This is a genomic window from Chlamydiota bacterium, from assembly GCA_012729785.1.
Lineage (GTDB): Bacteria > Auribacterota > Tritonobacteria > UBA1439 > UBA1439 > UBA1439.
Genome location: JAAYCL010000044.1, coordinates 57672 through 115342, shown reverse-complemented (window position 1 = coordinate 115342; position 57671 = coordinate 57672). Strand labels below are relative to the sequence as shown.

The following is a 57671-nucleotide window of genomic DNA, read 5'->3' as shown; positions in this document are numbered from 1 at the left end:
ACGAATATCGAAGCAGATTTCCTCATAGGCGTGCATCCCGACGAGACCGTTGAAGATATCCGCGCGACGGTCGATCTGATCAAGAGGATCAAGCCGACCATACTTGCCGTCCTGTTCTGCGTGCCGTATCCCGGCACCGAAGTTTGGACGATAATGAATGAACGCGGGCTGGTCAATGAAACCGACTGGAACAAATACGTCATCTACGGTCAAACCCCGAATTGGCGCACGCACGCCCTTTCGGCTGAAGAGCTTGTCGCCTGGCAGAACAAGATAATGCGCGATTTCTACTATACCCCGGGGTACGTGCTGTCCAGAATCGCCAGGATACGCAGCATGAGGGAATTCGCGTATTACATCAAAATCGCCTACGCGTTCTCCAAATCCCTCCGTGCACGAGGCACGCCCCTCCGCCGCACTCCTTGAAAAGCGCTCTCCGGGCGGCCCGGACCGCGTAGACAAGGGGCAGCCTTTCCCCTTCCCTCCATCCTCCGGCGTGGTTCGGGATCGCGCAGCCCGGTAGAGGAACGCGCGTCATCCCCGCGTGCCACGGCTCCGCCAGTCTCGTCCGGCCTCCCCGGCGTCCCGAGGGTCGCGGCGAGTCATGTTGCATCCCGCCCCACGCTCAAGTACGCTGCAGCCGCACACCTCACGACCTCTCGGGGCGAACGCGCATGCACACAACCCCTGTGATCATGGGGACCTACAACGAGCGGGAGGATATCCCCCCGCTCGTCGAAGAGATCCTCTCCCTCGGCCTTGGTCTCGACATTCTCATCGTCAACGACAACTCTCCCGACGGCACCGGCCGTATTGCGGACGACCTCGCCTCGCGGCACCCGGAGGTTTCCGTGCTGCACCGACCCGGCAAGCTCGGCCTGGGAACAGCCTACGTGGCGGGTTTCCAGCACGCCCTGGCGCGCGGCTATGCGCGGGTCATCACCATGGACGCGGATTACTCGCACCATACCCGCGACCTGCCCGAGTTCCTCGGAAAGTTCGAGACGCATGACGTGGTGGTGGGGACACGCTACATCACGGGGGGCGGGGTGGAGAACTGGCCTCCCTACCTGCTTGCGCTTAGCCGCGGCGGCAGCCTATACACGCGCCTGATCACCGGAATGCCTCTCCACGACGCCACCTGCGGGTTCAATGGATTTTGCGTCGAAGTCATCCGGGCGATACGGCCCGAGCGCATCCGCTCCGAAGGGTACTCGTTCGAAATCGAGACCAAGTTCAGGAGCTGGGAGAAGGGGGTCCGCATCGCCGAGATACCTATCGTCTTCGCCGATCGCACGCGCGGGAAGTCGAAGATGAGCAAGCGGGTGTTTCTCGAGGCGGTCTTGTGGTATGGAAGCTCCGGTTCTCTTCCGTCTGACCCCTTCGGGCATCCGGCGCTCTGCCCCGCCGCGCGTCCCCGGCGTTCGCGTTCGTCCGTAGGCCCCCTCACCGGCGCGAGGAGCCGGCCCCGTGCGTGGCGCTCTCCGCCCCTGAACGCGTTCAGCAGGGATACGCCACGACCGCGTCGATGATCCGCTCCACCTCCGCGTCGGTGAGCACGGAGTGGTTCGGCAGCGAGAGGAGCCGCGGGAAGACCGCTTCGGCCACCGGCAGGGGGGGCTGCCAACCGTAACAGCGGTACAGGTGTATCGGCTTGTAGTGGACCCCGGTGAAGATCTGTTTCTCCCTCAGGTAGACGCTCAGGTTGTCCCTGTCGACACCGCGGCAGCGGATCGCGCAGATGTGCCACGCGGAGCGATGGACCTCGTCGTCGTCCGGGGGCATCTCAAGCCACGGCAGGTCGGCAAAGGCCCGGCGATACCGCGCGACGATCTCCCGGCGGCGGTCGTTCATCCGTTTCAGTTTGCCGAGCTGAACGAGGCCGATGGCAGCCAGGATGTCGTTCGGGTGGCACTTGAGGCCGATCTCGTCCACGTTGTACTCCCACCAGTACGACTTGTTGTCCGGCGTGCGGTCCCAGGTTCCCTTGTCAATGCCGAGCCACCGCAATCTCTTGGCGCGTTGCGCCGACTCCAGATCGCCCATCGTGATCGCGCCGCCCTCCCCCATCGTGAGGTTCTTGACCGCGTGGAAGCTGAAGCAGCCGAACCTCCCGAACGAACCGACGTGCCTCCCGCGGTAGAACGCGCCGGTCGCGTGCGCGCAATCCTCGATGACCGGGATATCCCCCGCGATCTCGAGAATGGCGTCCATTTCGGCGGGGCGGCCGGAGTAGTGGACCAGGACGATGGCGCGGGTCTTGGAGGTGATCTTGCGGCGCAAATCCTCGGGGGAGATATTGAGCGTCGCGGGATCGACGTCGACGAACACCGGGCGGCATCGATTGTAGACCACCACGTGCGCGGTGGAGACAAACGTGATCGCCGGCACCAAAATCTCGTCGCCCGGCGACGGATCGAGCAGCTTCACGGCCAGTTCGAGCGCGGCCGTGCAGGAGTTCGTGCCGACCACGTGCCCGGCGCCGATATAGCTCGCAAACGCCTTCTCGAACTCCGCCGTTTTCGGTCCGAGTCCAAGCCATTTCGATTCGAAGACCTGCCGGACCGCCTCGAGTTCCTCTGCGCCCAGCTCCGGGCGGAACAACTGGATCGGTTCTTTCATCAATTCTCCTCGTTTCTCAACGCCGCCACCGCATCGGCCGCCGCCCGGAAGCATTCGTCTCCGTTCATGTAGCGGAACTGCCCCTGCCTGCCGATGGACCTCAGCCGCGGGAAGCGCGCCAGGAACGCGCGCGCCCTCTCGAGGTGCGCCGGCGTCCCGGTCTCCATCAGCGGATAGGCGTGCGCGAACCGCGCGCTGAAGTACCCCATCTGCCGCGCGCGGATGATCCCGCCGACATCCGTCCTCCCGCCGACCGGCTGGTCCAGTTCGCGGATCGCCAGGTCGAACAGCTCGCCGTCCTGCATGGACCAGAGCCGGTCGCCGACGGAGCAGTTGAACTCGATGGAAAGGCTGGTCTTCCCAGGGGGACAGAAGTCGGGGGAGAGATTCTTGTACTCGTTGATGCGGCTGAAGGAGAATTCGTCGCCCTGAAAGTAGGTCCACTGCGCCTCGAACACCCGCTCGCAGTCGAGCATGATGTTCAGCAGGCGGAGCGCCCTGTAGCGGAGCGACCGTATCGTCTCCTCCATCGCGGTGTCCGGCCGCGGGCACAGGAGCCCCAGCAGGTCCGGGATGGGCAACGTCGAGACGACGGAGCGCGCAACGTACTCCCCCGCCGCCCCCCCCCGCGCGACGGTCAGGAGGTAGCGATCCCCCTCCAGGCGCAGCCCGGCGACCTCCGCGCCGCTCACGATGCGCGCCCCCCGCCCCTCCGCGCGCTCCCGGACCGCATCCACCACGCGCTGCGCGCCGTGCCGCGGATAGACGATGCGGAGCGGCTGGAGTCCGTCGTACGTCTGCCGCCCCTTCATCCCGAGCGCGTGCCGCATCTGCTGCTGGAGGAACGTCCTGATGCGTATTCGCTTGACGCGCCGCGCCACGGATTCGAGATCGAGATGCGCCGGGTCGATCCCCCAGACCTTCTTGAGATACGGCTCGAAGTATATCCGGTAGAGGAGCGGACCGAAGTTCCCGACGGCGTAATCGCGGAAACTCCGCATCCAGGCGTCGCCGGTGACCGTGACGCGGAGGCGCGCGATAACGAGCGTCAACGCCCAGAGCAGCCCCTCGACGCCGTACGCGGTGAAGAACTGGCCGGGCTGGAGGGGGTAGCGCACCAGGCGGCCGCGGAAGAGGATCTCCGTCTTCTTGTCCGCCTCGACGAAGATATCCCCCACGATGAGCTTCATCCGGGCGACGGCGGACTCCATATCGGGTCCCGCGGCGTAGAGGCCGTGGACGCCGTGATCGAAGATGAACCCGTTCCGGTACTCCGATCCCCACAGCCCGCCGACCCGCTCCTCCTTCTCAAGGAGCAGGCTCGTCATGCCGGACTCCGCTGCGGCGAGCGCCGCCCCCAGGCCGCTGATGCCGCCGCCGATGATCGCCAGATCCGTTTCCCGCACGCTGTTCATCATTGGAAACCGTTGTCCGCGCGGTGGCGAAGGAGGACCGGAGCGGGAGCGGGGCGCGTCATCGCCCGCCCCCGGCGCGCAGTTCGTAGCGCACCGCCCCCGGGGAGCCGCCGGCGGCCTCCACGAACCCGCATTTCGAAAAGAGCCGGCGGGACGCCGTGTTCTCCCGCATGATGCCGGCGTGGAGCAGCTCGAGGCCGAGGGAGCGGCCCCGGCCGATCATCTCCCGGAGCATGATCCCGCCCATCCCCCTACGCCGGAAAGGGGCGGCGACGATGATCCGTCCAATCTCCGCGCTTTTCTTCGACCGGTCGATGCCGTAGAGCGAGCAGGTGCCGACCGTCATCCCCCCCCCCTCGACCATATAGACCTCGTCTCGGTCGGGGTCGAGGGAAGCGATCCACCGCCGCACCTCTTCCTCGGTGAAGCGCCGCTTCGAGAAAAACCAGTTCCAGGTGTCGTCCGCGTTCCTCAGCGCGGCGAAGGAACGGGCGTCTTTGCCGGTGATGCGTCGGAAGGCGAGTGTGGTCACTGTCCGGGCTCCTTGCGCCCCCCTCTCCCCGCGCCGGCTTCCCCCGCAACGCGGCGCGCGGTAATCCGGGGGACGCGCATCTTCCGGCGGGATGCAGCGTCAAGGGTACCTATCCGGCATTCATTTGTCAACAAGACCGATGACACAAGACCGATGCCGCGGCGGCGAGAACTGCTATTTAGGAGTGGGGGGGAAAGTGCTTGTCGGGCGATGGATGGTGAAATATACTCCAATCATACTACGCAGCGAACTGAATCATCCGCCGCCCGCTTCAACGGCTATAAGGCCTTGGTTGTTTGAAAATGCGCATAAAATACCCGGTAGTGCTGCGGCGCATAGGGGCGGGGCGCCGCCTGAATGCGTTGCGCTCCTTCATCTCCGGGAATCGATATGCGATCCTCTCCCTCCTGATCATCCTTTTGATGCTCTCCCACCTCTCAAACAAAAGGTGGGAAGGTGATTTCTGGGTACATGTCGCCTGCGTACGGGAACTTGCGGCCAATCCCCTTTCCCCGCACAATCCGATACTCTTGGCCAATGAACCATGTGATTTCTATACCCCCTACACGCTGTTCATCGCCCTTTGTTCCCGGGCGACAAAAACGGACGCGATTACATGCCTGGCGGTAGCGGGTGTTATCAACCTTCTTCTGCTGCTCATCTCCCTGAGACTGTTTGTTTCGTCATACATCACCAAAGACGTGGAGAAGACCGCCTTCTACACCCTGCTGTTCATGCTGTTCCTGTGGGGGGCACCCCCATGGTTTTGGAGCGGTTTTTTCCACATGGACGCGCTTGGATACGTCCTGCCGTATCCCTCGACATTCACCGCGGCGCTCATCTTCTTTTCCTTCGCGCTATATATCCATGTCTTGAAGGGCGCGCACCTGGCATGGTTGTCGCTCTATTTCTTGATCTGCCCGATGTTACTCCTGACTCACCCGACGACGGCCATAGTGTTCTATGCAGGGCTTGGCGCGTTCACCATCGGATTCAAGAAATGGCATGACGTAACAATACTGTCGGTGCTTGCGGGCGCGTTTGCATTCTCCATACTCGTCGCCCTCATCTATCCGTATTTCTCTTGTATCGATCTATTCCTCGCGAAGGCCGGATCCTTTCATGAGGATAACTATGATCTATACATGAACATACTACCGCGGACATTGCCTTTGCTGATCGGTGCAATCCCTCTCGTGGGCCGGATGAGGAGGGACCGTTTTGATCCTCTTGTGCTTTTCTTTCTCTTTCTCGTCTGCATCTATGTCTACGGTGCCCTCTCCGGCTCGTACACCTACGGGAGGGTCGTCTTCTACATCGTCCTGCTCCTCCAGATGGCCCTCGCCGCGTGGGTGGCCGGCGCGGAGACACGGAGGGACTGGAGGGGGCTCCTGTTGCTCGTCGCGTACCTGTATCTCGCGGCGCCGCTGCTGCCGACGCGCGCTTTCTCCTCGATGGCCCAGTACAGACCGGGCCGCGACAGCAACTACTCCAACCTGTTGTTTCTCTCGCGTTATACACGGCAGTACGACGTGATCCTGTCGGATATCAGGACAAGCTTCTACGTCCCGGCTTTCGGGGGCAAGGTGGTCGCCTACGACAATCCGTCCCTGCATGGGCTCGGCAAACTGGAGAGAGGGCGCGCCGTCAGTTTTTTCCTCGGAGACGAGGCCTCCGACAACGACCGGGTGGACATCATACGGAAGTATCACGTGACCCACCTCCTGATTAACATGGAGCGGCGGGAGGCCGGCCGCACTCTCGCCGCCGTAGCGCCGTTCGGCGAACTCGCGTACCGTAGCCCGGCCTATTCCCTCATCAGGGTCGACGAGGGGAGGCCGGTCTTCGTGAACCGAGACAGGGTTTCCCTCTTCCGCCGTTTTGCGAACGCGCTCTCTGCCTGCTATAAGGCACTGGTGCGCAGGCCCTGCGCGCGTATTGCACGGGCCGTCTCGGGTTGAGGGCTGCAGCCCCGCCTTGCCTCCCCGAGGGAGGATCGTCATGGACCATGCCCGAAGCCCCTACAGGCTCAGCGAGGTGCTCTACTACTGCACCTCCGCGCTCGCCGCGCTTCTTGCGCTCGCCGCGCCCGGCGCAGCGCTGCGCTGGCTTGGCCTTTCCGCGCTGGTGATCGGCCAGGCGGCGTGCGGCGTGCGCCGGCGGTACCGCGGGCAGCCGGCCGTGTACCTGATCGCGACGTACGTGCTGTGCCGCGTCGCGGAGTCGCTCAACATACCCGTGGTGGGGAAACACCCCCTGCTGGGGAGGGTGTACCTCCCGGCCATCTGCGCCCTCTCCCTCATCGTCGCGCGGCGCGGTTTCTCCCTGGATTACCTCCGGCAGGGGAGTAAGACGCGGCGGGTGAGGGCGGCGTGCGTTTTCGTCCTCCTCCTGCTGTACCTCACGGCCTCGACGAGCAGCTCCCTCTTCCTTCCCGGCTGGAGGGTGCTCGTCGGCGCGAAATCCCTCCTCTCCGTCGCGCTGACGGCGGTCTGGTTCATCCCATGGGCAGGGTCGGCGTTCGCGCTGTTCGACGCCCTGGGGCGGCTCGTCCGCGGGGGGGCGACCTCCCGCCGGCGTCGGGACTTCCTCCTCCTCTTCGCCATCGGGCTGGCCGCGGGGCTGGCCTATCTTGCCATGTACAGGCCCGGCCTGATGTCGCCGGACTCATCCGTCCAGTGGAAACAGGCGACGGGCAGGATGCCGCTTTCAGATTGGCACCCGTACCTGCATACCCTCATCATCCGGTTGCTCAGCAGGGCATACCCCTCCCCCGTGGTGCTCCCCCTTCTGCAGATCGCGCTCTCGGCGCTCGTCTATGCGTCGTGGGGAACATTCCTGCTCCAGAGGGGTGCGCGCAGGACATACCTGTATGGTCTGCTCATCCTATTCTCAGTCGCGCCATTCCACGCCATCCTCAACATCACGCTGTGGAAGGATGTGCTGTACACCCTGGCATTGACGTTCCTGACACTACAGTTCGCAAGGATCGCGGTGGGGAGAGAGAATTACTTCGCCCGCCCAAGCAATGCCGTCGCGTTCGCCGTTTCCACCGCCCTTGTCTGGAGCATGCGGCACAACGGCTTCATCGTGGGGATCTGCGCGCTGTCCACGGTCGGCGCCTGCCTTGCCCTGTGCCTGAAATCCTCCCCGCGCCGGGGCGGAAGGGGAGCCTTCGCCATGGCCGCCATCATCACCCTTGTCCTCGCGGCGGAACTAGCCGTCCTCAAGGTGATACCCAAAGCGCTCGGCGTGATCCCCAATCAGCGGGCCGCTGGATATACCACCTTCCTGTCTCCTCTCGGCGCTCTGGCGAAGGACGGCGTCTATTCCACTCGTCCGCTTGATCGGACGGATACCGGGACGCTGGCGCTGATGGAAAGCGTTATGCCCATCGAGACATGGATACAGCAGTACCAGAAATACACCGTGTTCAAGTATCTGGTCGACAACGACCTTCTTTTCGTCACCAACGCGAGCAGGCTGCGCCCGGCGGACGTGCTTGCGGTGTACGGCAGGAATCTGCTGAAGTATCCCGCCTATGTCGTGGGCGACAGATTGAATAAAACGAGCATTCTATGGAGCATAACCGACACCGATTTCCAGATAGACAGCATAGTCTACAGCTACGTCAAGGACATGAGGGAATACGGCGTCCCGGCGTACACATGCGTGCCGGGGCGGCGCCTTTTCGAATTCCTGGAGAAGTACAACGAGCTGTTCTTCAGGCTGGGGATCTACTCCATGGTGCTGGTCCTGCTGTTCGGCTACATCGCGATCAAGGGGGAACGCGGATTGATGCTCGTGTATATCCCCCTGGCTGCGAACACGCTGTCCCTGCTGCTGTCGATGCCCTCGCCGGAATACCGGTTCGGCTACTACCTGTTCGAGTTGGCCCCCTTCATGCTGACCTTCGTGCTGGTTGAGATGCACCACGGCTCGCCGGCGAACCTCGCCCCTCGGGCGCCGGCGGGGTGTTCCGATAACATTCCGCCGCCCACAGCGAGAAGATTCACGAAATGTATATGAACCCGATGTGCCTTCGGGCGCTAGGGTACATCAACCAGAAGCGGCCCAGCGGGCCGATGGAGGAGCAGAGGTAGATCGCCGGGGGGATCCGTCTCCCCCCCACAGCGCCGCACTCGGCATGGAGCGACGCCCGACACACTAGCGCAGATGGGTGTGCTGTACTACACTACGGGGTGTGCGGTCATCGAATTGCCCGCTGCTCGACATTCCCGGGGGATACGGAAAACGCGATCGCGCGTTCTTCCGCAGCGGCCTCAACCGCAACGGCGGGGCACCCGTTGAACCATCGGCTTGAATGTATCTCCAGGAACCGGTACGCGATCCTGTCGGCGGCGGTCGCGCTCCTCATGTTCTCCCACATCTCGAACTGGGTGTGGAAGGGCGACTTCTGGGAACACGCGGCCTGCGTGCGCGAACTCGCCAGTCGGCCCTTTTCCCCGCGCCATTCGATGTATCTGGCGGACACCCCGCACATGTTATACTCGCCCTACCTGCTCTCCGTCGCCATCGTCTCCCGGGTCGCCGGTCTCGGTCTGATCGAGGGTCTGACCGCGGCGGGCATCATGAACCTGATCCTGCTCCTCGTCTCCCTGAGGATCTTCATAGGATCGTGCGTCGAGGAGGAGGCGGAGAAGACCTCTTTCTACACCCTCCTCTTCATGCTGTTCCTGTGGGGCCCCCCCCCGTGGTTCTTCAGCGGATTCTTGCACATGAACGTGCTCGGGTACGTCCTTCCTTACCCGTCGACCTTCTCGGCCGCGCTCACGTTCCTCTCGTTCGCGATATACCTTCGAATCCTGCGGGGTGCGCGCCTGACATGGTTCATCCCGCTGTATCTCACCATCCCGACCGTGGTGCTGACCCACCCGACCACCGCGCTGGTCCTGTTCGCGGGGCTTTGGGCGTTCACCATCGGCGCAGGGAAATGCCGCGACGTGAGGCTGATGGCAATGCTTGCGGGAGCCCTCGCCGCCACACTCCTTGCCGCACTCGCCTACCCATACTACTCATGCATCGACATCTTCATAGTGAAGGCCACGTCCTTCCACGAGGACAACTACGACCTGTACGAGAAGGTGGCGCAGCGGACGCTGCCCGCGCTGATCGGGCTGTTCCCCCTCTTCGGCCGCCTGAGGAGGGACCGGCGCGACCCCCTCGTCATCTTGTTCGCGTTCCTCGTCTGCATCTATGTCTACGGTGTCCTCTCCGGCTCGTACATTTACGGGAGGGTCATTTTCTACATCGTCTTGCTTCTCCAGATGGCGCTCGCGACATCGGTTGCGCGGGCGGAAACGCACAAGAAGGCCAGCGTCGCCATCCTTCTCCTCGCGTACCTGTATCTCACGTCCCCCATGCTTCCGATGCAGGGCCTGCGCTTCGTCCTGCAGTATATGCCGGGGCGCGGCAGCAACTATTCCGATCTGCTGTTTCTCTCCACATGCGTGGAACAAGATGACGTGGTTTTGTCGGACATCGAGACAAGCCTCATGGTCCCGGCATTGGGAGGCAAGGTCGTCGCCTACGACAAGCCCGTGCCCTTGATGGACAACCGCGCGAGAATAAAGGACGCCGTCCTCTTCTTTGACGCCGCGACTGGCGAGGAGGAGCGGATGAGGATTCTCCGGAAATACAGCGTCGACTATATTCTGGTGGACAGGAGAAGGGACAGCGGCACAGATCGCGCGCTTGGCCCTTTCCTCTCATTCGGCAACATCGTGTACCAAAGCCCGCGCTATGTCCTTGTGAAAGTTTCCGAAGACCCCCGCCGCGTTGGCGGCCCTGACACGAAGAATCAGCGCTATGAATTCAAGCATCTTCGTCCCCGCAGCCGGCGTACAAGGAGATCTGCCGGTCTGCGCTCGGTGCGCTATGGTCGTGCGGGTGGCCCCCCTTCGGTGGGCGGTGATGTAAGCCCATAGATGTACATCCGCTCGTCCTCCGCGATGTGCTCCTCGAAGGATGCGATCAATTCATACCTTCCGGCGAAGTTCTCGTCGCCGTCCGTTTTCTCGCTCAGGATGAGCACCGCCGCGCGGTAGTGTCCGCCTTGCATCCCCCTGTCGACCCTGCGCACGACATCCTCGATCCGCAGGGCCGCCTGGTTGCGCATGAACTCCTTCGTATGCGCGGTATAGCTGCCGAACCGTTCGCACTCGACCTGGAAGATCCGCGAATAGGGCTTCGGCAGGTACAGCGCCACCGCCTGGGCCTTGGTCGAGGGGAACGCCGCGATGAAAACGTCGTCCCCAAGGTATCCGTGCTCCTCGAGATACCCGGCCACCCGTCTGGCGGGAGAGAAATCGTGACGCAGCTCATAGTAGACCGCCTGGGCGGATCCGGCGAGCTGCAGGGACAGCAGTAGCGTCACGAGGCACGCCCGCACAGTCCCGGGGAGGGATCTGGGTGCGTGCGACGGAGATTCCCGGCCACTCTCCAGCGCCCACAGGGAAAAGATCCATGCCATGTAGATGAGGCCGATATGCCTTCGGGCGCCAGGATACTTCAGCCAGAAGAGGCCCAGCAGGCCGATGGAGGAGCAGAGGTAGATCGCCAGGGGGATCCGTCTCCCCCACAGCGCCGCCACTGACGCGGCGGCCAGCGGGACGGCGACGAAGACGCACGCGGGGTACCGCACGAGCACGGAGCCCCAGAAGTTGACGCCGGGGCCCGAGACCGGCAGGAACGCGAGCTGGATCGCATACAGCAGTTCGCGGATCTTCAGATGCGACAGCTCCCAATGCCAGCCCACCCACTGGTCGGCGCGCGCTTCGCGGGATATGGTCTGGCACATCGCCAGGGTTAACCCCAGCGCCATGATGAGGAGAGAGATCCTGACGGCCCTTGCACGGCGGAGTTCCCCTGACGCCATCGCCTCGAAAAGGTACGCCCCGGCCAGCACCGCGGCGAGGATGATGCCGTGCACGTTGGTGTTGGCCAGGAGCAGGATCGGGACGGAATAGGCGATCGGCCTCTTGAAACGATCCTTGTAGAACGCCGCGGCCGCCAGGATGCACAGGACGGAGAGGCCGTACGTCCTCGTGATCGCGCCGTATTCGTACAGCACGTAGTAGCCGAATATGAACAGTACCCTCTGATACAGGGGGAAGGGCGCGCACCGGATGAAGACGACGGCGGCGCACAGGATGACGAGAACGTTGGCGAACTGCCCCGCCCGGAACGGGAGCCCGGACTTGGCAAGCGGGTAGGCCAGATAGAACCAGAGCCCCGGGGTCCCCTCACGACCCATCTGTTGAACGACGGAGAAGAAGCTCGGGCTGTCCCGCGCGATGAGCCAGCCCTGCGCCTCGTCCCTCCATGCCTCATGATTGAAGAGCATGAGCAGGGAGAGCAGGGCGAAAATCGCTATATATGCATATTCCGCCTTCAGGCGCATGGTGGATATATCCCCGGGGGCGGCGCCTTCGGGCCCGGAGGCTGATACCAGATCCCCCATGCGCCCGCATCGCAGTCGAGCCTCATCGGGACGAGCCCAGGGAAATGGCGCATGAGGAATTCAAGATCGGTGCTCGAGTTCTCCTTCATCCGTATGAACATCGGCCTTCTCCCGGTCTTCCGACACATGTCGCGGACCCTCTGCACGGTTTCCATGGAATCCACGGGCCACACCCAGACGTTACACTGGTCCTTCCTGCCGTAGAGCGCCTTGATGCTGTAGGTCCCCCAATCCACATGGCAGAAGACGTACCCGCGTGTGTGCGAATCCAGCGCTTCTCCCAGGCATTCATAATTCGTGACAGTCCCGGGGCGCACCCACTCACGGCGGTCCATGCCGAAGAGCCCGCAGTACTGCCAGAGGTTCAACGCGAGGAAGAGCACGAGGAGCGCGGAGACTATCCTGTCGCCGCGCAGTTCCGAGAAGACGGAAAAGAGGGCCAGCACCAGGAACGGATATGCCATAATCAGATGGTGGAATGCGACCGCGACAGGGGACGAAATGAGCACGCCCAGAACCAGAGTGAATGCCAGCGCATTGACGGCGACAAAGCGGACATCCCTCTTGAGAATGCGCAGCCTCACTGCCCCGTATGCCAGCAGCGTGATGATAACACCGCACAGCATGACGCCGCTAGGCGTTACCGTGTGAGTCACGTCGCAGATCATGCTGGCGCCCTTCAAGGGATTTAAAAATAGCCTCAACAGATCTGCGCAATGCTGCGTGATTCTGTAGGTGTAGTTGCCGTCCGCAAGGGCGGTTTGCGTGATCCGCCAGGCGATTTGGTAATAGTGCCCCCCCGGCACCCTGTCCGTTGCATTCAGCAGGGTGCCGGTCAGCACACCAGCCGTGACGACCAGGATGCCGCAGTGACGGAGAAACCGCCCGCGAACCCCGGGAATGGCCATGCGCGGCCTTTGCTCGATGGCGTAGCAGAGGATGAAAAGGGCGATGACCGGCACGTAGAAGATGAAAGAGAGCTTGATCCATATCCCCGCGAAGACGAGCCCCCCGATTGCCGGAGGGTAGACAAGGCCGAGAGCGGCCTCATCGCCCACTGCCTTCAGCCACTTCCCGATCATGTATACGATGAGATAGATGAGGGTGAGCGGGAATACGGTGGGCCCATAATCCGTGAAATGCAGCAGGGAATAGGGCATGGAAACGAGGAGAATCAGAAAACACTTGAGCACATCGTAACGAACGATCCTGCAGATCAGCAGTGCCTGGAGTGCGAGAGCGATGAGCCCGAGGAATCTCAATGAGTGTGGCGAAGGCCACGCGAGGAAGAACGGGAAATACAAGAGCGACGGCAGGCTCCCGATATACGCGAACGCACGCAGCGGCAGATAGGTGTCCATGAACGGAATCGAATTCCATATCCTGACAAGAAGATCCGGGGACGAGGACGGCATCAGGGACTTGAAATTCGGGAATAAGGCCAGGTCATAATAGCGCGTCAATGGATCCAGCTTGTTCAGCGGGTAATACCACCAGGCGAGGTTGCTGTAGGGAAGGTAGGTATCGATGTTGTGGGGGAGAGGGGAACAGAGATGCACCACGAGGAGCGATATCCCAAGGATTGCCGTGGCCTCGCCGAGCGCCTTGAGGAGCGGCCGACGCCGGGGGGTGGTCTTCATCGGGGAACCCTGCTGCGTCGGCTGCTTTGGGTGAGTGTTCGCGCTGCATGCAGATCGCATCGGATACTCCACGGTGCCGCCGGCCCCCCTCGTTATGCAGCCGATGAGATACGCACGCGTGCGGCGCATCTCTCCCGCGCGGCACACGATGATATACCAACGACCGCCGAATAGGGAGCCTTAAATGGCCGCCCCCTTCCAGGGGCGGCAACGGGCCAAAGGAAGTGCTTCCGTATTCGCCGAGATGTGCTACTATCTTCGCGTGCGCACCTTCGGCGCCCCGCACCACGCAATGAAGACCCTCTTCCTCCTGAAAGAGACCATGGTGTACGAGCGGATGGGGTTGATGTACCTCATCGGCGCTCTGAAGAAGCGCGGCAAGGCGGTCGATCTCCTCATCACCGGCGCGCTCACGCGCGACGAGATCCTCAGGAAGGTGGATGCCATCGCCCCGGAGATCGTCGCGGTCAGCGCGATGACGGGAGAACACAACTACTACCTCTCCCTCCTCGACACCCTGAAGAGGCACCGCACCTTCTTCTCCCTGATCGGGGGCCCCCACCCCACCTTCTCCCCCGAGGTCGTGCTGAACGAATGCCTGGACGCGGGGTGCATCGGCGAAGGGGAGGAGGCGATGCTGGACCTCGTCTCGGCCGTCGAGCAGGGGAAGCCCGTCGACGCCATTCCGAACCTCTGCGTGCGTCGTGACGGGGAGTATCGGTGCACCCCCCCCCGCCCGCTGGTGGAGAATCTCGACGAGATCCCCTTCCCGGACAGGGAGCTCATCTACTCGAGGGACAGGCTCCTGGAGAGGGACAGGATCAAGACGTTCTTCACCATACGGGGCTGCCCGTACCAGTGCGCGTACTGCTTCAACAAGGCGTTCAACGAGATGTACCGGGGCAAGGGCGGCGGGGTCAGGACCCGCTCCGTGGACAACTTCATCGCGGAGGTGAACGAGGTCAGGCACCGGTACCCCACGGAACTCCTCAGCATCTACGACGACAACTTCCTCCTCCACAGCGTCGAGTGGCTCGAGGAGTTCGCCGACAAGCTGCCGCGGCAGGTCGGGCTGCCGTTCATCGTGAACTTCATCCCGAACCTGGTCACGGACGAGAAGATCCGCCTGCTGAAGAAGGCGGGCGTCTCGTATATCGAGATGGCGCTCGAGACGGCCGACGACGACGTCAACAGGGAGATACTGAAGCGGGTGCCCACGCGAAAGGAGATCACGGAGGCCGCGCGCATCCTTCACGCGCACAAGATCAAGTTCCAGGTGGACTGCCTCATCGGGCTCCCCGTCAAGGACCCCCTCGAGAACGCCTTCCGCACGATGGACTTCGAGATCACGTTGAGGCCGACCTTCGCCCTCGCCAACATTCTCTACCCGTACCCGAAGACGCCCATTCACGACTACGTCGTCGCCCACGGCTATTACAGGCCGCAGGATGCCGGATCGAGAGAGAAGTTTTTCACCAGGAACTACTCGGTCCTTGATTTCGGGGATCCGAAGGTCACCATGCAGATTGCGAAGCTCCACAAGCTGTGGGGGATCACCGTCAGCCACCCGTTCATCCTCCGCAGGCTGACCAGGCTCCTGATCCGCCTCCCCCTCCTGAAGCTCTACACCTATATGTTCTGGGCCTGGCACGGGCTCTCGTACAGGTTCCGCCTCGCGACGACCTCTTCTTCCTACCGCGACCTGCCGCAGTACATCAAGCGGATATTCTCATATCTCCCGGGGATTGAAAAAGATGCGGAAGAATGCTGATCTCGGCGGCGTGGCGGAAGAGTGGGAGCGGCTGTGGAAGCTGTCGAAAGACAAGTGGTTCCGCCACCCCCGCTACCAGGAGACGATCGCCCGTATCCTGAAGGACCGGTTGGCCGGGAGGATCGTCCTTGACATCGGCTGCGGCACCGGCGACTACCTGTCGAGGCTCAAGGGATCGTGCACGCCCGTCGGACTCGACATATCGGCCGGGGCGTTGAGGCTCGCCTGCGGGCATCGGGTGGTCGCCTCGGCGGAATGCCTGCCTTTCCAAACCGGTTCCCTGGGGGGCATCTTCAGCATCGGGACGTTCCACTGCCTCCCCCACCCCGGAGAGATGTTGAAGGAGGCGCACAGGGTCCTCGCCGCGGATGGGCTCCTCATCCTCATCGTGCCCAGCGCAACATCGCTGCCCGCCCTCATCAAGCGGTTCCTCGACCCGCTCTTCCGGTTCGTCTTCAGGATGCTCGAGAATGACCGGATGCCCGATATCCACAGGACCTACTCGCTCAGGGCGCTGAAGGAGATGGTGACCCGGAGCGGATACGCCGTCCTGGAGCACCACCGCGTCCACATAGGCTATGCCTTCAGGAGCCCCCTGATACGGCTCCCCCTGACGGCGATCGAGAAGCTCCGCCTGCGCCGGATGGCCGAGGAGATCGTCGTCGTATGCGCGCGGACGGCCTGCGCGCCTCGCACTCGAGACTGACGTGAGCACTCTTCGCGAGAAATGGCATGCCGGCCTGAATGTCTGGCGAACCTCGGGCGGCCTGTCCGCTCCGAGCGCCCTGCTCCGATTCTACAGGTGCGCGACGAGATGCGACGCGGCGACGACACGCGCCTACCTGGAGGGACTCGTTCGAAACGGCCTGCGGATAACGGTCTTTGCGACGGGATCGTTCATCGAGAAGAACACCGGCTGGGCGCTGAGGATGCAGGGGCTCGGCTGCGAGATCGGCCTCCACGGATACCATCACCTCTCGCCAAACCGGATGACGCCCGCGCGGTTTGAGACCGACCTGCAACGCTGCATCGCCGCCTTCCGGCGCGCCGGCATCTCGTTCAGCGGCTACCGCGCGCCGAACCTCGCCATGGCCCCCGGCTGCTACCCCGTTTTGAGGCGCCTGGGGATCGCCTACTCCTCGTCGCTGCTCTGCTCCGCCGCCCGGCTGGACCCGATGGAGCGGTGCATCGCCTTTATGGACGTCCCCCTGATCCTGCACGAGCCCGGCCCTGAAGAAATCGCAGACGCCCTCCGCCCCCACCTTCTCCCCGGGAGGGTCCTCTGCGTGCATCCGTACGGTTTCCTCGGGACGCGTTACGGGCCCGTCACCCGGGAGCTTATCCTTGACTGCGGGCTCAGGACGGTTACAATAGCCGAACAACTGCGCGGCGCCGAGGGGCTGGCCCTCTCGGTCGATTTCGGCGCGTAAGGAACCGATGAAACTCAGCATCATCATCCCCTGCTACAACGAGAAAAGCACGATCCTCGATATCGCGCGGAAGGTCCTCGCGGTGCAGATCCCCGCCGAGAAGGAACTCATCGTCGTGGACGACTGCTCGACCGACGGCTCCGGGGATCTCGCCCGCGATGCGCTGCAGGGGAAGGCGACGATCGTCCGCCACGAGCGCAACAGCGGAAAGGGGGCGGCGATACGGACCGGCCTCGCGCACGCGACCGGCGACTACGTCATCATCCAGGACGCCGATCTGGAGCTCGACCCCGACGACTATCGTTTTTTGCTGGAGCCCGTGCGGGAGGGGGTCTCGGACGTCGTCTTCGGGACCCGGATGATCAACTACGACTACCACCACGCCGTCCAGGGATCGTCGGCCGACAGGGCGGTGTTCCTCGCGGGGCTCGCCCTCAATTTCTTGGTCAACGTCCTCTTCACCGCCACCGTCACGGACGTCATGATCGGCTACAAACTCATCAGAACGGACATCTTCCGGTCACTCGACATCAAATCCGACGGCTTCGGCATCGAGGTGGAAATCGCGGCCAAGCTCCTCAAGCGCGGGCACCGCATCCATGAGGTCCCCGTCAGGTACTACCCGCGGCGCTTCGACCAGGGAAAGAAGATAAGTTGGCGGGACGTGCCGAGGATCTTCTGCGCGCTCCTGAAGTACCGGCTGCGCGGGTAGTGTGCGGTCCCGGGGGCCGCGCCGTATCCCCCGTGCGAGTATCTCCTCCACCTTCTCACGGGCCGGCACCAGATCTCCCACGCGCCGGCATCGCAGTCGAGTTGCATCGGCACGAGCCCCCAGAAGTTCCTCTTCAAAAACGCGAGGTCGGTGCCTGACCGCTCCTTCATCCGTATGAACATCGGCGTTCTGCCTGTCTGCCGGCAGATGTCGCACACCCTCCGCACGACCTCGTCGGAATCCATCGGCCACGCCGCCACGTTGCACTGGTCCCGGTTCCCGTAGAGCGCCTTGATGTACTCCACGCCCCAATCGACATGGACATGAAGTGCTCCCACGCGAGGTTGGTGTAGGGAACATATGAATCGGCGTTCATGGGCACATGCAAGAAGAGGAACACCACGAGGAGAGCTATCCCGAGGATTGCCGCGACCTCGCCGAGCGTCTTCAGCAAGCGTTTCGGCGCGGGACGCGCGCCACGAAAAGCCTTTTCGCGCGAAGAGGACGGCGTCTTCATCTCTCAGAGCCGCCCACGCGCACGCTTCAGGCGGAGCTGGATTACCTTCAAAAGCGCCTCGAAGAACGTCTTCTTGTCCATCTTGGACTTCCCGATGGCGCGCTCGTAGAAGATGATGGGAATCTCCCTGATCCGCATCCCCTTCGCGTGCATCCGGTAGAGAAGCTCGAACTGGAACGAAAAGGAGTTGGACTTCACCTCGCGGAGGTCGATCGCCTCGAGCGCACGGCGGGAGATGATCTTGTAGCCCCCGGTGCAGTCGGTGTACGGCATCCCCGACACGAAGCGCACGTACTTGTTGGCGAGGTAGCTCATCACGAGGCGCCAGAACGGCCAGTTGACCGAGCTCACCCCCTTCAGATAACGGGAGCCGATCACGAGGTCGTATCCCTCGATCGCCTCGATGAACGGGGCTATGTACTTGGGGTCGTGGGAGTTGTCGGCGTCCATCTCGATGACGTAGTCGTACCCGTTCCCGATGGCGTAGGCGAACCCGCGGACGTAGGCGGTGCCGAGGCCGAGTTTTCCGGGCCGGTGTATGACCGCGACGCGGGGATTCTCCCGGCTGTAGGCGTCCACGACCGCCCCCGTGCCGTCCGGGGAGTTGTCCTCGATGAGGAGGACGTCGAGGGCGGGCGGGATGGCGAGGAGCTGGTCAAGCAGGCCGACGATGTTCTCCCGCTCGTTGTAGACGGGGATGACGATCAGGATCCGTTTCCCCGGCGGCACATTCGACGGCGCAGGCGGGGGCCGTTCCATCCGCTCACCCCTTCTTCAGAACCGCCGCCGCCGTCTCGCAGCCGCTCAGCAGCGCCGTGTGCATCGTCCTGGTGCAGGGGTACCTGCGGTACACACCGGCGAAGAAGAGGCCGGGGTAGACGCTCTCGACGGGCGGGTTTTTGTACCCGAGGCCGTACCGGGGCGTGCTGTACGGTATCTTGAATATCCTCCGCCAAAGATAGTCGAATTTCGGGCAGACGGTGCGGATGTCCTCGAGGTAGATCGCCGCGAGTTCCTCCTCGGAGGTCCGGTAGAGGGGGGATTCCTCGTCGGCGTAGCTGAACAGGTAGTAGACATATTCCCCGTGCGCCCCCCCCTCCGGGAAGAGGGCGGTGTGGTTGAAGATGCCCCCGAAACGGAGGACCGGCTCCATGAAGACGTTCCAGTAGTGCGGCGAGATGAGGTGGCGCGAGCCGAAGCACATGCAGATGAGGGGGCGGTAGCGGATCGTGGAGAGTTCCGGATCCAGCCGCCCCGGCTCCTCGTGTATGCGCAGCAGTATCTCCGGCGGGACGGCGCTGACGATCCTCGGCGACTCCAGGCGGTGCCGCGTCCCGTTCGGGCCGACGGCCTCCACCGTCCCCCGCCCCACCCGGACCGCCTCGACCCCCCGCATGATGCGCCCGCCCTTCTTCTCGACGGCCGCGGCGATCCCGTCGATGAGCGCCTTCAGGTCCTTGGACGGGTAGCCGTAGCTGGACCTGTTCCGGGCGCTCTCGTGGAGGCGGTAGCCGAGCCAGCCGCTGCTCACCGCGGAGAGGGGCGTCCCGAACTCCATCTCGGCGAGCGGCTCGAAGATCGCCTTCCGCGCCCTCCCGCCGAGCATCCGCTCGATCCATTCGTCGCTCCTGACCGCGTCGAACGCGTGCCAGTTCTTCTTGAAATAGCAGACCACGCCGAAACGGACGAGGCGGAGCCGTTCCAGGGGGGTGAGCGGGGCGAAGCCGAGGATGTGCCACGGCTGCACGAGCGGGTACGCCTTCCCGTGGAACCAGAAGACGACCTTGATGCTCTTCCAGACCATCGATTCCCACAAACCGAACCTTTTCAGGAACCGGTGGGTGGCGGTGTCGATCCCCATGACGTGGTGGTAGGTGATCGGGATCCACTTCCCGTCCTGCCGGAACGATTTCGCCAGGCCGCCGAGCTCCGTGTCCGCCTCGAGAAGGACGACCCGCATCCCCCCCTCCGCCAGACGATCCGCGGCGGCGAGGCCGGCGGGCCCTCCCCCGAGCACGATCGCGTCGCACCGTTCAACCGTCATAGCGGTTCGACCTCCTGCGCGATACCGCGCGTCTTCAGGGCGATCGCGAGGGTCTTGCGCAGGCCCAGTTTCTTGTAGCGCGAGTAGTTCCTCACCAGGCAGATCTTGAAGATTCCGTTGAAGAGCGGGTTCGGGGGGAGTTTCACGAGGAGCCGCAGCAGGGGGATGAGGCGCGGGTGGCGGACCGCGAGGTAAAAGAGCTTCTGGATGTTCAGGATTTCCCCCTTCCTCTCCAGCCGCAAAGGATTGTCGCCGAGGTGGAGCGGCTCGAGCCGGTCGAAGTTGAACCCGTCGCCGAGGTAGCCGCGCGCCTTGGCGTAGTCGTACATCCCGGTCTTCGGGAGGGGCTGGTAGACGTAGGCGAACGGGTGGTCGACCCGGCAGTCGACGTTGAGGCGCACGGTCTCCCAGGCCCGCGCGGGGGTCTCGCCCGGCATGCAGAACATGCTGGTCGTCCTCAAAATGATCCCCCGCGCCTTCACCCACCGGGCCGCCGAGACGATCTGCTCGTTGCTGATCCCCTTCCCCCCTATTTCGTTCCGGACGAATTCGCTCCCGCTCTCGACGCCGAACGACATCCCGTAGCAGCCGGCCTCGCGCAACTCGCCCACGATCTCCTCGGTCAGGGTGTCCGCCCTGACGCCGCAGAAGAACGGGAGGCCGACCTCCCTGCGATAGAGAGGGAGGAACTCGCGCAGCCAGTCCCTGTTCCAGACGAAGACCTCGTCGTCGAAGGTGACCGTGTCGAAGCGCAGGATCTCCTTCTGCTCCCGTATCTCCGCGGCGAAGCTCCGCGGAGCCCGCATCCTGAGGTACCTCCCCTTCCCGCGGTAGAGCGACTGGAAATACGGGTCCGTGCAGAAGGTGCAGCGGAACGGGCACCCACGGCTCCCGATGAACGTCTTCGTCGTCTTCTCGCGGAGGAACCGGTACTTGTAGTACAGGGACCAGTCGGGCCGGGGGAGGCTCTCGAGATCCTCCCGCAGCGGCCTGGGTTCGTTCTTCACCACGGCGCCGCCGCGCTTGACCCAAAGGTTCCTGATTTCGGCGATCTCTCCGTTCCGCTCCAGGACCGCCGCGAGCTCGCAGAGGGCGTCCTCCCCCTCCCCGACGCAGACGGCGTCCACGCCCTCGTGCTCGACGATCTCGGGGCAGACGGTCGCGTGCGCTCCGCCGAAGACGGTCATCGCGCCGAGCTCCCGCCTGACCCGTCCGGCAAGGCGCGCCATCGCGAGGTGCTCGCCGGTGGTGCAGGAGAAACCCACGAGGCGGGGGGCGAAACGGGCGAGCTCCCCGAGGATGTTCTTCTCGAGCGAGGTGACGAACACCTCGCACTCGTGCCCCGCGGCCTTGAGCGCCGCGGCGAGGTACATGATGCCGTGGTATTCCTGGGGGAAGCTGTGGACGAAGGCAATCCTCATTTGTCGACGTTGTCGTAGCCGTAGATGTGGTAGTAGATCATCGTGTAGCCGAAGTGCAGGCCGTACCGCCACCCCCGCCGGAGGTAGACGAAGAGGTTCCTGAAGTACCGTAGCTTCTGGCGCAGGATCATCCTGAGCAGGCGTCTGCCGAAGGTGAGGAAGTAGGCGATTTTCTGGTACCGTTCCACCGTCCTGACCCTTAGCTTCTTCGATTCGACCACGGCGCCGAAGGTGATGTTGTCGGCCGCCTTCCACCGCGCATCGTCTATCCATCCGCCGTACTGGTAGATCTGCCGGCATCCCTCCTCGGTGAACGGCTTGTAGATGAAAAAGGCGGTCCGGTTCGCGTCGAGCTCCATGGCGAGCCGGATGGTGTCCCGCAGCGTCGCCGGGGTTTCGGCGGGGCCCCCGAGGATGTTGAACGCCGTGAAGCCGATGCCGTTCGCCTTGGCGATCCTGAAGATCTCCTTAATCTTCTCCCGGGAGATATGCTTGCCGTAGACCTCGTTGCGGATGAAGTCGTTCCCGGACTCGATCCCGACGCGCAGGAGGGCGCACCCCGACTTGCCCAGCAGCTCCAGCTTCTCCTCGTCGAGCTGGTCGATGCGGGCGAACATGCTGTACCGCAGTTTTCCCCAGGCGCTCGTCTGCATGTAGGACTCGCAGAACGGACGCAGCCACGCGATGCTGGCGGTGGGGATCTGGTCGAAGAGCTGGGCGAGCCGCATGTTCCGGTGCTTATATTTCTCCCACTGAAAGGCGATCTCCTGCGCGTAGCTGACCGGGTCCCGCACCCGGTAGTACTGCCCCTCCACCGCCTCCGAGATGCCGTGCGCGTCGCAGTAGGTGCACTTGAACGGGCAGCCGCGCGTGCCGATGATGTAGAGCATCCCCAGGAAGTAGAAGTAGAGGTCCAGATCCTCCCAGAGGTCCCAGTTGGGGATCGGGAGACTGTCGATCTCCTTGATGAAACACCCCCGGCCGGTCTTGACGATGGTTCCGTTGCGCTTCGTCCAGACGCCGGGGATCTGCGAGACGTCCCCGCCCCCCTCGAGGCGGTTTAGATAGTCGGCGAGGGTGAGCTCCCCGTCTCCGATGAAAAGGGCGTCCACGCCGGGAAGCGAGAGCGTCTCCTCGGGTTTGAGCGACGCGTGGTAGCCGCCGAGGATAACCGGGAGGTTGCGGTGCCGCGCGATGTGCGCGATGACCTCCTTCACGTACTGCATGTACATCGTGTTGGCGGAGATGCCGATCAGGTCCGGCGCATCCCGGTCGATGTCGGCCAGCAGCTTTTCTTTCCACACCCTCCGCCTGAACGTCAGGTCCGTAATCGTGGCGCGATGCGGCGTCCTCTCGTTCAGGTAGGTGGCCAGGCAGGTGATGGCGATGTCGAGCGCGCTGTAGTCGCCCCCGAGGGTTGCGTTGACGAACTTAACCTTCATCGGAAGAATCTCCTGACCTTGGTGACGAGCTTCGGGATGCCCCCGGGCGACACGAAATGCCGCAGGATGTACCCCCAGCGCCGGGGCCGCAGGTAGAAGCTGAAGAGGGCCTTCCGCTGGAATCTCTTCAGCGTCCGGGTGTCTATGTTCGGGTCCTCGAACGCCCTGCGTGAATAGTAGTTGAAATCCGTGTAGTTGTCGCTGATTTTGTAGCCGAGCTCCGTCACCATGTCGAACAGGTATGTCCCGGGGAGGGGGGTAGCGATGTTGAACGTCGCCTCGTCTATGTCGAGCGAGGAGGCGAATCGTATGGTCCTGCGGAGCTCCTCCCTTGTCTCCGTCGGGGCGCCGAGCATGAAAAAGCAGCCCGCCCTGATCCCCGCCCGCCTCGCCGCGGCGATGGTCGTCTTGATGTTCTCGAGGCGTATCCGCTTTTTGTAGACGTCGTCGAGTATCCGCTGGCTGCCCGACTCGGCGCCGATGTGGAGATACCGGACGCCCGCCTCGTGCATCTTCCGGAACGTCGCGTCATCGGTGATGTCGGCCCGCGTGTTGCACGCCCACAGGATATCGAGCCGGTCCGCGATGAGGCGGTCGCAGAGCTCCTCGAGCCAGCGCCGGTTCGCCGTCAGCGTGTCGTCGTGGAAGAAGATCCCCCTGATGCCGTGGTCTTGCTTCAGCCCCGCGATCTCCGCGACGATGTTCGACGGGCTCCGCATCCTCAGCCGGCTGCCGAACAGCTTCACCAGCGTGGGCTGGCAGTAGGTGCACCGGAAGGGGCAGCCCCGGGAGGCGACGACCGTCGTCCCCCTGATCTTCATCCCGAGGATGTCGAGGTAGTGCCAGGTCGCCGTGTACCTCTCCATATCGAACAGGCGCCGGTCCGGGAACTCCAAGGCGTCCAAATCCGCGACCGGCTCGCGGGGTGCGCTCGTGACGATCCGGCCTCCCTCCCGGTAGCAGATGCCCCGTACCCCCTTCAGATCGCGGGACGCCGAGGCCCGGACGACCTCGGCGAAGGTCCGCTCACCCTCGCCCAGCACCACGATGTCCGCATGATCCACGAGTGTCTCGGGGAGGACCGTCGCGTGCGGGCCCCCGGCCACCACGAACGCCCCCATCGCCCTCGCCCGCCTGGCAGCCTCGATCCCGCGTTCGTAGCTCATCGTGTCGAAGTAGATGCCCGCGAGGTCGGGGCGAGTCTCTTCGAGCCTGGCGTGAAATTCCTCCGCCGATTTGAGGAACGTCCCGTCCACGAGGGTCACCCGCGCCCCGAGGTCTGCGGGCAGGTTGGAGGCGAGGTACCCAAGCCCGAGGGGCGGGTCCCCCGACCTAGAATTCAACCGCGGGAAAACGAGCGCGATCTTCATCGGAATGGCTGTACGGGAACACGATATTGTATCATACGGCGGACGGGGACGCCCTGTTGAACATGAGGCTCAGTTCCCGATGGCACATGTAGTTGCACGCGGCGCAGCCCTTCAGCTCCCTCCGCGCGGAATCATACGCAGTTGAGCGCCAGAACTCCCGCACACTCCCCCCTCCCAGGTTCCCGACCGGCTGCGCCATCCCGAAGAAATAGTTGCACGCGTAGACGTCCTCATACGCGTCGATGAAGATGTCGGTGTACGGGGCGAAACACCTGAGAACGGGCCTCTCCCCCGAGAAGAGCCGCCTGCAGTAGTCGAGGTACGCCTCGGAGTTGTCGATGAAGTCGGGCAGACGCATCTTCTCTTCGCGCAACCGCTCGTTGGCGCGCAGCAGCGACGCCGCCCGTTCCGCCGCGGACGGTTGCGACAGGCCGCCGAGATCCTGCGCCTCGAAAACCGAGAGGGTGTCCGCCCCGAGCCGGCGGGCGGCATTCACGATCCCCGCGACGTCATCAACGTTCCCCTCGGTGAGCGTGGCCGCGAGGGCGCAGTGGCAGCCCCGGCCGAGCAGGCGCCGGGCGGAGAGGACGTTGCGGACGGCCTCGCCCAGGCGTGCAAAGGCGCCCGGCACGCCGCGCTGCCGGTCGTGCATCTCCGGCGTCGCCCCGTCCATCGAGAGGGTGATCAGATCGACGCCGGCTTCGACGAGCGCGCGCGCAACGGAGTCCGTCAGCAGCATCCCGTTGGTGGGTATGTGCACGGTCAGCCCCGCGCGGTGGGCGACCGCCGCGAGCTCGACGATGTCGCTCCTCAAAAGCGGCTCGCCGCCGTAGAAGGAGACGCCGTACGCCCCCATCCTGGCCAGTTCCCCGATGATCTCCTTCGCCCTCTCTCCGGGGATCTCTTCGGCACCCCTTCGCACCCGCTGCGGGAAGTTACACATCGCACAGCGCTGGGTGCAGCGGTAGGTGAGCGCGAGGGTGGCCGAGATCGGGGCGCAGAACGTCCTCCCCCTCCAGGCCGACCCGATCACGGCGAGGGCGTTCACCGCCTGTCGGAACGCCCGGAGCGGGCGGCCGGAGCGCAACCGGCGGATGAGCACACGGGAGTACTTTTTCCTCATCGGCGCCTATCGGATCGAGAGAGCCGCCCTGGCGAGCGTCGCGAACTCGTGCCACGAGCGGACAGCGAGGAGCCTGCGGGCCACGTACGAGGGCCGGTAGTAAAACGCCCTGAAGAATTGTTTCTGCCGGCGGTCGAGCTCGCCAGGGGGGAAGACGGAAAAGTAGTTCCCCATCTCCGCGATCGCCCCGCGTCTGCCGAGGGTGTACTCCGCCCAGAAGTCCCTCCCCGTCTCCTTCACCACCTGGCTGTACAGTCGCGAGGGGGGGCACGGGGTCAACTTGTTCACCTGGATGAAGTCGCAGGGGATCGTTTTCGCGAACCGGATGGAGCGCTTGAGGGCGGGACGGTCCTCCCCGGGGTTTCCTATCATGAAGAACGCGAGCGTGGAGATGCCGGCCTCCCGCGCCCAGGAGAACGCCTCCCGCATCCGCTCGATGGACATCGAGCGCCCGAGGCGGGAGAGCACGTCGGGGTCGGCGGATTCGACGCCGAAGTGCATCTTAAAGCAGCCGGCGGCCTTCATCGACGCGAGCATGTCAGGCGAGACGAGATCCGCGCGCGTCCGCACCGACCAGGTGACGTCGAGCTTCTTCCGGCGGATCGCCTCGCAGATGGCCTGGACGCGCCCGGGGTTGAGCGTGAACGTCTCGTCCTGGAACCATATCTCGCGGATCCCGTGCCGCTTCCTGCACTCCTCCATCTCGGCGATAACGCTCTCGGCGCTGCGCATCTGGTGGCGGATGGTGCCCACGTCGCAGTAGGCGCACTTGAACGGGCAGCCGTAGCTGGAGATCATCACCGTCACAGGGTGGCGCTTCGACATCACGCACGAGTAGGCCTCGTTGGGCAGCAGGTGGCGCGCCGGGAACGGGACCCGGTCGAGCGGGACGCTGTCGGCGGTCGGGGGAACGCAGGTCACCCCTCCGTCGTCCCTCCGTACCAGACCGTCGATGCCGCCGACGTCCCGCCCTCCCTGGGCGATCGCATGGAGCAGTTGGGGGAAACTTCTCCACCCCTCGCCGACGATTCCGTAGTCGATGCATTCGTGGGAGAGGGTCTCGCGGGGGTAGAGGGAGAGGTGCATCCCCCCGACGATGACCGGGACGGGAAACGCCTGCTTGATCCGCTCGATGTAGGCGAGCGACTCGAGGAACGTCTCCGTGATCAGGTTATACCCCACCGCGATCGGATCGAATTCTCGGAGCCGCCGGACGATCTCCTCCGCGGAGAGCCGGAGGGCGAACGCCTCGACGTAGCAGACCTCGAACCCAGACTTCTCCAGGTGCCCCGCGAGGTAGGCGAGGCTGAGGTTGGGGAGTATCTGCGCCGTGTCCGTGTAGGCCTTCCTCACGCGCGGGGTGTACATCAGGTCGGGAACGACCTGCGGCAGGTTGACGAGCGCCACCCGCCCCCTTTTCCGCTTCCCGGAACCGTTCATATCCTCTTTCCGATGAGCTGCCGGCACCAGTGCATGATCGTTCCCGGATTCAGCGACAGGAGCAGGTTGAGCTCCACGTGGCACGCCTGCACGCACGCCGCGCAGGAGCTTTCGGGGAGGGCGCGGAACGCCTTGCGCATCCCGACCTCGAGGGCGTTCAGGTAGAGCTCCTTCCGGGCCCGTTCGAAAGTGGATCCGCACGGGTAGACGATCCCCTCCACGTCGATCTGGCAGAAGAGCCGGCCCGCCCGGCACGGCGGGTGCCCCGGGGGCCGGCGCGGGAGAAAAATCGCGCGGTGATCCTCCCAGTCGATGAAGATGCGCCTGAGACACATCTCCGAGTCGGCGATCGGCGCACCGGAGCGTTTCAGGGCGATGAGCTCGTTCCCGATGCGGCGGTGTTCCTCCTCGTCGAGGAGCAGTTCCGCCAGCGGGTGCTCCCGGCGGAACCCCCCCCCTCCCGCCGCCCCCAGCGGATAGTGAAGGCACTGGAAGTTGGTGACGAAGCCGTAGTTCCGGGCGGTTTCGAGGATGAACGGGATGAACTCCCTGTTGCGCCTGGTGAGCGTCGTGGTGGTGAGCGTGCGTATCCCGCGCTCCCTGAGCGCCTTGAACGCATCCAGGAGCAGGGGGAAGCTCCCCCTACCTTTGAGCTCCTCGTGGACATCCTTCAGCCCTTCGAAGCTCAGGAACACCATATCGGCGTTCTTCAGGGCCTCGAGCCGCCTCCGGACGAAGTGTTCGCGGACGGAAAGGGTCACGAGGAATCCCATTCCTTTCCCGCGCCCGATGATCTCTCCGATATCGTCCCTGATGAGGGGGTCGCCGCCGGTGAGGTGAAGACGCACGCACCCCATAGCCGCGAGTTCGTCCATGATGCGCAGGAGCCCCTCGAGCGGCATGTCCTTCTTCCCGCTCTTGGAGATGTCGCAGTAGGCGCAGCCGGCGGGACAGCGGTTGGTGATGTCGATCCAGACCGCCAGCGGCCGCCGCCTGCCCAGGAGGCGCTCCTCAAGAACAGCCTTTCCCGCCCGAAATAAATGCCGTATCTTCATGGACAAGAACGTGTTATGCAACGCCCGCCATCAGAGGGTGGCGGGGCTTCTTCTTCTCCTTGCAGTCCGGCGCGCCGCGCAAAAGTTTACAAAAACGCCACTGCGCCGGTGTGCACGCAAGGATGCGAAAACGATTATAGTATACTCGCGGCAGAGAAGTTAGACAAACCGGGGCCAAGCCGGATTTAGCGCTGCCGTATCACACGAGCGGGGCACCCGACGGCGACGCAGCGCGGGGGCAAGTATACTAAAGAACAAACACGCTGAAAGTGCAAATCCTGAATCCGCGGGCGACTGCGCAGGCCGCCGGATATCGCTTTTGCAGCGGCGGTTGTGTTTCGTGTTCATGCCGCGCATTGACGCTGTCGCAGACGCTGTCGCAGATTGACTTGCCCTCCGTTTCTTGATTAACTTCTGCGGGCGGAGACCGCCGCAGGGGCGCCTCACCATCATCTGCGAGAGACATTCCGGGAAAACAGGTGCGCCATTCCCCCGCGGGCGATGCGCGTCGTTTTCTCGTTTCCGCGCGCGGCGGACCGGCACTGCATCAAGGGGTATATGATGAGGTTATTCGCCATCCTGTGCGTGTTCATCGTGCTCGCGGTCGGATTCTCCTGGCCGCTGCCGCTCCATTTGGACACGGCGCTCGACAACGACTTCGACACGCTCATGTTCGCATCCGTGCTCCAGTTTTTCAGGGCCAACGTCCTCCGGCATCCCCGGGACCTCTTCGATGCACCGTTTTACCATCCGCATCGACAAACGCTTCCCTCCGTCTTTCACAACTACATGGTCGGGCTCGCGTACATCCCGCTCTACGCGCTCACCCGGAGCCCGGTGGGCTCCTACAACATCCTCCATCTCCTCACCCTCGCCCTCGACGCTTTCGCGATGTACATCCTTGTGCGCCATCTCACCGGCGGGGAGCTCCCGGCCATCGTCTCGGGGGCCATATTCGGCTTCTGTCCGGTCAGGACCGCCAACTTCCAATACACCCCGTTCGTGACGAACTACTGGGTCGTCTTCGCCATCCTTCTCCTCTTCAAATTCTCTGAACGCCTTTCCCGCGGCGGGGCGCCCGGCTTCACGCTCCTCGCCGGCTCTCTCGCGCTGTACCTCGTCCAGTGCCTCTCCGACATGGTGGGGGGGCTCTACCTGGGCCTCGCCTTCTTTCCCGTGCTCGCCTTCGGCCTCCTCGCCAATCTCAAACGACTCGGCCCCGGCGGGCTCGCGAGGGCCGCCGCCATGCTCGCCCTCCTCGCCCTCTGCCTGGCTGCGGCGACGGCCCCCCTGCGTGCGATCAGGAAGGGGATGGGCGAGGAGCGGGTCGCCTGGGACGCCGAGACGGTGCAGGAGATATGCCCCGCGATCTCGAGTTATCTCTCGCCGTCTCCGGGGAACATCCTCTACGGCAGGGCTACCGCGGGATTCTCGTTGAACGCCCGGCAGGTCAACTTCTTCGGCGCGGCGGCGTGGATCCTCGCCGCCATCGGTTTCTTTGCCGCCCGGAAGACGGCGCGTTTCCTCCCCGCGTACATGCCCCCGCTCGCGCTCGCCATCTGCCTCGCCGCCTTTCTGCTCTCGCTCGGGCCGTGGATATGTCTCACGCCGGGGGTGAAGCTCTGCCCCGGGCCCTCCATGCTCGTCTATCGTTTTTTCCCGGCGCTGAGGACGCTCGGGGGGCTGGGGATGGTCGTGCTTATTTACGTCTGCGTCATGGCCGGCTTCGGCGTGCAGTGGCTGGCCGACCGGCTCCAGTCGGCCCGTCTCTGCCGTCGGGGCGTGCTCGGCGCCGGGCTCCTCGCGATTCTGACCATCGAATATGCCAGCTACCCCCCCACCACGTGGGGTGAACCGTTCTATTGCGTGCCCCGGGACCCCCCCGCGGTATACCGATGGTTGATGGCGCAACGCGACACCGCTCCCGTCATCGAACTCCCGATGCCCTGGGAACCCGAGGAGATCGGGGGGGCGTTGGGTCTCGATACCGCCGCGATGTACTGGGCCGCCTTCCACGGGAGGCGAATCGTCAACGGCCAGACGGCGTTCGCCTACCCCGAGTACAAGATCATCGCCGACCAGATGAAGCGCTTCCCCTCGCGGGAGACCATCGACATCCTGCGCTCCCTCGGCGTCCGCTACGTCGTCCTGCACGTGGGGAGACTCCCGCGCCTGGAGTGGCAGTGGCAGCTTGTTCGCGCCCATCCCGAGGCGGCCTACGACTGGCGCGCGACGCTCGACCGCCTCGACCGCTTCGGTGGCGAACTGGCCCTCAGGGTGAAGGCCGGCGGCGACCGCCTCTACGAGATCCTCCCGGGCCCTTCCGCCCCCGCGATCCCCCCGGGCGCCCCCCTTCCCCGCCACGGATGGACGGCGACGGCGTACCCGCACCCGTCGGATGCCTCCCTGGCCATCAACGGCAGGGAGGAGACGGCATGGTCGACGCGGCACAACCAGGTTGCAGGCCTCTTCTTCCAGCTTGACCTTGGGCGTAGCGAAAAGATCGCCGGGATCGGGATGATCCTCAAGAGCGCGAACGAGTGCCCCAAGAACCCCCGCGTGGAGATCTCGAACGATGGCAGGAGATGGACGCCCGTCGACTACGGGGGGGCGTACCTGGATTTCACGCAGCGGCTGATCGCGGACCCGGGGGAGAAGCTCTTCCGGATCTCCTTCCCCGCCGTGAAGGCGCGCTACATCCGGATGACCCTCACCCGGATGGACAACCTCTACCCCTGGACCATCGCGGAACTGGAGGTCTACGGGGGGGTGTGAACGGCGGATATGGCGCGCGCCCGACGGAGCGAAATGCGCGTCAACGCGGGGGATACCCGGATCCAGGCGCCGCAACGCCGCTCGCCGCGCACCCGACCGAGCACATACTACACCGCGGCGCATACGGCGAGGAGGAGGCCGATGAGATTCGTCTGGCACAGGAGGGCCAGCGTACAGGCGATCCAGATGATGTCCGCGCGCATGCAGCAGAGCGCGCAGAAGAGGAATAGCAGCGCCATCCCGAGGGAGTAGCTCCGACTGATGATCCCGTACTCGAAGAGGGGGAAGTAGCCGAGGGCGCACAAGACTTTCTGTACCCGGGAAAAGGGCGCGGCGCGCACGAAAAGGCACACCGCACCCGTGGCGATGCACAGGTGCAATAATTGCATCCCCCGCGGATCGCGGGTCGCCCGCGAGACGCCGTAGAGGGGAACGTGCCAGAGGGCCGGATGGCTTTCATGGCGGGCATTGCGCAGCAGCTCGGCCGGCGTCGCGCTGTCCCGTGCGATCATCCACGCCTGGAGCTCGTCCCTCCACATCTCGTGACGCAGCATGCCGGAGAGGCACAGGAAGAAAAAGAGCGCGACGAGCGCGGATGAGAACAGCTATGAGGAACGGGACCTCGCACCACCCCGTCGAGCAAGACGCCGCCGTTGAGGTTGCGGCGGCGCGCATGCCCGCGCCCCCCGAGCCGTTCACCAGAGGGAGAGGCGTATCAGCGTGGAGAAGATCAGGATCTTGACGCCGGTCCAGATGATGCTCACCGGCTCCTTCCACCCGCGCCCGTGTCCCGAGATGCCGCCGTATCGGTTGAAGTAGGTGATCGGCACCATGGCGAACCGGCGCCCCGCGAGCCCCGCCCTGACCGCGATCTCCGCCTCGTAGATAAACCGGTCGTCCTTGAAGGCGACGCTTTCGATCGCGTCCCGCGTCCACGCCTTGAATCCGGTCGTGATGTCGCAGAACCGCTGCCGGGTCAGGAGGTTGACGTATCGGTTCACGATGCGGTTGCCCATCACACGGAAGAAGCTGAAGTCGTACCGCTCCACGTCGGACTCCTTCATGAAGCGCGCGCCGAACGAGAAATCCGCCTCGCCGGCGAGGATCGGCCGGACGACCTTCGGTATCTCCTCGGGCATGAACTGGAGGTCGGCGTCGAACTGCACCATCACGTCGGCGGACGACCGCCTGATCCCCACCTTGATCGCGTGCCCCTTTCCCCGGTCGTCGAGGTTCCGGATGACCGTGATCTTCGGGTTCCCGCGGGCCATCTCCTCGGCGATGTCGGCGGTTTTGTCGCTCCCGCCGTGGATGACGAGGATCTCGGCGTCGGGGACGGCCTGCATCGTCCTCCGCAGGCACTCCCCGATGCTCTCCTCCTCATTGAAACAGGAGATGATGACGCTCAACGCCGGTTTGGCTGCCATATCCGCCTTCCGCGTTACGGCCTGTAGAAGATGATCGTGCTTCCCTCGGTCTCGAACGAGAACTGGACCTCCAGGAGGGATCGCAAAGCCCTGCGGACCTTTTCCTGGTTATACGGCTCCACGTAGAGGAGGATGAACCCTCCCCCGCCCGCGCCGCACAGCTTGCCGCCGAGGGCGCCCGCCGCCCGGGCCGCCTCGTAGCAGTCATCGATCGTTTTGTTGGTGATGGCGCTCGACAGCTCCCGCTTCAGCATCCAGTTCTCGTGGAGCAGCGCGCCGAACTCCGAGAGGTCGTCGCTCTCGCAGAGGATCGAGGCCCCGCGGGGGACGAGCGCGGCGAGCGCCTCGAGTTGCCGGTCCACGTCACCTCTCTCGGTCTTCTCCATCTGCTCCCCGAGGATCTCGTGGGCGGTCCGCTGGAGGCCCGTGTAGAAGAGGAGCAGCCTGTCCTGTATCGCCTTGACCCGCTGCGGCGCCAGCGTCAGGTGCCGCACCTCCGCCTCCGTCCCCCGGCGGAACGACAGGTGAAGGAACCCTCCGAAGGCGCACGCGTACTGGTCCTGGAGACCGACCCTCTCCCCGATCATCTCCCGTTCGACCCGTACCGCCTCCTCGGCGAGGCGGCGCTTCTCGACCATCCGCCCCTTGTGGGCGTAGAGGGCATGGAGCAGCCCCACGGTGAACGACGACGACGAGCCCAGCCCCGTGCGCGCGGGGAGGTCCCCGACGTAGTGGACCTCGATCCCCTTCTCGATCCCCATGCTGCGCAGGCACTCCCTGACGGACGGGTGTTGGATCTCGTCGAGTTTTTTCGCGAGCTCCGTTCTGGAGTAGCTGATGCGGATGCTGTGATCGAAGAAGCCGCTCAGCGCGTTGACCGTGATGTACGAGTACTTGTCTATCGTGGCGCACAGGGTCATCCCGATATGGTCCCGGCAGTACTCCGGGTAGTCGGAGCCCCCCCCGAGGAAGCTCACCCGGACGGGCGTTCGCGAGATGATCATGCATCCCCCTCGGTAGCACGCGCAAGGCGCGGCAGATTGTTTCTCTTCACAAATCCGGGCGCGCGCGCGAGCGCCTCGTGCGTGCCGATGTCCATGAACGGGTCGTTCGCGCGGTACGCGTACAGCCCCCGCCCCGTTCGACACGGGAGGATGTCCTGCTCGAGCGAGAGGGGCGCGCGCCCCCGCATCCCCTCGATGAACCCCCTCCGCATCCAGTAGATCCCCGCGTTGATCCAGCCGCCGCCCGGGCATCCCTTCTCGGCGAAGCGCGTGATCATACCCGTCTCGTCGAAAACCACGGCGCCGTACCGGGAGGCGTCCCGGACACGGACGCAGCAGATCGTCGCCTCCCCGCCGCGGGACTGGTGGAACCGATACAACTCGCCCAAATCGCACAAACACAGCGAATCGCCGTTCAGCACGAGGAGGTCGGCGGAACGCGTGGCGGCGACGGCCAGATGGAGCGCCCCCGCGGTCCCCCGCGGCGCATCCTCCTCGGCGTACTCGATTTCGACGCCCCAGCGTCTCCCGTCGCCGAAGAACCCCCGCACCGACTCGCGGCGGTAGCCGGTGGAGAAGACAAACGACAGGAAACCGAAGCGCCGCAGGTACAGAAGCACCCACTCGAGGAACGGCCGCCCCGCGACCTCGACCATCGGCTTGGGGAGTCCGCCGAGCGCCCCTGCGAGCCTTCTGCCGAAACCTCCGGCGAGGATGATAACATCATTCCGGAAAAATGGGTATACCCCGGACGCGGAACGGCCAGGCGCGGCCTTTCCGGACCCTCCTCGCGGGGGGGAGGATCGGGGCGTATTCCCCGCGGCGCGTTTCTTCCCTTTATCCCCCCTTTGGGGCTGCATCACGACCGCCGCCGCGCGATGAAGGCGCGCACCGTATCCTCCGTCGAGGGGAGGCCGAAGCGGCGATGGGCCTTGTCCGTATTGACGTCCCATACCTCGGCGGGCAGGTCGTTCTCCCCCGCGAGGCCCGCCATCCCCTGCACCTCGGCGAGCGTGACGGTCCCCCTTCCGCAGACATTGAAGATCTCTTGTCCGCTCCCCTCCGCGAGCATCCGAAGGGCGATGCGGGCCACGTCGCGCGTGTGGATGAACTGAAACCTCGACTTGGTGCCGACCCAAAGCGGCGCCCCCGTCAGGATGTCGTGGATAGGCCCCTTGCGCATCCCCTCCCCCACCATCCCGCCGAGCCGGAGGATGAGCCAGTCGGGACAGTATTTCACGACCAGCTCCTCGGCGAGGCGCTTGTGGAAGCCGTAGCGGGACTGCGCGGCAGGGTCGAGGACGGCGTCTTCGGCGGTGCGCCGCGGATCGGACGGGTCGGGATAGACCGCCGTGGACGAGATATAGAGATACCTGCGGAAGGAGAAATCCGCGATGCTGTCCATTACGCTCAAGACGGAGAGCCGGAAGTCCCGAGCCGGTTCCTTCTCGGCGAGATACTTCTTCGAGTTCCCGTCGGCGTTGATCAACAGATCGCAGCGGGCGCCGCGCGCGCCGTCGTAGTCGTCGAGGTCCACTCCCTGGAAATCCAGACCCGCCGCCGCGCACGCCGCGCAGAACGCCGAGCCGACGAACCCCCGCGCGCCGAGGATGAGGATCACAGCCGCACGGTCCCCCGCGGATAGTTCTCCTCGAGCCAGGCGATGGTCTTTTCCAGCCCCTCGCGTAGCGTAGTCCTGCACTCGTAGCCGAGGAGGAGGCGCATCCGGGCGGTGTCGAAGATCTTGCGCGCCTGCCCGTCGGGCTTGGAGGCATCCCAGACGATCTCCCCCCGGTAATTGAACAGTTCGGCGATGAGTTGTACGAGCTCCCGCACCGAGGTCGCGGTGCCGGAGGAGATGTTGACGATCTCGGCCCCGTCGTACGTCTCCAGGGCGAGGACGATCGCCTCCGCGGCGTCGCCGGCATAGACGAAGTCGCGGACGGGGCTCCCCGACCCCCAGACCGTGACCCGGGGCGCCCCGCCCCTCCGCGCCTCGTAGAACTTCCTGATGAGGGAGGGGATGACGTGCGCGTCGTTGAGACTGAAGTTCTCGTGGGGACCGTAGATGTTTCCCGGGACGAGGACAATCGCGCGGAACCCGTACTGGCGCCGGTATGCCTCCGCCTGCACGGGGAGGAGACGCTTGGCGCTTCCGTACGGGGCCGAGTTCCGCTGCGGGGGGCCGTCCCAGAGCATCGCCTCGGAGATCAGCGGAGAACCCGTGTCCGGATAGGAGCAGCCGCACATGCAGGCCGCGTACTTCTCCACCCCCGCCCGCCACGATTCGTGCATCAGCAGGGTGCCCGCCGTCAGATTGTCGTAGAAGAACTCGGCGGGCCGCTGGGTGTTCACCAGGATCCCGCCCACGAGGCCGGCGAGATTCACCACGACCTGCGGTTTCGCCTCCGCGAGAAGCCGGCGGACATCGGCCTGCTCGCGGAGGTCGCAGTCGCGCCGGTCCGCTTGAACGACGTCGCGCGCCCCCCGCTTCTCGAGTTCCGCGAGCACGTGGTGCGCGAGAAAACCGTCCGCGCCCGCCACGAGGATCCTCTTCCCTCTCAGATCCATCCGATCGGCCATCGTTCCCCCCGCCTTCAGCAGTTGTACATCTCGGATTTCCCGATCATCGCGTACGCCCGGATGAGCTGCCGGATGCCCTCGTCCAGGCCGTGGGACGCCACAAACCCCTTCCTGTTGATCTTGTCGTTCGAGACGACGTAGTTTCTCTTGTCGGGGTCCGAGCCGACCTCCGCGAAGTGGATGTACAGTTCGGGGACCCGCCTCTTGATCGCGAGGGCGAGCTCCTCCTTGGAGATGTTCGCCTCGTTGAGGCCGACGTTGTACGGTTCGCCCTTCATCTGCGCGAACTGTTCGATGCAGAAGACGAAGCAGTCCGCGGCGTCCAGGACGTGCAGGAAGTTGCGCTTGAACTGCTTCTCGAAGATCACCAGGAAGCGATCCCGCACCGCGCGGAAGGTGAAGTCGTTGACCAGGAGGTCCAGCCGCATCCGCGGCGACACGCCGAAGACGGTCGCGAAGCGCAGCGTGACGGCATTGCCCCGCTCGAGCAGGATCCGCTCCGCCTCCACCTTGTCCCTGCCGTAGAGGGAGATGGGGGCGAGCGGGGTCTCCTCGGTGCAGAACTCCTCGCCGGAGGTCGTCCCGTAGCCGCTGTTCGTGGTGGGGTAGATCACCGCCTGGCCCGCGGAACTGATCTTGGCGAGCATCGCCACCGCGTGCAGATTGATGGACGTGCTCGACTCCGGGTCCCGCGCGCAGGCAGGCGCGCCCACAATGGCCGCGAGGGGGAGGATGACGTCCCTGTCCCGGACGAGGTCCCGCATCAGCCGCTCGTCCCGCACGTCGCCGTTGACGAAGGAGAAGCGCGGGTTGTCGAAGTACTGAAGCAGGCTGGTCTGGCGGTAGATGAGCTTGTCCACGACGGCGACGTCCATCCCGCGCGCGAGAAGGCGCCCGGTGAGCACCGAGCCGATATACCCCGCCCCCCCGGTCAAGAGAACCTTCATCATGATCAACCCTCCGGACGCGCAAGTATAGCATCTACCTCGCGCCACCCGCCACCCCGTCCCTAGTGCCTGCAGAATCCCCGGCACCGCTCCGGGAGATAGCCGACCCTGACGCCGTGCGTGGAGAAGAAGGAGCGGACCTCCCCCTCGTTTTGCCCGCCCCGGGGGACGAGGCCGCAGGCGCACCCCGCCGCGGCGAGGAGCCGCGGCGCATCGGTGAACGGGAAGAAGGCGTCGGCGGCGAACGCCGCGCCCGCCGTGGCGTGCCCGTGCGCATGCGCCCGCGCGACGGCGGTCTCGGTTGCCGCGACGGTGGAGGGGCCTCCGCCGACGCCGATGAGCGCCCGGTTTGCGGAGAGCGCCACCTCGTTCCCTCCGTGATTCGAGGTGTACGCGGCCGCCCAGGCGATGAGAAGGTCGTCGAGCGACGCCGCGTCGAACATCCCCGAGGGCCACTCCAACTCGCCGAGGTCGAGAAGGTAGGACGGGTGCGGCTGCCTGAGGAAGCCGCCCCTGACGCCCCGATAGCTCCAACGGTCCGCCGGGGGGGGTGGATCGGCGAGGGCGGGGTTCAGAAACAGCTTCCGCCGCGCCCTCTTCCCGAGAATCTCGACCGCATCGCCCGAGAACGCCGGGGCGGCGACGACGTCGAGCATCCAGCCGGGGCTCCCGTGGAGTTCCCCTCTCCGCGCGCTCCGCAGGAGACGCTCGGCGCGCGCGCCGTCCAGTTCGAAGGTGACGACGACCTCCCCCCCCCAGACCGCCGCCGGGTCGCCCCAGAGCGCCCCCTCGATGGCCTCGAGCGGGTCCGTCCGGTCCGCCGACAGGCCGCAGGCGTTGCCGTGCTTGGCCGCCACGGCGATGTGCGGGAGGCCGCCGCCGAGCCGCCGGTAGGCCCCGGCGAGACGGCACAGGGTGGCGACGACACTGTCGAGGTCGGCCATGTTGGTGAAACACGGCGTCTCTCCGGAAATCCGTTCGAACCGATGCAGGGCGAGCGGGTCGTCGTTGCCGGGGCATGCGGCGAACAGGGAGGCGGGTTCCTGGTAGGGGTTCTCACCGTGGGCGAGCCGCGTCTGCTCGACGCCGCGGATGCCGGCGCGAGGAGGTATTTCCGTTCGGTCGAGAAGGGCGCCATAGTGGCCTTCGATGAGACGCAGCGCCTTCGCGGCGAGGCGCTCCCGCTCGTCGGCGCGGACGGCGCCGCGCTCCTTCACCATCGCCGCGACACGGGCCATATCCTCGTGCGCCGACACGGCGATGCGCCCCCCCTTCACCGCCAGCGCGAGCAGCGTCATCCCGCCCACGTCGTTCCCCTGCGCGAGGGGATACGGGATGTCGTACACGAGTTCTATGCGCTCCCCCGATCCCGGCGCGGTCAGCGCCGCCTCCACCTTCGGATGGAGCGTGGGGGGAAACGAGTACCGTTCCACGGTGCCCGTGAACTCGTCGATGCAGACCGCGGGGATGCCGGCGGTCCTGAGGGCGCCGTAGGCGTCCGGCGTGGCCACCACCCGCCAACCGTTCTTGATGAATATTGTTCCGAATTCGGCGATATTTCGAAGGTCGCTGACGGAGAAGAGCGCGATGGGTCCGGTCACTGTGTCCGCCTCGCGTTCTGAACAAGTTTCAACGGGCGCATATCCGGTCCGCGCCGCACCTACTCGGCGCCTTTTCTTATGATGATGTAGTTGATGATGGCGCTCGATGCCGGCGGCATGGGCATAAGTTCCATGGTCAGGTTCCCGTCGCGCACCTCCACGGGGACGTTCTCGACGGAGAACAGGGTGTCCCTCTCCAGCGGCCCGGCGCTCGCTACAACCTTCCCCTCGATCGCCACGCGTTGCGGGCCTCTCCGGAAGATCGGATCGCACCATCCGAGATCCACGCGATAGGGGCCGTTGTCGAGGTCAATAGTCCAGGTGGCCTTCCCCCTGTCGGTGAACACGTACGTGTCCCTGAGGTGCTCCGAAACGCTCCTGCGGTCGATATCCACCACGGTCCACTTGTCCCAGATGCCGTCCCTCCCGATGAACTCCCCGTCCCATCCATACCCCCGCCAGGGCTGGTAGCTCCTCCCCTCGTCGATCTCGAAACCCTCCATCGGGATGGAGAGGGTGTTGAAGCATTGGAAGTTGACCCTGATGGGGGACGACTCGCGCGGCGCCTTGACGTGCTTCCGCCGGCCGACAAGGGCGTTCTCGGCGCGGTCGGCCCTCACGGCGAACGAGTAGACGCCGTATTCCTTCCGCTTTTCAAGCGCGACGATCAGATCATCGTCCCTCACCACCCCCCGACCGTACGCGTACGCACGGAGAATCTCCGGGTAGCCGCTCCACTCCCTGAAATAGGTCTCATCGAGCGCGCGATCCTTCCCGTTCCACCAATGGCACCAGCGGTACATCTCGCCCGCATCACCGACGATCGGCTTCCCCCGAAGGAACCAGAGCCGGACCTCGTGGAAGCCGACGGTATGGATCTTCCTGCCTGCGGCCTCATCCGAGCCGCGGACGAAGATCTCCATCACCTTCTTGTTTATCTGTCCCGCCCTGGCCCAGTCATGTGTCCTCAAAAGCAGAAGGGAGTAGTTGTTCAGCATGAGCATTGCAGAGAGAGCACTCGTGGCGAATCTATACAGCCGTCCAGTGTCCTCATAGCCGTTGCAGAACAGCGATGCCATAAGGAGCGCGTAGAACGGGATTGCCATACTGCACATCCTCTCGTGCCCGAAGAAGTTGCCCGCGCTGAGCACGTAGAGAGAGAAACAGATAGCGGAGAAGAGAAAGAGCTTGTTGCGCAGCCCGCCCCGGCGGATGAACGGAAGGAAGGCGCCTGCATACGCGCACCCGATTAAAACGGAGAACGCCAGGAAGACGCCCCCATACGGGGGGTGACACATGGTGTCGTACGGCAGGAAGACGGCGCGGACGATCATGCGGCAGTTCGCAATGATATGCGAAACGTCGGCGATATGGCTCGCCCCGACCAGGGGGGCGGGTACCAGCAGCCGGCGGACGAATACAAAGGCGCACACAGGGACCGCGTAGCTCGAGTACAGCCAAATCCTTCTCCGCAGGGTCAGTTTGGCGGGGTAGAACAACTCCGCCAGCAGGAGCACGAACGGCATGAGAATGACCCCCGGGGTGTCGGAGAGGAGCCCGAGGATGCACCACAGGACCGAGAGCGCATGATCCGACATGCGACCCCGATCGAGATGCCGCGCGAGAAAGAACAGGGTGAGGATGGAGAAAAAAACCAACAGCAGGTAATGAAAGGATGCGAGCACGCACAGGATCTCCGTGTTGGCCTGATGGAAGGCGAACAGGGTGCCTGCGACAAGGGCGCACACCCTGTTGTGCGTCAACCGGAGGGTCAGGAGATAGAGGAAGACCGCGCTGAGGACATGGACGGAGAAGAACGAGAGATGGTACGCCCATGCGGCCCTCCCGAAGAGGCGGGCGAGCAGGAAAAACGCGGCGTACTGCGTCGGCCGAAAATGCTTCCAGCCAGGGACATGGTAGTTGCTCTGCAGGAGGGCGTCCTTGAGCGTCAACTCCAGACTGCGCGCGAGGCGCCAGAGATCTTCATCCCCGACATACGACGTGGCGACATTATAGGCCACCGGCGCGGCGAGAACAGCCAGCGCGATGACGACGAGTGCTCTTTTCACGGCGACGATGCCCTCCACGCGGCGATCACCGGCCCCCGCGCCAGAGGGCCATCCGCACCATGTTCCACAGCGCCCCCGGATGCATGTTGTAGACGAGCGACTTCTCGATGTTCGGCAGCAGGGCGCAGGTGGTGCAGCCGAAGCGCCGCTGCGATATCCACCAGTCGTCGAAATCGGTTTCCAGAATCTTCCTCCCCTGGATGTCGAACGTCTTAAGGCACGACATGAAGAACCTTCCGTCCACGTCGATGAATATGCCGTACTCCCATGCCGTGCACGGGATAGCCCGCGCGCCGTTCTTCAGGCGCTTCCCCGTTACGATCTCGTCGTACGGGTAGGGCCAGTCCCTGCAGTAGCGCAGGGCGCGGTAGGAGTGGAAGATCGGGTAGCCGTCCTTCTTGAGCCCGATCAGCTTTATGACGAAGGCGCGGTACTCCTCCTGGCTCAACCACTGCGCGGCGACGCCATCCGGATAGACCCTGTCTTCATAGGTCGTCGGGATGATCGCCATCAGCACCATCCCCCTCTCCCGCGCGAGGCGGGCCAAGAAGTCGATGGAGCGGAGGTTGTTCCTCGTGATCACCGCCTTGATCCTTGTGTGGATCCCGCTCGCCTGGAGCAGCTCGATCGCCTCCATCGCCTTCCGGAAGCTGCCCTTCCCGCGGTTCTTGTCGTTCGCCTCCTCGTCGCCGTCGATGCTCACGCAGACGCTGTCCGCGTTCTTCAGGGCGTCGAGGCGCTGCGGGACGAAGAATCCGTTCGTCACGACCTCGCACGCCATCCCTTTCGCGCGCACGTAGCCGATGAACTCCCCGATATCCTTCCTGATCAGCGGCTCCCCGCCCAGCAGGACGACCACGCGGGAGCCTTTCGCGTGCACAAGGTCGATGATCCTCTTGAAGTCGGCGAGCGGCATGTCCTCAAGGGCGCGGTTGAACGAATCTGGGTAGCAGTAGAAGCACCGGAGGTTGCACCGATTCGTGATCAGGATATTCGCAATCACCGGTATCCGCCTGTGCAGCAGGCGCGATCTCAGGATCGCCCCAAAGGTGCGAACGTGCCTGATGAGAGACCCTTTCACGGCCATCTATCCCCTCCCCCGGAATACCCGCACATCCGCCGCGCCGGCTTCGACCGGACAGCGCACCGTGCGCGGCGCCCCGGCGGCATCCGCTTTCAGACGCATGATATACGGATAGAGAGTCGCGAGGAGCCGAAGGGGGAGCGCCCCCCCCTCCAGCGGCGGCAGCGGATAGCTCCTGCCCGGTTGGAGATTTTTCGGGCAGACGCCGTCGCGGCCGTGCACGTCCAGCCGAAAGCTTCCTGTCGCCCGGTCCCGGCGGACGAACATCCGCACGCGAACCGACGGGTTCGGGCACTGGATCCCCGCCGCATCCCTGTCGCGGGTGAGAAACCCGAGCGAGCCCCCGCGCTCCAGCGTGCGCATATAGGGGAATGCGGCCGCGAGCGCGGAAAAGCAGGGGATGCGCATCGCGTCGATGAGGGCGTTCACGGGATATTCGGTTCCTTCCCGCGGGCTCCCCGTTCCTCCCCCGCGCGCCCCCTCCACCCGCACCGCGATGTCCCCGTACGCATCGCATTCCCCGAAGAAGGATCCGGGATCCCCGCCGCCGAGGGAGAAGACGATATCCGTGCAGTAGTCGGCGCACGAGATGCAGAGGCCCGCCCCCTTCTCCCCATGGGGCGCGGCCGGATAAAAGGGCAAGATCGTGTAGAATGCCGCGGGACACAGTTCCTTCTTCCCCTTGATGTTCATCTCGAACATGTCCCCCGCCCGGTACTTATGTGGACAACCGGCGCCCGCCTTGGTCACCTCGATGGCGATACCGTATTCGAGCAGTTCGACCGGCGTGAAGAGGTCCGCGGTCTTCCTGGCGAGGAGTTCCAGTTTCCCGAAAAAGGTCCGTTTCCGCGGGATCCGGAACACGCCGAACTCGACCCCCTCGCCCGCGAACGGGCACTGGAGGCGGCAAATCTCCCTCCCCCCCTCCACCGGGTATCTTCCCCTGCTCAGCATGGCAAGGCAGTCGGGATAGAGGAGATGGAACGCAAATGGACAGAGCCCGTCCGGCGTCATCCGAACGGCCGGATACGACTCCCCGGGCCGGTGGTAACGGCACGCCTTGCGCGCGGCGACGACGGCCACCTCGCCCCCGGCTCCGGGCCGGTGCAGGACACACTCGTTCATCGAGTCCACCCTCCAGGCGCAACGGCCGCCCAGACCGCCGTGCCTCCTCGATCGCGCCGGGGGAGGCACCCGCGGCAAAAGCCGCGACGGAGCCTCATTCTCTCACGGTGCGGCGTCATCTTGTCAACCCCAGCGTGTGCGCAAGGTGTTTCACGACGATCAGCGGGTCCCGCTTGAAGATAAGCCACCCGAGCGAGAGGAGGGTGCCCGGCTGGTGTGTGATGAGGAAGCGCAGGTATCGCTTGTTTTCCCGTGCGATCTTGTTTCTGAGCCACTCGGGCGTAAACTCCGGCGTCTCGATGAACCCCTCGCCCCCCTCGAGTTCCAGGTCGGTGTGCTTCCGGAGATACCCCTTTTCTTCGCACAGCCGCCGGAGCTCGGTCCCGTGCTCCGGTTTGGCGGCGATGTAGACGGTGTAGTCCAGCCGTGTCGTGTACCGGAAGTCGAACGAATCCTGCATCTCCTCCCTCGTCTCCCCGGGGAGGCCCACCACAAAGAACGAGCCGACCATCATCCCCAGGGAGCGCGCATACTCGATGAGTCGCCGGGCGCGCGCAAGGTCCTGGGGCTTCTTTATCACCCGGGAGAGCACCCGCTGGTTCCCGGATTCGATGGCAAACTTGACGTAGTAGCACCCGGCCCGTTTCATCAGATCGAGCGCCTCCTCGTCCAGCGACCAGAGCGCGACACCGTTGGGGGTGTTCCACGCGAGGCCCAGACGCCGGTCGATCATCCCCCTGAAGATCCTCTTTGCGCGGCCGATGTCGTATGTCAGGTTGTCGTCCTCAAACTGCACGTGCCGGACCCCGAAATCCCGTTTCATCTGCTCGAGCTCCGCGAGGACGTTCTCGGGGCTCCGCGCCCTGAACCGCCTTCCCCATACGAGGAAGATGGTGCAGAAGATGCACCGCGCCGGGCAGCCGCGGCTGGTGATCAGATTCATGTTCTTACTGTGCGTCAAGACAAAGCCGTGTGCCCGCGCCGCCCGGTAGTAGCAGTCGACCTTCAGCAGATCCCTGGCGGGGAACGGGAGGGCGTCGAGGTCCGCGATGAAGTGCTCCTTCCTGTTGATCACGAGGACCCCATCCCGCTTGTAGCCGAGACCGTCGATGTCGCCGTACCCGTCTCCGCGCTCCAGGGCGTCGGCGAAGTCGGAGAAGGTGATGTCGGACTCGCCCTGGAAGATGAAATCCACCGACTCCTCGGACAGAACCTCGCGGGGCTTGACCGTGGGGTGCATCCCGCCCATCACCGTGATGGCGCGCGGCGCCACGCGTTTCGTGAGCTCGCAGAGCCGGCGTGCGTTCCCGTACTGCGCGCTGAAGAGGCAGCTCACTCCGACCAGGTCGGGGTGGAACTCGTTGATTCTTCTTTCGATCTCCTCATCCGGGAGGCCGTAGGTGGTGAGGTCACCCTCCCTCACCGCGTTCGCAACCCCCTCCGCGAGACAGTCGACAATCACCACCGTGTGGCCGCGCTGCCGGGCGACCGCCGCGAGGGAGCAGAGGCCCAGCGGCATCTCCACTGCGATCTGCATATAGCGCGAATAGGTAAATCTCGGCTGCAGCAAAAGAATCTTCATTTCGTTTGGGGGACCATGCGCTACCCGGGCACCGGCTCTTCTGATGCGTCTCCCGGTGGCGCAGGGTGAACCGGGCCCAGCCGATGCGCTCACCCGCAGGGGCCGCCGGCGGTCCTTTTCGTCAGGGCATCCCTGACCTTGTAGAGCACGCCCCTCAGCTCCACGGCGTTGGAGGGGCAGCTCTCCATGCAGCAGAAGCAGGAGATGCATTTCTCCCGCTTGAGCACCGGCCCGTCGTCCCAGGAGATCGCCTTCACGGGGCACAGCTCGTAGCAGGCCTTGCACCTGGTGCATGTGCGCATATTGAACCGCGGCTTCGTGCGGAGCCGGGGGAAGACGAAACGATGGATGATGTATCCGAAGAGTCCGGCCGTGAAGGTGCCCGGCATCGAGAAATCCCTGATCGGTTCGAGAGGGCCATCCACCTCGATTTTCGAGAGGTCGATCTCCCCGAACCCGCGCGCGTGGGCGATCCTGAGCGTGGGGATCTTCTCGGGCGCGACGCCCGCCATGGAGCACATCACGGCGTCGAGGCAGACGGCGTTATCCGAGGCGATCAGCTTCCCCGCCTGCCGAAGCGCCCCGCCCGACGGCCCCTTCCCCTCCATGCAGACCACCGCGTCCATGATCGACAGGTCCGGGGGGCGCACGGCGTAGACATCCGCCACGACCTCGCCGAACCTCTCGGGGGAGGTCGCCGCGGCGTGAAGGAGCGCCTTCTCCGCCCCCACGATGTAGCCGTAGGTGTTCTTCACCGCGCCCGTGAGCATGGTGAGGGCGTGCGTCTTGAACTTGGGGACCGAGACGAGGATATCGCAGTCGAGCACCTCCTTCGAGACGGTGACCTCGGAGGCATAGCGGGAGTTGAATTTCACCTTGACCGGGCTCCTCCCAAGGTTGACGTACTGCCCCCCCGCCGCCTCCATCAGACCGCAGGTCCTGAAGCAGCGCTCGTTCTCAGCGTAGCCGCGAAGACCGGGGTTGTCCCCCACCATGATTTTCCCAACGCCGCGCGCCGCAAGGGCGCGCACGAGCGCCGCGACCACGGACGGGTGCGTGGTGACGCCCGCATCCGCGGTCCACGGCCCGAGCACGTTCGGCTTGACGAGGACCCGCGCCCCCTTCCATCGAAGCGAAAACGAGTCGAGGATCTCCTCGATAGGGCCGCCGATGGCGTCGTAGCGGGCGGGGCGTATCAGCACCTTCATTTTACCGTCACCCTCCTTGCGCTCCCCCACCAGAAGAGCGTCTCCCTGCCGGGGATTTCCCTTCTCCGGAGAATCGCCACCCCGTGCCCCTCGATCCACCACGGCGGGTCGGTGCGCCACGGCCCGAAAACCGACGCGATGTCGAAATGCTCCTCGAGATACCCGCTAAGCGTGCGGCAGCAGACGAGGCCGAAGCCGGCGCCCTTCCCGGGCTCCGTGGTGCGATACAGGTTGGAGAGCACCGCCCACCTCACGTTCTGCCGCTCCATCGACGCGATGATCTCCCGCTCCTGCTCCTCGGTGGGATGGCTCAGCGCCAGAATCTCCTGCTGGCGGATGGCGCTGTCGCGCTCACTCAGGAAGCAGTAAAGGGTATCGTAGGGAAACGCGGCTATCTTCTCATCTTTCCCGACGTTGCGCATCAGATAATCCACGGCGCCCCGGACGGTCGCGAGCCACTCCGGCGGATTGTTGGCGGGGTTCAGGTACACCCCGCCCCTCGCGAATCCCAGGTGCTGCGCGGGGACCATGGAGCGCCGTATCGTTTGCGCGGTCGAGGCGAGGCTCGTCGCCGCGCAGACAACGACCAGTGCCGCGACCGCCCGGCGCGCAAGAGCGGGGAGGCCGCGCGTTCCCGTCCACACGGCGAGGACGAAGAGGAGGTAGAGGGGGGGGAAGGCCCAGATCAGCTGATAGTAAATCGCAAAGATGTTCATGAAGTATTCGTGAATCGAGAAGAGGGCGATGAGCAGAAAGGCGATCATCGCGGCGCCGAGCTCGGAACGGGGCGCGGCAATCGGCCTGTTCCGCGCGATCAGCCAGAGCCCCCGCGCGAGACACGCCAGGCACACCGCGAGCAGGAGGGGGTAGCGCCAGTCCAGAGAAAACTGCTCGGCGGCGATCTCCGCGATTCCCCGGAGGCGGGGGAGGAGCGGCGGCAGGGAGGAGCGCTGCGGGTTCGAGAAGGGGAACGACTGGGACCTGACGACCCCCGGCAACCCCCGGGTGAACGGCAGGTAGCCGAGGACAATCCCCCCGCCGAAGAGGGAGGCGGAGGCGGCGTAGCGCCGCAGCCTGCCCCCGAGGCCGCAGAGCCCCTCCCGCAGGAGGTCCGCGACAAAGGCGGCGGCGAGCGAGGCGCAGAAGAGGGCCGCCCCGATATTGAGCTTGACCATGCCGGCGACCGCCGCGGCCGCGGCGCAGAGGAGGAGGGACGGGAGCCCCGGGCGGCGGATGTAACGGACAAGGAAGTAGAGGGCGAGCAGCATGCAGGCGACGGCGCCCGTATAGACGTAGGTGTGGGGAAAATCCGGGTAATACACCCAGAAGACGACCGAGGCGAGACAGGCGCAGCCCGGCGAAACGAAAAGCGCCGCCGTCAGGAAGATCAGGACGCCGCAGAGGAGCAGCAGGACGCACTGTCCGGCCAGCACGCTCCGCACGCTCACGCCCATCGCCCGGTAGAACAAGCTGTAGTAGTACGGCATGGCCGGCCCGTAAATCCACCAGTAGTCCCTGTAGACCGTTGCGCCGTCCATCGTCTTCTTGAAGCAGTAGAGGTCCCGCCCGCGATCCGACTGGTCCAAAACATCCTGGTACCCCACATACGGCGCCAGGATCGCCGCCCCGACGACGACGGTGAGGAGGAGCATCGTGAGTTGTGCGCCGGCCTTCGTCACGGCATCCCCATCCCTTGGCACGGCCCCGCGACAAGCCCCCGGCGCACCAGCGCCTCGCCGACACGGGCGGCGACGAGGCGGTTGCCGAGCGCGCTGTAGTGGCCATCCGCGGTGAACGCCTCGGCCGTCTCGCGGGGCGGGAACGCATCCATAAGATCGATGCAGGCGATCCGCGCCCCCTGCAAAAACTCAAGGAGCGGCTCGTACTGCTTCATCCCCTCTCCCCCGCGCCACCGCTCGATGTCGGATCGTTGCGGAAAGACGAGCACGACCGGAACGGCGCCGTCGCGCACGATCTCCCCCGTCCATTGGAGCAGCAGCGCTTCGAGGAGGCGGTACGCCTCCGACCCGGTGTTGTAGCGGCCGTCCGCGGCGTGGATGTTCGTCATGGTCAGGTCCCGCAGCTTCCAGTCCCCCACCAGAAAAACGCTGAAGGCGAGCCGCGCGAGCGGCGAATAGCGCACCAGCCGCGGGGGACGCCGGTAATAATACCTCCGGTAGTAGTTATCGTGCCGGCCGAGGCGGTCCCGGAGCGCGGGGTTTTCGTTCAACGACAGGAGCTCCATGAGGGCATTCCTGTCAGCCAGGGGGTTCGGGACCAGTTCGAGGGGCCCCTCCGCACGCGTGAACCGGGGCTTCGCGAGGGGGGCATTCATCGGGTCCGCGTACGGCCTGAAGACATTGACCAGCCGCGCGAGGTTCTCCGTCATATAGCCGATGAGCACGATCCCCGGATGATACTTCCGCCCCTCGCGCGCGTAGCGGAGGTACGCCTGGTCGGGGCCGTAGGCGCTGACGCCGAAATTCAACACCTCTATGCCCCGGCAGGATTCCTCGAGCAGTTGTTCCCAGGTCGCCTCGTTCGGCACGACGCACTGCGTGAACGAGTCGCCGAACGCCGCGATCCTCGCCGTTCCCGGGGCGGGGCGTTGATCGTATTCCCGGGTCGCCACGAGGCCGGCGGCGTTGGTGCGCTGCCCCCCCCCCGAATACCCGGGCCGGAGTCTCCATCCCAGGTCGGGGTCGTGCACGATCATGCCGCGGGCGCCGTCCCCGGACGCGAGCAGCGCCCGGAGCTCCCGCATCCGCTCCTCATCAAGCACGGGCACCCCGAACTCCAGCCTATACCCGCGCCTGAGATCGGCGAGCCGCATGCCGGCAACGGAGACCAGTTCGCAGACGAAGTAGAGGAGGAGAACGCAGGCGCACGAGATCGCCGTTCTTCTTGCCCGCCTGCCCATCAACGGAGACTCCTCGTGCCTCTCATGCGCGCCGGGAGAACACGCCCAAAGACAGCATTATTGCGCACACAAGAACGCCCTGTCAATGACGCCGCGCGACATGACGCCGCGTGATATGGCGACCGCGTGCCACAGGCGTGGAGAGGGCATTCCCGGAACCCCGTCATGGCCTTATCCGCATTGCGCCGCGCCGCCGTTTGTAGTATCTTTGTGCGACGGGGTCGGCGGGCACGCGGGCGGCGCCGTGCGCACAGAAAGCGAGAACGCCATTGAACAGCGACGCAGGAAGGCGTGGCGAAATTGAGGTCTCCGCGGTCATGCCGTGCCTGAACGAGGAGGAGACCATCGGGACATGCGTGGAGAAGGCGGTGCGCGCCCTCACGCGCCTGAACCTGCCCTGGGAGGTCATCGTCGTCGACAACGGCTCCACCGACCGATCCGCGGAGATCGCCGCCGCGCGCGGAGCCCGCGTGGTCCGCGAGCCGGTCAAGGGGTACGGAAGCGCCTACCTCCGAGGGCTGGATGAGGCGCGCGGAAGGCACATCGTCATGGCCGACTCCGACGACAGCTACGACTGGTCGGAGGTCGGGCGCTTCGTCACCCCGTTGCAGCAGGGATTCGACATGGTCATGGGCTCCCGGTTCAAGGGCTCCATCGAACCGGGGGCGATGCCCTGGCTCCACCGGTACCTCGGTAATCCGGTGCTGTCCTGGATGCTGCGGCTTTTCTTCGGCGGCCGCGTCTCCGACGCCCACTGCGGCATGCGCTCGCTCACCAAGGAGGCGTACCGCAGGCTCCGCCTCAAAACCGTCGGTATGGAGTTCGCCTCCGAGATGATCGTGAAGGCGTGCAAGGCCAAGATGCGGATCGCCGAGATACCGATCACCCTCCACCGGGACGGGCGCAGCGGGAGGCCCCACCTCAGGACCTTCAGCGACGGCTACCGCCACCTGCGCTTCATGCTGATGTACAGCCCCACCTACCTGTTCTTCGTCCCCGGGGCGGTCTTCATGGCCCTCGGTTTCATCCCGCTCCTCGGGCTCACCGGCGGCCTTGTCTGGATCGGCGGCCACGGCTACGGGACCCACTTTTCGCTCGCTGGAACCGTCCTGGCCATCCTGGGTTTCCAGATCATCCTGCTCGGCCTGTACGCGAAGACCTACTCCTACGAGGCGCAGTTCGAGGACGACGCACGGTTCATCACGCGCTTCTACCGCCGCTTCAGTCTGGAGAGAGGCCTGCTGCTCGGCAGCGTCGTATTCCTCGTCGGCTTCGGCATCGACGCGTATGTCTTCCACACCGCGGTGAAGGTCCGTTTCAGCATCACCGTCGTGGAGCTCAACAGGGCCGCGCTTGCGGCGGCCCTGATGATCATCGGCATCCAGACCTTCTTCTCCTCGTTCTTCCTCAGCATGCTCGACATGAAACGGAGGGGCCAGCTCTGAAGGTGCTGGTGCTGAACCCCCCATTCCACCCGCGGTTCTCCAGGTCGCAACGAAGCCCCGCGGTGACGAAGGGTGGGACGCTCTACTACCCGTTCTGGCTCGCCGCGGCGACCGGTGTGCTGGAAAAGGACGGCTTCGACTGCCTGCTCCTCGACGCCCCCGCCCGGGGCTTCGCGCGGGGGGAGGTTCTCTCGCGGGCCGCGGACTTCTCCCCCGACATCGTCGTCTGCGACACCAGCACCCCCAGCATCTACAACGACGCGGAGGTGGCCGAGTCCCTCAAGGAGACCCTCCCCCGCGCGTTCGTCGTCCTGACGGGCACGCACCCCACCGCCCTCCCCGAGGAGACGCTCGCGCTCGCCCCCCGGGTCGACGCCGTCGCGCTCGGGGAATACGACTACACGCTCCGCGACCTCGCGCGCCGTCTGAAGGCCGGCGGCGATCCGGCGGGGGTGGCCGGCCTCTGCATACGGCGGGGCGGCATCTGCCTCCGCACGGCCCCCCGCCCCCTCATCGAAGATCTCGACGAGCTCCCGTTCGTCAGCGAAACCTACCGGAAACACCTCGATATCCGCGACTACTACTTCGCCGCCGCGGACTACCCGGTCGTCCAGATCATAAGCGCGCGCGGCTGCCCGCAGCGCTGCTTCTTCTGCGTCTACCCCCAGACGTTTCACGGGCGGAGGTTCCGTCCTCGAAGCCCGGAGAACGTGGCCGCCGAGTTCGCCTTCATCGCGGCGAATCTCCCCGAGGCCCGGGAGATCGGCCTCGAGGACGACACGTTCACCGTGGATCGCGGGAGGGCGCGGAGGATCTGCGAGCTCCTCGTCGGGCAGAGGAACCGGCTGAAATGGTACACGAACGTGCGCGCGGACCTGGAGTACGAGACGCTCGCCGCCATGAAGGAGGCCGGGTGCCGGCTGGTGACCGTCGGGTTCGAGAGCGGGAGCCAGGAGCTCCTGAACAGGATGAAGAAGGGGCTGCGTCTGGAACAGTCCCGCGCCTTCGTGAAAAACGCGCGCCGGGCGGGTATCCTCGTCCACGGCTGCATCATGGTCGGAAACCCCGGCGAGACGCGGGAGACGATGGCGGAGAGCCTCCGCTTCGCGAAGGAGCTGGCCTGCGACAGCTTCCAGTTCTACCCGCTCATCGTCTACCCGGGGACCGAGGCGTACGCGTGGGCGAAGGCGCACGGCTACCTGCTGACCGAGGACTATTCGAAGTGGATGAGCCCCTCCCTCTCCCACGCGAGTCCGCTGTCGCTCCCCGGCATCTCGATGGAGGAGATGGAGCGGTTCTGCGAACGGGCGTACCGCTCCTACCACTTCAACCCTCGTTACCTCGCCCGTAAGCTCGTCCAGTCGGCCCTCAGGCCGTCGGAGGGGAGAAGGAATCTGCGGTCGGCCCGGCGCTACGCCGCGTACCTCGCGCGCGGCCTGAGGCGGCGCCGCTGACCGGGCAGGGAGGGCAGCCGTGACCGACACGCCCCGCGCGCTCGATCTCTCCGTGGTCGTCGTCTGCTATAACGAGCGAAACAACATCGCCGCGTGCCTGGATTCCGTCGCGGGACAGGAGTTTTCTTCGGGCTCCTTCGAGGTGATCGTGGTGGACGGGGATTCCAGCGACGGCACCCTGGAGATCGCCCGCGCCCGCGCCCTGCGCCACCCGTGCATCCGCGTCGTCGTCGAACCGAGAAAGGGGACGGCCGTCGCCCGCAACACCGGCGTACGGGAATCCCGCGCCCCATTCGTCGCCTTCATCGACGCCGACTGCGTCGCCGCTCCCCGGTGGCTTTCCTCCCTCGCGGCGGTATTCCGCGAGGCGCGGGAGAGGGACGCGCGTGTCGCCGCGGTCGGCGGCCCCAGCCTCATCCCCGAGGGGAGCCCCCCGTTCGTGGAAGCGCTGAAACTCGCCCTCAACACCTGGGTCGGGAGCGGCGGCCGGGTGACGGGGATGTGCCACCCTCGGGAGAGATTCGTCGACGACCTCCCCTCGTTGAACGTCATCTACGAGCGGGGTCTCTTCGATCGCATCGGCTTTTTCGACGACCGCCTAGAAAACGAGGGGGAGGATGCCGATTTCTCCTACCGCATCCTCACCTCGGGAAGAAAACTTCTCTATTCCCCCCTCCCGGTCGTCTATCACCGGTACCGGTCGACCCCCCTCTCCTGGTGGCGCAACATGCGGCGCTACGGCAGGGCGCGCGGGGTGCTCCTCGTCCGGGAGCCCGCGATGCTGAACCTCCACTACCTCGCCCCCCTCCTCCTCCTCCTCGGCCTCGCCTTCTCGCCGCTGGGGCTCCTCTGGCGCCCGCTTCTTCTCCCCCTCGTCTACCTCCCCGCGATGGCCGTTACGGCCTGCCTCGCCTCCATCCGGGCGCGTCGCCCCGCCCGCATCCCCCTCGTCTTCGCCGCCCTCCTTCTCACGCACCTCGGCTACGGGGTCGGCGAAATCGAGGGGTTCTCGAAGATCCTCGCGGGGAAACGCCGCAACGATTGAGCAGTTCCCATCGATGGGGATGCGTCGACCCGGGACAATGCAAGCCGGGACAATGCACTTGCGGATTGCGTTCGAAGCGGATACCATGGCTGTCCAACGACGTCGCGAAGGCACTCTCCATGACCCGAAACGGACACGGGGCTGCGGCAGGCGGCACGCCGGGGTTGTTCCTCGTTAACATCCCGTTCTACCACGCCGGCTGCGCCGAGGCGCCCCTGGGCCTGGCGTACGTGGCCGCGGTGCTCGAGCGATCCGGCATCCCGTTCGAGCTCCTCGACGCCAACGGGCTCGGGATGTCCCTGAAGGATATCCTCGCCGTCGTCCGAGAGAAACAGCCCGCCGCCGTCGGCGCCACAATGATGACCTCCATGCTCGCGGCGGCCCGCGAACTCGCCGACGGCGTGAAGGCCCTCCCCCGCCCGCCGCTCCTCATCTTCGGAGGCCCGCACCCCACGATCGCCCCCGAGGAGGCGCTCGAGCGCGGAGGGGCGGATATATGCGTGCGCGGCGAGGGAGAGGAGACCATCCTGGATCTGATGGCGCGTCTGGGGCGGGGAACGGCGGGCTGGCGCGATGTCCCGGGCATCTCCTTCAGGGACAAGGGGGAGGTCGTGCACACCCCCGACCGGCCGCTCATCCGCGACCTGGATTCGATCCCGTTCCCGGCCCGTCACCTCCTCCCCCTCGACCGCTATCAGACGATCCACACCGGGAGGAAGCGTTTTGCCACGCTCGTGACGAGCAGGGGATGTCCCGGCAAGTGCATGTTCTGCTTCCGCCCCTTCGGCAGGAACCTCCGGTACCGGAGCATGGACAACGTCATGGGGGAGGTGCGGGAGCTCGTGGAGCGCTTCAGGGTGGAGGAGATATCGATCCTGGACGACGCCTTCACGCTGGACCGGAACCGGGTCGCGGAATTCTGCGACCGCGTGTCCGCGAGCGGCCTCCGTTTCGCCTGGCGTCTCGGGAACGGGACGCGCGTGGACCTCATCGACGACGAGCTGCTGAAAATGATGAAGCGGGCGGGCTGCTACGAGGTCGCCTTCGGCATCGAGTCCGGGGACGACGAGGTCCTCAGGAAAATCGGCAAGGAGATCACCACGGCGCAGGTCGAACGGGCCTTCGCCGCGGCGAAGAGGGCGGGGATGGAGACGATCGGCTTCTTCATGATCGGCCACCCGTTCGACACGGTCGAGACGATGCGCAAAACCATCGACTTCGCCATACGGCTCGACCCGACCTACGCGCAGTTCACCATGAGCACGCCGCTCCCGGGAACGGCGCTCTGGACGTGGGTGAAGAAACACGGCCGGTCGCTCATCGGCGATGACGTCACGAAGCTCGATTTTCTCGGCGCGACGCCCCACTACGAGACCGATGGCTTCACGGCCGCGGACGCGCGAAGAATGTACCGTCGGGCGTACCGCCGCTTCTACATCCGCCCCCGCTACATCTGGCGCTCGATCCGCCGGATCCGATCGCTCAACGACATCGTCGTCCTCCTGAAGGGCCTCCTCTACCTGCGAAGGATCTAAGGCGGACGGCGCCGGGCACGCCCCATGCGGATACACCGATTGAATCCGGTGCAGTTGAACGTCCAGGAGGACGTGCGGAAGCTGAAGGTCCTCCTCCGGCTCGCGCTGCGCCACATGACCCCCGCCAAGCTGCGCAACATCGCCCTCGTGGAGGCGGAGATGCTGCTGCGGAGGCGCACGCTCCGCGGTCTCCCGTACTTCATCAAGGTGGAGCCGACGAACCGCTGCAATCTGCGCTGCCCGCTCTGCCCCCAGGTCACCGGCTACTGCCAGGTGAAGGGCGCGGAGAAGGCGGTGCTCGGCTCGATGCCGTTCGACCTGTACGCGCAGCTCATCGACGAGCTCGCCCCCTTTCTCTTCTGCGTCCTTCTCTACGGGCAGGGGGAACCGTTCCTCGCCGCGGACATCTTTCGGATGATACGGTACGCGCGGGAACGAAACCTCGGCACCATGATCAGCTCCAACCTGAACATCGCAAAGGACGGCTTCGCGGAGGAGGTCGTCGAGTCGGGCCTCGACTACCTGGAGGTCTCGCTCGACGGGGCGGATCAGCAGGCGTACGCGGAGTTTCGCGTCGGCGGGGACTTCGGGCTCGTCAGGGAGAACATCGTGCGGATCGTGGAGAAGAAGCGGCGGCTCCGCCGCCGCGCGCCGCTGGTGGAGTGGAAGTTCATCGTGATGCGGCACAACGAACACCAGATCGACCTTGCCCGAAAAACGGCGCGGGAGATCGGGGTGGATTACCTGACCTTCACCCCCGTCGGGAACATCGATCCGTCGAGGAGGGACCTGCTCGAGAAGTGGGTCTCCACGATCCCCCGCTACCGCCAGTATGACCTGGAGGCGGGCGTCGACCTGCGCGCGGAGCGGGCCAAACGGGTCTGTCCCTGGCTGTACCGATCGGCGTCGATCAACTGCGACGGGAGCGTCTCGCCCTGCTGCTACTACCCGAACTTTCCGCAGGCCGTCTTCGGCGATCTTCGGAAGGAGCGCTTCGGCGCCATCTGGAACAACGACTTCTACACGAGCGCGCGTGCGATCTGCACCCGGGCACGGCTCGCGCAGATCGGGGAGAGGGCCGGCGTCTGCTACCTCTGCCGGCGGTCGGAAGGGGTTTGACCGTTTGCGCCGCCGTCCACGGTGGAGACGGGCCTCCTGACAATCCTGACGTACTCCCAGAACGCCTCCCCCCTCCCTTCCCCGACGGCCGGCGTGCTCCGGACCTCGACCCGCGGCCGCAACGCCAGGTACGGCGTGAGATCGAAGCGCAGCCGGTGCCACGGCGTCGGCTTCGTGGATACCCGCGGAAGCGAGATCACCGTCGCGTTGCCCTCATCGTGCACGAGGACGAACTTTCCCCCCTCGGGTATGGCGGGAAGTTCCTCTTCGGCCTGTATCCTCAACTTGATCTGCTTGGGCTCCTGGAGGGGGAGGTCGGGGACGTGTTCCTTCGGCCAGTAGCAGCCGTACGGATGTGGGTCGCCGGGGGAGAGCCAGGCGACGGGATAGGGGCTGTCCGTCCACTCCGTGAGGATGTAGTACGCGCGTATCTCGGGCTTGCCCGGAGGGCACTTCCCGCCATATCTGAAGAGGTTCACATTGTTCTGCGCGGAGCGGATGCGGAGCGGGACGGGTTTCGCCGCCGGGTTGAATGACGGCGACGGCTGGGCGAGGCGGGTGAGCTTCTGGTCGAGGTAGGTGGAGCCGTCCTCCGCCGGGTACAGGATGATATCCTCGCCGCGGCGCGGCACAATCGTGGTCGCCCGAAACCCCGCCGGGGCTTCCTTCCCCACTCTGACGCGCCCCAATTCCCTCTCCCCCGCCGCCACGGAGAGGTCCCAGGGGGCGTCGCCGCTGCACGCGGAGATCTCCAGCAAAATCTCCTCTCGCCCATCTGGAGGGGCGACGTCCGGAAAGATCAGCACGCACGGCCCCTGCGTCGGGCCCGGGACCGTCCTGAAGACGTGCCGTTTCCCCTTGAACTCCCGGCTCAGACCCGTCGTCCCGTCGGCGATGCAGTTCCAAAGATCCAGATCGGGATTCCAGAGCCGAAGGTCGAGCGCGAGCTTCTCGACGCGGAGGGGATTCCACTCCTCATCCCGGCGCGGACCGCCGGGCACGGACGTCCCCGCCGCACACGGGGTGGCCGGCTTCCTCCGCGGGATCACGAGGCGGTCGCCGTCGAGCCGCCCGCCGTGCGCGGCAATCGTCCTCTCCCCGAGCGCGGCGGTCCACTCGGCGAGCCCCGTGATCGTCATCCACATCGGGAGGTTTCGAAGCGAGATATTCTTGTAGCGGTCGTGGAAGATGTTCCATTGTGGCGGGATCCCTTTGGCACCGAGGATGATCCCGAGGATCCCCCCCGCCGACGCCGCGTTGCAATCGGTATCCCACCCCGCCATTGTCCCTATCCTGACGGTTGTATCGAAATCACCGCCGCCATAGAGCAGCGCCGTCACGACGGCCGCGCCGTTGACCACCGCCGACTCGTCCCTGTGCCCCCTCTCCACCTGCCACTTACTCCGGATCCGCTCCCGCGTCTTCTTCCAGTCGCCGGGTTCCTCCCGATGCCATGCGATGACGTCCCGCACGGCCTCCGCGTAGTCGCAGGAGGGGGGCAGTTTCGCGAGCGCCGTTTCGACGAGCGTTTCGACATCGCGTTCCGCGAAGGCGCCGCTCGCCAGTGCCGCCGTGAAGAGACCGCCGTACGCCCCGTCGGCGTGGTTGGTGACATGCGCGGCGAGGTCGGCATAACGGCAGGCGGTGTCGATCATCCCGGGACAGACGACGCCCCAGACGTCGTTTTCTATCTGCGCGTCGATTGCCCAGGAGCATTCGTTGAAAACCGGGTGGCCGGTCTTCGGAGGGGCGAGCCCGGCGGCGAGGTTCATATACGCGCGCTGATTCGCCATCCAGAGGCGTCGCGGCTCCAGACGGCGGAAAAACTCGGCTGCCATCTGTACCTGCGTCACCCCGGCCCCGTGCCGATCGAGGGCGAGCAGGTACGCCATGCCGACGTACAGGTCGTCGTTGTCGCCGAAGTAATCGGCTACGGGGGCGTCGAAGACGTAGCCCGTGACCTCCTTCGGCGGCCAGGGCATGCGGAACTCGAACGGCCCCCCGAGCGTCACGCCGATCAGCTTCCCCATCCACCAGCCGTGCACCTTCTCGAGATAGTCGGACCTGGAGATGGAGAACGTTTTCGCGCCGGCGCATCCGGTGGGAGGGGGCGCGGCGAGAAAACCCCCGACGAACAGGAGGAGGCAGAGCACACGCGTGGACCGTCTCATGCGAACAGTATACCATCGGGCCGCAACCGCAGCCATTGACCCGGCCCTTAATGTAGCACCGGCTGTGTGCTATGATAAGGCCCTGCCTTAGGGGATTGGACATCATGGCCCGCTGGCTCACGGAGAAACGGGGTGCGGGGGTAGTTCTCGCGCTCCTCTTTGCCGCCGTCGCCCATATCGACCTCCTCAACTTCCTCGAGAGACGCAACGCGGAGGTCGTCGTTCCGTTTTTGCAGTGGTCGGACGAGGCGTTCTACTACGCCTTCGCCCACTCGCTCGCGTTCGACGGGGACGCGGACCTCACCGACCAGTTCAGGTTCATCGCCTTCGGCCCTGTAGGGAAATTAATGAACGGCCTCTACTACGGCGACTATTTCGCCCAGCCCGACATGCCGATGCACTCGAAGGTCGGTTTCGGGACCGCGCTCCTGACCCTCCCGTTCCTCCTCGCCGCCCGGCTTGCGGCGTCGCTCTACGAATCGTGCGGGGGCCCGGAGGTGCACCGGTTCGCGGCGGTCTACCTCTGGGCGTACAAGCTCGGGATGCTCTCCTGGTCGTTC

Annotated in this window: 46 protein-coding genes (2 of these 46 cut by a window edge); 16 read left to right on the top strand and 30 right to left on the bottom strand. The window is 65.0% G+C overall.

What is annotated here, in order from left to right:
• Together GXY35_11520 and GXY35_11515 are read left to right on the top strand one after the other, a co-directional pair.
• Positions 1-426, top strand: the 3' portion of a protein-coding gene (locus GXY35_11520) for a radical SAM protein (protein ID NLW95206.1). Its footprint begins 1017 nt before the window's first position; 426 of the gene's 1443 nt are visible here — the last part of the coding sequence; the start codon falls outside the window, past its left edge; it ends in the stop codon at positions 424-426.
• Positions 427-674: 248 nt separating this feature from the next.
• Positions 675-1532, top strand: a complete 858-nt coding sequence (locus GXY35_11515; GenBank protein ID NLW95205.1) for a polyprenol monophosphomannose synthase — start codon at positions 675-677, stop codon at positions 1530-1532.
• Here the strand turns inward: GXY35_11515 and GXY35_11510 are convergent.
• The 3 genes from GXY35_11510 to GXY35_11500 all read right to left on the bottom strand — a co-directional run bounded on the left by GXY35_11510 (position 1501) and on the right by GXY35_11500 (position 4569).
• Positions 1501-2622 carry a DegT/DnrJ/EryC1/StrS family aminotransferase gene (locus GXY35_11510; protein ID NLW95204.1) on the bottom strand — a complete coding sequence of 374 codons (1122 nt, stop codon included), beginning with the start codon at positions 2620-2622 and terminating at the stop codon, positions 1501-1503. The genes GXY35_11515 and GXY35_11510 overlap by 32 nt on opposite strands.
• Positions 2622-4028 (bottom strand): FAD-dependent oxidoreductase, encoded by a 1407-nt coding sequence (locus GXY35_11505; GenBank protein NLW95203.1) that lies wholly within the window; start codon positions 4026-4028, stop codon positions 2622-2624. The genes GXY35_11510 and GXY35_11505 overlap by 1 nt, the downstream gene beginning before the upstream one ends.
• A gap of 67 nt (positions 4029-4095) precedes the next feature.
• Positions 4096-4569, bottom strand: a complete 474-nt coding sequence (locus GXY35_11500; protein ID NLW95202.1) for a GNAT family N-acetyltransferase — start codon at positions 4567-4569, stop codon at positions 4096-4098.
• Positions 4570-4865: 296 nt separating this feature from the next.
• On the opposite strand from GXY35_11500, the gene GXY35_11495 reads away from it, so the two are divergent.
• From GXY35_11495 to GXY35_11485, 3 genes are all read left to right on the top strand, one after another.
• Positions 4866-6530 (top strand): hypothetical protein, encoded by a 1665-nt coding sequence (locus GXY35_11495; protein NLW95201.1) that lies wholly within the window; start codon positions 4866-4868, stop codon positions 6528-6530.
• Between the two features lie 40 nt (positions 6531-6570).
• On the top strand, positions 6571-8598 hold the full coding sequence (locus GXY35_11490) for a hypothetical protein (GenBank protein NLW95200.1): 2028 nt from the start codon (positions 6571-6573) through the stop codon (positions 8596-8598).
• Positions 8599-8876: 278 nt separating this feature from the next.
• Positions 8877-10517, top strand: coding sequence for a hypothetical protein (locus GXY35_11485; GenBank protein ID NLW95199.1), 1641 nt, complete (start codon positions 8877-8879; stop codon positions 10515-10517).
• On the opposite strand, the gene GXY35_11480 is transcribed toward GXY35_11485, so the two are convergent.
• Together GXY35_11480 and GXY35_11475 are read right to left on the bottom strand one after the other, a co-directional pair.
• Positions 10466-11992 carry a hypothetical protein gene (locus GXY35_11480; GenBank protein ID NLW95198.1) on the bottom strand — a complete coding sequence of 509 codons (1527 nt, stop codon included), beginning with the start codon at positions 11990-11992 and terminating at the stop codon, positions 10466-10468. The two genes, GXY35_11485 and GXY35_11480, sit on opposite strands and share 52 nt — an antisense overlap.
• Positions 11983-13692, bottom strand: coding sequence for a hypothetical protein (locus tag GXY35_11475; GenBank protein NLW95197.1), 1710 nt, complete (start codon positions 13690-13692; stop codon positions 11983-11985). The genes GXY35_11480 and GXY35_11475 overlap by 10 nt, the downstream gene beginning before the upstream one ends.
• Positions 13693-13936: 244 nt before the next feature.
• Between GXY35_11475 and GXY35_11470 the strand changes: the two genes are divergently transcribed.
• The 4 genes from GXY35_11470 to GXY35_11455 are packed head-to-tail and all read left to right on the top strand — an operon-like array spanning position 13937 to position 17605.
• Entirely contained in the window at positions 13937-15463 is a 1527-nt protein-coding gene (locus GXY35_11470) for a B12-binding domain-containing radical SAM protein (protein NLW95196.1), read from the top strand.
• Positions 15447-16169 carry a class I SAM-dependent methyltransferase gene (locus GXY35_11465; GenBank protein ID NLW95195.1) on the top strand — a complete coding sequence of 241 codons (723 nt, stop codon included), beginning with the start codon at positions 15447-15449 and terminating at the stop codon, positions 16167-16169. The genes GXY35_11470 and GXY35_11465 overlap by 17 nt, the downstream gene beginning before the upstream one ends.
• A gap of 1 nt (position 16170) precedes the next feature.
• Positions 16171-16893, top strand: a complete 723-nt coding sequence (locus GXY35_11460; protein NLW95194.1) for a polysaccharide deacetylase family protein — start codon at positions 16171-16173, stop codon at positions 16891-16893.
• A gap of 7 nt (positions 16894-16900) precedes the next feature.
• Positions 16901-17605 carry a glycosyltransferase family 2 protein gene (locus tag GXY35_11455; protein NLW95193.1) on the top strand — a complete coding sequence of 235 codons (705 nt, stop codon included), beginning with the start codon at positions 16901-16903 and terminating at the stop codon, positions 17603-17605.
• Here GXY35_11455 and GXY35_11450 read toward each other — a convergent pair.
• From GXY35_11450 to GXY35_11410, 9 genes are all read right to left on the bottom strand, one after another.
• Positions 17512-17943, bottom strand: coding sequence for a hypothetical protein (locus GXY35_11450; GenBank protein ID NLW95192.1), 432 nt, complete (start codon positions 17941-17943; stop codon positions 17512-17514). The genes GXY35_11455 and GXY35_11450 overlap by 94 nt on opposite strands.
• A 182-nt stretch (positions 17944-18125) precedes the next feature.
• Positions 18126-18881 carry a polyprenol monophosphomannose synthase gene (locus tag GXY35_11445; protein NLW95191.1) on the bottom strand — a complete coding sequence of 252 codons (756 nt, stop codon included), beginning with the start codon at positions 18879-18881 and terminating at the stop codon, positions 18126-18128.
• Positions 18882-18885: 4 nt separating this feature from the next.
• Positions 18886-20166 (bottom strand): NAD(P)-binding protein, encoded by a 1281-nt coding sequence (locus tag GXY35_11440; protein ID NLW95190.1) that lies wholly within the window; start codon positions 20164-20166, stop codon positions 18886-18888.
• The gene (locus GXY35_11435; protein ID NLW95189.1) at positions 20163-21587 is read right to left on the bottom strand and encodes a B12-binding domain-containing radical SAM protein; all 1425 of its coding nucleotides are present in this window, start codon (positions 21585-21587) and stop codon (positions 20163-20165) included. Before GXY35_11435 ends, GXY35_11440 begins: the two co-directional genes overlap by 4 nt.
• The gene (locus GXY35_11430) at positions 21584-23029 is read right to left on the bottom strand and encodes a B12-binding domain-containing radical SAM protein (GenBank protein NLW95188.1); all 1446 of its coding nucleotides are present in this window, start codon (positions 23027-23029) and stop codon (positions 21584-21586) included. Before GXY35_11430 ends, GXY35_11435 begins: the two co-directional genes overlap by 4 nt.
• A complete protein-coding gene (locus GXY35_11425; GenBank protein NLW95187.1) occupies positions 23026-24399 on the bottom strand; it encodes a radical SAM protein in 1374 nt (457 codons plus the stop codon). Before GXY35_11425 ends, GXY35_11430 begins: the two co-directional genes overlap by 4 nt.
• 31 nt (positions 24400-24430) lie before the next feature.
• A complete protein-coding gene (locus GXY35_11420; protein ID NLW95186.1) occupies positions 24431-25522 on the bottom strand; it encodes a radical SAM protein in 1092 nt (363 codons plus the stop codon).
• A gap of 6 nt (positions 25523-25528) precedes the next feature.
• Positions 25529-26962, bottom strand: coding sequence for a radical SAM protein (locus GXY35_11415; protein ID NLW95185.1), 1434 nt, complete (start codon positions 26960-26962; stop codon positions 25529-25531).
• Positions 26959-28017 (bottom strand): radical SAM protein, encoded by a 1059-nt coding sequence (locus tag GXY35_11410; GenBank protein NLW95184.1) that lies wholly within the window; start codon positions 28015-28017, stop codon positions 26959-26961. Before GXY35_11410 ends, GXY35_11415 begins: the two co-directional genes overlap by 4 nt.
• A 558-nt stretch (positions 28018-28575) precedes the next feature.
• Here GXY35_11410 and GXY35_11405 point away from each other — a divergent pair.
• The gene (locus GXY35_11405; GenBank protein ID NLW95183.1) at positions 28576-30792 is read left to right on the top strand and encodes a discoidin domain-containing protein; all 2217 of its coding nucleotides are present in this window, start codon (positions 28576-28578) and stop codon (positions 30790-30792) included.
• A 107-nt stretch (positions 30793-30899) separates the two neighbouring features.
• On the opposite strand, the gene GXY35_11400 is transcribed toward GXY35_11405, so the two are convergent.
• From GXY35_11400 to GXY35_11330, 15 genes are all read right to left on the bottom strand, one after another.
• A complete protein-coding gene (locus tag GXY35_11400) occupies positions 30900-31331 on the bottom strand; it encodes a hypothetical protein (GenBank protein NLW95182.1) in 432 nt (143 codons plus the stop codon).
• 156 nt (positions 31332-31487) lie between these two features.
• On the bottom strand, positions 31488-32219 hold the full coding sequence (locus GXY35_11395; protein ID NLW95181.1) for a glycosyltransferase family 2 protein: 732 nt from the start codon (positions 32217-32219) through the stop codon (positions 31488-31490).
• Between the two features lie 14 nt (positions 32220-32233).
• Complete coding sequence (locus GXY35_11390) at positions 32234-33223, bottom strand: kinase (GenBank protein ID NLW95180.1); 990 nt, start codon at positions 33221-33223, stop codon at positions 32234-32236.
• Positions 33220-34086 carry an NTP transferase domain-containing protein gene (locus tag GXY35_11385; GenBank protein ID NLW95179.1) on the bottom strand — a complete coding sequence of 289 codons (867 nt, stop codon included), beginning with the start codon at positions 34084-34086 and terminating at the stop codon, positions 33220-33222. The genes GXY35_11390 and GXY35_11385 overlap by 4 nt, the downstream gene beginning before the upstream one ends.
• Positions 34083-34844 carry an NAD-dependent epimerase/dehydratase family protein gene (locus GXY35_11380; protein ID NLW95178.1) on the bottom strand — a complete coding sequence of 254 codons (762 nt, stop codon included), beginning with the start codon at positions 34842-34844 and terminating at the stop codon, positions 34083-34085. The genes GXY35_11385 and GXY35_11380 overlap by 4 nt, the downstream gene beginning before the upstream one ends.
• On the bottom strand, positions 34841-35806 hold the full coding sequence (locus GXY35_11375; protein ID NLW95177.1) for a GDP-L-fucose synthase: 966 nt from the start codon (positions 35804-35806) through the stop codon (positions 34841-34843). Before GXY35_11375 ends, GXY35_11380 begins: the two co-directional genes overlap by 4 nt.
• 14 nt (positions 35807-35820) lie before the next feature.
• The gene (locus tag GXY35_11370) at positions 35821-36759 is read right to left on the bottom strand and encodes an NAD(P)-dependent oxidoreductase (protein ID NLW95176.1); all 939 of its coding nucleotides are present in this window, start codon (positions 36757-36759) and stop codon (positions 35821-35823) included.
• A 56-nt stretch (positions 36760-36815) separates the two neighbouring features.
• Positions 36816-38354 carry a hypothetical protein gene (locus GXY35_11365; GenBank protein NLW95175.1) on the bottom strand — a complete coding sequence of 513 codons (1539 nt, stop codon included), beginning with the start codon at positions 38352-38354 and terminating at the stop codon, positions 36816-36818.
• Positions 38355-38413: 59 nt separating this feature from the next.
• Positions 38414-40423 carry a glycosyltransferase family 39 protein gene (locus GXY35_11360; protein NLW95174.1) on the bottom strand — a complete coding sequence of 670 codons (2010 nt, stop codon included), beginning with the start codon at positions 40421-40423 and terminating at the stop codon, positions 38414-38416.
• 25 nt (positions 40424-40448) lie between these two features.
• The gene (locus GXY35_11355) at positions 40449-41426 is read right to left on the bottom strand and encodes a radical SAM protein (GenBank protein NLW95173.1); all 978 of its coding nucleotides are present in this window, start codon (positions 41424-41426) and stop codon (positions 40449-40451) included.
• Between the two features lie 84 nt (positions 41427-41510).
• Positions 41511-42632 carry a TIGR04076 family protein gene (locus GXY35_11350; protein NLW95172.1) on the bottom strand — a complete coding sequence of 374 codons (1122 nt, stop codon included), beginning with the start codon at positions 42630-42632 and terminating at the stop codon, positions 41511-41513.
• A 115-nt stretch (positions 42633-42747) separates the two neighbouring features.
• Entirely contained in the window at positions 42748-44214 is a 1467-nt protein-coding gene (locus tag GXY35_11345) for a radical SAM protein (GenBank protein NLW95171.1), read from the bottom strand.
• 89 nt (positions 44215-44303) lie between these two features.
• A complete protein-coding gene (locus GXY35_11340) occupies positions 44304-45422 on the bottom strand; it encodes a DUF362 domain-containing protein (protein ID NLW95170.1) in 1119 nt (372 codons plus the stop codon).
• Complete coding sequence (locus GXY35_11335; protein NLW95169.1) at positions 45419-47101, bottom strand: hypothetical protein; 1683 nt, start codon at positions 47099-47101, stop codon at positions 45419-45421. The genes GXY35_11340 and GXY35_11335 overlap by 4 nt, the downstream gene beginning before the upstream one ends.
• Positions 47098-48342, bottom strand: a complete 1245-nt coding sequence (locus tag GXY35_11330) for a hypothetical protein (GenBank protein ID NLW95168.1) — start codon at positions 48340-48342, stop codon at positions 47098-47100. The genes GXY35_11335 and GXY35_11330 overlap by 4 nt, the downstream gene beginning before the upstream one ends.
• 317 nt (positions 48343-48659) lie before the next feature.
• Here GXY35_11330 and GXY35_11325 point away from each other — a divergent pair, with 317 nt between their 5' ends.
• From GXY35_11325 to GXY35_11305, 5 genes are all read left to right on the top strand, one after another.
• Positions 48660-49787, top strand: coding sequence for a glycosyltransferase family 2 protein (locus tag GXY35_11325; protein ID NLW95167.1), 1128 nt, complete (start codon positions 48660-48662; stop codon positions 49785-49787).
• Positions 49784-51241, top strand: a complete 1458-nt coding sequence (locus GXY35_11320; GenBank protein ID NLW95166.1) for a radical SAM protein — start codon at positions 49784-49786, stop codon at positions 51239-51241. The genes GXY35_11325 and GXY35_11320 overlap by 4 nt, the downstream gene beginning before the upstream one ends.
• 19 nt (positions 51242-51260) lie before the next feature.
• Entirely contained in the window at positions 51261-52286 is a 1026-nt protein-coding gene (locus GXY35_11315) for a glycosyltransferase (protein NLW95165.1), read from the top strand.
• A gap of 119 nt (positions 52287-52405) precedes the next feature.
• Complete coding sequence (locus GXY35_11310; protein ID NLW95164.1) at positions 52406-53821, top strand: radical SAM protein; 1416 nt, start codon at positions 52406-52408, stop codon at positions 53819-53821.
• 39 nt (positions 53822-53860) lie between these two features.
• On the top strand, positions 53861-54940 hold the full coding sequence (locus GXY35_11305; GenBank protein ID NLW95163.1) for a radical SAM protein: 1080 nt from the start codon (positions 53861-53863) through the stop codon (positions 54938-54940).
• On the opposite strand, the gene GXY35_11300 is transcribed toward GXY35_11305, so the two are convergent.
• Positions 54910-57111 (bottom strand): ADP-ribosylglycohydrolase family protein, encoded by a 2202-nt coding sequence (locus GXY35_11300; protein NLW95162.1) that lies wholly within the window; start codon positions 57109-57111, stop codon positions 54910-54912. The genes GXY35_11305 and GXY35_11300 overlap by 31 nt on opposite strands.
• Positions 57112-57215: 104 nt before the next feature.
• On the opposite strand from GXY35_11300, the gene GXY35_11295 reads away from it, so the two are divergent.
• Positions 57216-57671: the beginning of a hypothetical protein gene (locus tag GXY35_11295; protein ID NLW95161.1), read on the top strand. It continues 1197 nt past the right edge of the window; the window shows 456 of its 1653 coding nt (coding positions 1-456); its start codon is at positions 57216-57218; its stop codon lies off the right edge, out of view.

Bases quoted from the DNA above. Each gene is read 5' to 3' on its own strand.
- GXY35_11515 (NLW95205.1), top strand. From the start codon at position 675: ATGCACACAACCCCTGTGATCATGGGGACCTACAACGAGCGGGAGGAT.
- GXY35_11510 (NLW95204.1), bottom strand. From the start codon at position 2,622: ATGAAAGAACCGATCCAGTTGTTCCGCCCGGAGCTGGGCGCAGAGGAA.
- GXY35_11490 (NLW95200.1), top strand. From the start codon at position 6,571: ATGGACCATGCCCGAAGCCCCTACAGGCTCAGCGAGGTGCTCTACTAC.
- GXY35_11480 (NLW95198.1), bottom strand. From the start codon at position 11,992: ATGCGCCTGAAGGCGGAATATGCATATATAGCGATTTTCGCCCTGCTC.
- GXY35_11475 (NLW95197.1), bottom strand. From the start codon at position 13,692: ATGAAGACCACCCCCCGGCGTCGGCCGCTCCTCAAGGCGCTCGGCGAG.
- GXY35_11470 (NLW95196.1), top strand. From the start codon at position 13,937: ATGTGCTACTATCTTCGCGTGCGCACCTTCGGCGCCCCGCACCACGCA.
- GXY35_11465 (NLW95195.1), top strand. From the start codon at position 15,447: ATGCGGAAGAATGCTGATCTCGGCGGCGTGGCGGAAGAGTGGGAGCGG.
- GXY35_11455 (NLW95193.1), top strand. From the start codon at position 16,901: ATGAAACTCAGCATCATCATCCCCTGCTACAACGAGAAAAGCACGATC.
- GXY35_11445 (NLW95191.1), bottom strand. From the start codon at position 18,881: ATGGAACGGCCCCCGCCTGCGCCGTCGAATGTGCCGCCGGGGAAACGG.
- GXY35_11440 (NLW95190.1), bottom strand. From the start codon at position 20,166: ATGACGGTTGAACGGTGCGACGCGATCGTGCTCGGGGGAGGGCCCGCC.
- GXY35_11435 (NLW95189.1), bottom strand. From the start codon at position 21,587: ATGAGGATTGCCTTCGTCCACAGCTTCCCCCAGGAATACCACGGCATC.
- GXY35_11430 (NLW95188.1), bottom strand. From the start codon at position 23,029: ATGAAGGTTAAGTTCGTCAACGCAACCCTCGGGGGCGACTACAGCGCG.
- GXY35_11425 (NLW95187.1), bottom strand. From the start codon at position 24,399: ATGAAGATCGCGCTCGTTTTCCCGCGGTTGAATTCTAGGTCGGGGGAC.
- GXY35_11420 (NLW95186.1), bottom strand. From the start codon at position 25,522: ATGAGGAAAAAGTACTCCCGTGTGCTCATCCGCCGGTTGCGCTCCGGC.
- GXY35_11415 (NLW95185.1), bottom strand. From the start codon at position 26,962: ATGAACGGTTCCGGGAAGCGGAAAAGGGGGCGGGTGGCGCTCGTCAAC.
- GXY35_11410 (NLW95184.1), bottom strand. From the start codon at position 28,017: ATGAAGATACGGCATTTATTTCGGGCGGGAAAGGCTGTTCTTGAGGAG.
- GXY35_11405 (NLW95183.1), top strand. From the start codon at position 28,576: ATGATGAGGTTATTCGCCATCCTGTGCGTGTTCATCGTGCTCGCGGTC.
- GXY35_11400 (NLW95182.1), bottom strand. From the start codon at position 31,331: ATGTGGAGGGACGAGCTCCAGGCGTGGATGATCGCACGGGACAGCGCG.
- GXY35_11395 (NLW95181.1), bottom strand. From the start codon at position 32,219: ATGGCAGCCAAACCGGCGTTGAGCGTCATCATCTCCTGTTTCAATGAG.
- GXY35_11390 (NLW95180.1), bottom strand. From the start codon at position 33,223: ATGATCATCTCGCGAACGCCCGTCCGGGTGAGCTTCCTCGGGGGGGGC.
- GXY35_11375 (NLW95177.1), bottom strand. From the start codon at position 35,806: ATGGCCGATCGGATGGATCTGAGAGGGAAGAGGATCCTCGTGGCGGGC.
- GXY35_11350 (NLW95172.1), bottom strand. From the start codon at position 42,632: ATGAACGAGTGTGTCCTGCACCGGCCCGGAGCCGGGGGCGAGGTGGCC.
- GXY35_11345 (NLW95171.1), bottom strand. From the start codon at position 44,214: ATGAAGATTCTTTTGCTGCAGCCGAGATTTACCTATTCGCGCTATATG.
- GXY35_11340 (NLW95170.1), bottom strand. From the start codon at position 45,422: ATGAAGGTGCTGATACGCCCCGCCCGCTACGACGCCATCGGCGGCCCT.
- GXY35_11330 (NLW95168.1), bottom strand. From the start codon at position 48,342: ATGGGCAGGCGGGCAAGAAGAACGGCGATCTCGTGCGCCTGCGTTCTC.
- GXY35_11325 (NLW95167.1), top strand. From the start codon at position 48,660: ATGCCGTGCCTGAACGAGGAGGAGACCATCGGGACATGCGTGGAGAAG.
- GXY35_11310 (NLW95164.1), top strand. From the start codon at position 52,406: ATGACCCGAAACGGACACGGGGCTGCGGCAGGCGGCACGCCGGGGTTG.
- GXY35_11300 (NLW95162.1), bottom strand. From the start codon at position 57,111: ATGAGACGGTCCACGCGTGTGCTCTGCCTCCTCCTGTTCGTCGGGGGT.